Source organism: Microbacterium sp. (assembly GCF_043427715.1).
In the GTDB taxonomy this organism is placed as follows: Bacteria; Actinomycetota; Actinomycetes; order Actinomycetales; family Microbacteriaceae; genus Microbacterium.
In genome coordinates this window covers 1-47,557 of the sequence record NZ_JBHWTD010000001.1, presented here as the reverse complement: position 1 = coordinate 47,557, position 47,557 = coordinate 1, and the positions used below count along the sequence as shown (strand labels likewise).

The following is a 47,557-nucleotide window of genomic DNA, read 5'->3' as shown; positions in this document are numbered from 1 at the left end:
GTCTACGAATCCGTCGGGGGCGCTTCTCTGTGTGTGGCCGGGCTGGATCAGGCCTCGCTCATCGCGAGGACTTCTCGCTGGCCGCGCGCGGCAAGGGCGGCGGCGCGGGCGGCAATCCGACGCTCCTGCTCGGCCTGCGCGGCGTCGATCGTCTCCTGGTCGAGGGGAACGCTCTCGACCTTGTTCACGCCGTTGTACTTCTCGATGTAGGCGTCGAGCTCGGGGCCCGACTCCCACGACGTGATGAGGCAGTACCGGGGCGCGTCGCCCGGGTGGTACGCCGCGTGCCACAGGCGCTGGGTGTCGATGACCAGCTGCGCGCCCGCGGGCAGGGCGATGCGGGTCTCGCCGCTCGGGTCGGTGCGGTTGTCACGGAGGACGAAGAAGCTGTCCTTGTCGTCCGTGAGGTTGAAGAAGCTGCGCACAACCCAGCCGGTTCCGTCCGGGTTCAGACGGTTGTTGTCGTCCTGGTGCAGGTTGTACAGCGCATCTGCGTACGTGTTCGGCTGCAGCTCGATGATGCGGCAGCGGCCGACGTTCGAGCCGGGCTCGAGGGCGCGCTCGGTGAGCGTAGGAGCCTTCTCGGTCTGTGACGGGATCCAGACGCCGTCTTTATCGGTGCGCGGCGGCTGGTGGTTCCAGAAGCCGTTGCACTCGATCTCACCCTTGGCCGAAGCGAGCGGCGCGAACCGGGTGTCGCCGGAGGACTTCCAGTCGACGTACTCGATGTCGAGCCATTCCTTCGGATCGATCTCTTTGCCGTAGCTGTCGAGGACGACGTAGCCGGTCTCCTCGAGTGCAGCGCTCTTGATGTAACCCATGCGGATCAACCTTTCTGTCGGGCGAGCGAAGTTTTTACAGGCCCGACTGAGGCAAGCCTACAAAGCGAGTTTTCGCCCGGCCTGGAACTCGGCCGGGAAAAACGGCGGGCGGTAGGATCGAGGGCGCCGCGATCAACGACACGGAGAACATGAGTACTGCCACCAACGTCGAAGCGACCGCCGTCAACACCATTGAGTGGCTGTCGGATTCCGACACAACCATCGTGGTCCCCGTCTACCAGCGGCAGTACCGCTGGGACATCGGCGGATGCGAGCAGCTCCTGTCCGATGTGCGCGCGGTGGCGGGGACGGATGCCGGGGACACCCACTTCATCGGATCGATCCTCTCAGCGGCGAGTTCGAGTGGCACCGACGACGCCCACCTCGTCCTGATCGACGGCCAGCAGCGAATCACGACACTCATGCTCCTGATCGCGGCGCTCCACCACACGCTCCGCGAAGACGACCCGGCTCTCGCCGAGGAACTCGCTCGCGTTCTCGTGCGTTCCGGCTCCCCCGACCGCACGAAGCTGCGTCCCCACCGCGCATGGGCCGACGTCTTCGAGAGCGTGATCCTCGACCAGCCGGGTGCCGGCGGCGCGGGGCGGGAGTCCCGGTTCGACGACAACTACGCCTTTTTCCGGAGCCAGATCCGGCGCGACGAAGCGGCCGACATCTGGCGCGGACTGCAGAAGCTCGAGCACGTCTCGATCACCCTCGGTTCGGGCGCGAACGCCCAGCAGATCTTCGAGAGCCTGAACTCGACCGGCGAGCCCCTGCGCGACCACGAGCTCATCCACAACTACGTCCTCATGGGACTGTCCCACGCGGAGCAGACCGAGATCGAGGAGGAGTACTGGCTCCCGATCGAACGAAACACCGGTGAGCAGATCGGCGCCTTCTGGCGCCACTACCTCGTCATGCTGACGGGGCGGGAGGTGCTTATCGAGGGTGAGCGCGGCGTGTACGACGCGTTCCGACACGAGTTCCCGCGACTCGATGTCGCGACCCTGCGCGAGCGCGCGGCGGCCTGGCGTGAGCTCTCGGAGATTTACCGGCTCCTGCTGGAACCTGCCCGGACCCCAAACCCCGAGATCGGGCAGAGGTTCGCCGCCCTCAACCTGCTCGGCCGCGGCATGTATCCACTCGCGCTGCGGCTCTACCGAGACCACCTGCACGGCCGGTCGTCGGCATCCGATGTCCTCGACGCGCTCGGCGCCGTCGAGTCGCTCCTCCTGCGTCGTACCGTGGTGGGCCTGCCCACCGATCGCCTCGTTGCACGCTTCTGCCGCGCGGCCGAGTCGGGCCCCGACTCGCTCCGTCACGCGATCGCGCGCATCACCCCGTCCGACGAGCGGACCCGCGTCGGACTTCGCTACGGCGAGCTCGCCCATGCCGGCTACATCCTCGCGCGGCTGGCGGGGGTCTCCCCCGATGCTGCGTTCGACGTCGAGCACGTGCTACCGAGCACCCCGGGAGACGACTGGTCGGCCGATGGCACCCGCCGCTGGGGCGAGTACACCGAGGACGAGCAGAACGCCCACCGTGCGTTGACCCAGACGCTGGGGAACATGACGCTCCTCGAGCCCGACCTCGCCGAGCGCGTTTTCGACGCTCCCTTCCCCGCCAAGCGTGCCGCCTACGGTCAGAGTGAGCTCGCGTTCACGCGTGAACTGACGGTTGCCACGTCCTGGTCGACTGCGCACATCGCCGCCCGGACCGAGGCCTTGACCGCGCGGTTCATGGCGACCTGGCCGCGGCCGGCCGTCGTGGGCATCGACGACGACAACCTCACGCCGATCCTGGATGCGAAGAAGCGTCGGGGCTGGCCGCGCGGGTGGCAGCGTGAGTTCGATTACGTCGAGTTCCGCGGTGAGCACTGGGAGATCAAGGACGTCCGCGCCCTGTTCGCGCGCATCTTCCTGCGCTTGTGGCACGACTCGCGCGAGAGCGTCATCGACTTCAGCGCCCGGCGGGGCGGGCCGGTCTACCCGGCGAAGGCGTGGAATGGGCAGTGGGACGAGCTGGCCGAGGGCCAGTACCTGTATCTCGGGTGGGATTCCAAGTACATGCTGAGTGCCATCCAGGGCGTCCTCGAGGAGGCCGGTTGGGCCTCGGAGGTCTTCGTGAAGTACTCGTACATCGGCGAGGCGATGCGCTGATCGACGTCAGCCCATCGCCTCGCACCGGTGGGCTCACGCGGCGGCGTCGCCGATCCATTTCCGTGATCGCCGAGACGATCGTCGGGTCGTCGGGCGTCACGCTCGGCCGGAACCGCTTCACGCGACCGTCGGGGTGGACGAGGAACTTCTCGAAGTTCCAGCTCACCCGGCTGGCCTTGCCCGCGGCATCCGGAGTCTGCGTCAGCTAGAGCGGGTGCGCGCAGTCCGCACCGCGATGCGACGATCTTCGGCATCCGGCAATCGTCCCTCGCCGGGGCAGAGGACGAGCGTTCGGGCGGTCAGTCCCCGCCGCCCCCGTCGGCTCCGCCTGCCTCGGTCTCAGGCAGGGACACGGGGATCTCGATCGAGGCGCTCGATGCCCCGGTGACGGCGGTGAGGTCGGGCTGCCACGAGTCCGGCCCGTCCATGGGAAGCACCTCGGCCCCGCTGCGCGCGCGTTCGGGCTCTGCGGGGAGTCCTGCCCACTCGGTTGGTTCCTCGGGTCGCTGCGTGAAGAGTCCCATGCCGACGATTCTCCCCAGGAACGACGCTCCCCGCCACCTTCACCGGTTTCCGGTTAACGCAAAACCCCCGCCGGAGCGGGGGTTTTCGTCTTGCTGGGGTACCTGGACTCGAACCAAGAACAACTGAACCAGAATCAGCCGTGTTGCCAATTACACCATACCCCAAGGGTGTTCGACCGAAGTCGTACCGAGGATCAAGCTTAGCCCACGGTGCGGCTCCGGCCAAACCGGCGGCGTGTCAGCGGCGCGTCGCGGCCAGCCGCTCGAGACGCGCGAGAGTGACCTCCTTGCCGAGGAGCTCCATCGACTCGAACAGCGGCGGCGAGACGCGACGCCCGCTGAGGGCGACGCGTGCGGGACCGTAGGCGATGCGCGGCTTGAGGCCGAGTCCGTCGATCAGCGCCGCGGACAGCGCGGCCTGCACGGCGTCTGTGGTGAAGCCGTCGGCGGGAACCGCCTGGAGGGCTGCGCTCGCGGCATCCAGCACCTCGACGGTGTTCGCCGGAAGACCCTTCAGCGCATCGTCGTCATACGATTCGACGTCACGGAAGAGGAACCCGAGCATGCCCGGGGCGTCGCCGAGCAGCTGCAGCCGCTCCTGCACGAGCGGTGCCGCCTTCGCGAGCATCTCGAGCTGCGCATCCGTCGGCGGGGCGCTGACGACACCCTGCCCCACGAGATACGGCACGAGCCGCGAGGCGAAGTCGTCGGGGCTGAGCATGCGGATGTGATCGCCGTTGATCGACTCGGCCTTCTTCTGGTCAAAGCGGGCGGGGTTCGGGTTCACATCCGTGATGTCGAACGCCTCGATGAGCTCCTGACGGCTGAACACGTCGCGGTCGGCCGCGATCGACCACCCGAGAAGCGAGAGATAGTTGAGCAGGCCTTCGTGGATGAAGCCCTTCTCCCGCTGGAGGAAGAGATCGGCCTTCGGGTCGCGCTTGGAGAGCTTCTTCGTGCCCTCCTCGCCGAGGACGAGCGGCATGTGCGCGAAGCGGGGCACGAAGTCTGTTACGCCCGCCTCGACGAGTGCACTGTAGAGCGCGAGCTGACGAGCCGTCGAGGGCATGAGGTCCTCGCCGCGCAGGACGTGGGTGATGCCCATGAGAGCGTCGTCGACGGGGTTCGTGAAGGTGTACAGCGGCACTCCCCCGGCGCGGACGACCACGAAGTCGGGGAACGAACCGGCGGGGAAGGTCACTTCGCCGCGGATCATGTCGACGTAGGTGACGTCCTCGTCAGGCACCCGCAAGCGCCACGCGGGCTCCCGCCCCTCGGCCCGGAAGGCGGCCTTCTGCTCCTCGGTGAGGGTGCGGTCGAAGTTGTCGTAGCCGAGCTGCTTGGCGCGCCCGTTGGCGGCGTTGCGGGCGTCGATCTCCTCGGCGGTCGAGTACGACTCGTACACCGCGCCGGAGGCGATGAGCTTCTCGAGCACACCGCGGTAGATGTCATGGCGCTGCGACTGACGGTACGGCTCGTGCGGACCGCCCTTCTCGACGCCCTCGTCCCAGTCGATCTCGAGCCAGGTCAGCGCGTCGACGAGCTGCCGGTAGCTCTCCTCGCTGTCGCGGGCGGCGTCGGTGTCCTCGACTCGGAACACGAGCTTGCCGCCGGTGTGGCGGGCGTAGGCCCAGTTGAACAGCGCCGTGCGGACCATGCCGACGTGCGGCAGGCCGGTGGGCGACGGGCAGAAGCGGACTCGGACGTCGCTTCCGGTGGCGGTGGTGGTGAGGGGGTGCGGTGCAGCAGACATCCTGACCAGTCTACGGGCGGCGTCCGCCGCGAACGGATGCCGCGACGCCGCCTCCCGTCAGGGTCAGCGCCGCGCGTACGGCGAGAGCAGCGTGATCGCGACCACGACCGCGAGGGCGACGAGCGCCAGACCGCCGTAGCCGATCAGTTCGAGGATGCCGCCGGCCAGGACGGCCCCGATGGCGGCCGACGCGGTCATCGCGGTGTCGCTGCGGCCCTGCCGGCGGGGACGCAGGGCCATGGTCGTGGCTTCGGTCAACAGCGCCGCGCCGCCGACTGTCGCCGCGCTCCACCCCAGCCCGAGCAGGAGCAGCGCGATGAGGACCGCCCCGGGTGACTCCGGGGCCACGGCCGCTGTCACGAGCGACGCGGCGAGGATCGCCTGGCCGGTGAGGATGGTGCGGAGCTTCCCCCAGCGGTCAGCGAGGATCCCGAACACCGGTGACAGTCCGTACATGCCGAACACGTGGAGCGCGATCGTCACCCCGACGATCGTCGTGACGTTCGCCGGGGCGAGGTGCGAGAGATGCACGGGCGTCATCGCCATGACGGACGCCATGACGACATGCGAGCCTGCGACGGCGAACACCGCGTACCGCGCGACGGTGGGCCGGTCGGTCTCGTCGAGGGGCTGAGCCGTCGCTGCAGCGGACCGCGCCACCTGCTGCGCGACCTTGAGCGGGTCGGGCCGGAGCGCCACCAGGTACAGGACAAGCGCGAGCGCCTGCGCGACGATCGAGAAGGCGTACGAGCCGGTGAGCGGCGGCATCCCGAGCCAGGAACCGACCGCCTCACCCGGGGTGAGCATGAGAGGCCCGAGCACCCCGCCCACGGTCGTCGCCCACACCACGGTACCGAGCGCCCTGCCGCGGTTCTCGGGCCGGGCGAGGTCGGTCGCGGCGAAGCGGGACTGCAGGTTGCCCGCGTTGCCGGCGCCGATGAGGATGACGCCGAGCAGCAGCAGAGGGAAGAGCCGGACGGCGGCGGCGGTGATCACGACGGCGATGCCGACGAGGGCGAGGATGTTGCCGAGGGTCAGAGCCCGCCGTCGGCCCGTCGCCGCGGCGAGGCGGGCGAGCGGGATGGCGCACAGCGCCGCGCCGAGGGTGACCGACGCGGTCGCGAGGCCCGACAGCGAGTCCTGACCGGAGATGTCTGCGGCCAGCAGAGCACCGAGCGAGACCGTCGCGCCGAAGGCGACCCCACCGAGCACCTGCCCGGCCGCGAGAACACCGACCGTGCGGCGCTGGACGCGCTCGACGTCGACGGCCTCAGACGAGGCGTCAGGCATCCCGAACGGTGTTGCGGAGGATTCCGAGGCCGGAGATCTCCACCTCGACGACGTCGCCCGCCTGGAACGGACCGACCCCCGCGGGAGTGCCCGTGAGGATGACGTCGCCGGGCAGCAGCGTGAAGGCCGCAGACGCGTAGGCGATGATGTCGGCGACGGAGTGCACCATGTCGGAGATGGGGCCGTCCTGCTTCACCTCGCCGTTGACCCGCGTCACGACGCGGGCACCGCCGTCCAGGTCGAACTCGGTCTCGATCGCCGGGCCGAGCGGGCAGAAGGTGTCGAACCCCTTCGCGCGCGACCACTGGCCGTCCGAGCGCTGCAGGTCGCGCGCCGTGACGTCGTTCGCGATCGTGTAGCCGAAGACGTAGTCGAGCGCCTGGTCGGCGGAGACGTTCTTCGCGACCCGACCGATGATGACGGCGAGCTCACCCTCGAAATCGGTCTGCTGAGACTGCGGCGGCCGGACGATCGCGTCGTTCGGCCCGATCACCGCGGTGTTCGGCTTCAGGAACAGCAGCGGCTCGGCCGGGGCTTCCCCGCCCATCTCGGCGGCGTGGTCGTGGTAATTCTTGCCGACGCAGACGATCTTCGATCGCGGGATCGACGGCGCGAGGAGGGAGATCTCCGCGAGGGGCACCCGCTCCCCCGTGGTCTCGAACCCGGCGAACAGCGGATCGCCGGCGAGCTCGACGACCTCCTTCTCATCGATGATCCCGAACCGGATCGCACCGGCGCGGCTGTAGCGGACGATGCGCACGCTCAGCCGTCCAGCCGCATCAGCCAGCCGTGGGTGTCTTCGGCTCGTCCGTACTGGATGTCGGTGAGATGCTGACGCAGCTCGAGCGCGAGGGAGCCGGTCGGCTGCGCGTCCTCGAACTGCGCGGACTTCAGCGCACCGATCGGGGTGACGACGGCGGCGGTGCCGCAGGCGAACACCTCGACGATGTCTCCGGATGCGACGCCCTGGCGCCACTCGGCGAGAGAGACCGCCCGGCGCTCGACACGGTGTCCGCGGTCCTCGGCGAGCTGGAGGATCGAGTCGCGCGTGATGCCTTCGAGGATCGATTCCGACTGCGGCGTGACGAGGGTGCCGTCCTTCATCACGAAGACGACGTTCATGCCGCCGAGCTCCTCGACGTTGCCATCCTGGTCGAGGAAGACGACCTGGTCGCAGCCCTGCTCGTGCGCCTGCGACTGTGGCAGGAGGCTCGCGGCGTAGTTGCCGCCGGTCTTCGCCGCACCCGTGCCGCCCTTGCCGGCGCGAGCGTAGTCCTCACTGAGCCAGATTTTCACCGGGGTGACGCCGCCCTTGAAGTAGGCACCGGCAGGGCTCGCGATCAGGTAGTACGCGACCTTCTCGGCGGGGCGCACCCCGAGGAATGCCTCCTTGGCGAACATGAACGGACGCAGATAGAGGCTCTGATCGGCGCCGGCGGGCACCCAGTCGGCATCCACCGCGATGAGCTCTCGGATGGACTGCAGGAAGTACTCGACGGGCAGTTCGGGCAGCGCCATGCGACGGGCGGAGCGCTGCAGACGCCGCCCGTTGTCCTCGGGGCGGAACGTGTGGATGGAGCCGTCGGCGTGGCGGTAGGCCTTGATGCCCTCGAAGATCTCCTGGCCGTAGTGCAGGACGGCGGCCGCCGGCGACAGCGAGATAGGACCGTACGGCTGCACGCGCGGGCGATGCCAGCCGCCCCCGCGCGACCAGCAGATGTCGACCATGTGATCGGTGAAGTTCACGCCGAAGCCGGGGTTCGCGAGGATCTCCTCGCGGGCGGCGGGCGTGGCTGCGGCCAGGTTCTTCGTGACGGAGAACGACAGTGGAGACGGTGCGGTGTGGGGGTCGGTGAGGGTCATGTCCAGTCCTGTTCCTCGCGCGGCGTCGACACGACGCGCATCTGCCAGATTACGCCCGGAGGCGTGCGGTGATGGCGTCGCCGACCTGCGCGGTCGTGCGTGCGGCGCCGTCCCTCGATTCGATATCCTCTCGGGCCGCGCGGTTCACGCGGGCGGCCTCGTCGCTCAGCCCGAGGTGCTCGAGCAGCAGGGCGACGGAGAGGATCGCGGCGGTGGGATCGGCGATCTGCTGACCCGCGATGTCCGGTGCGGAGCCGTGTACGGGCTCGAACATCGACGGGAAGGCGCCGTCGGGGTTGATGTTCCCCGAGGCGGCGAGGCCGATGCCACCGGTGACGGCGCCGGCCAGGTCCGTGAGGATGTCGCCGAAGAGGTTGTCGGTGACGATCACATCGAAGCGGCCCGGGTTCGTGACCAGGAAGATCGTCGCCGCGTCGACGTGCAGGTAGTCTACGGCGACCTCGGGGTGCTCGGATGCCACCTCGTTGACGATCCGCTGCCACATCCCGCCGGCGTGCACGAGCACGTTGGTCTTGTGGACGAGGGTCAGCTTCTTCCGACGCTTCTGCGCCTGCGCGAACGCGAACCGCACGACACGCTCGATCCCGTACGCCGTGTTGACCGAGGTCTCGTTCGCGACCTCGTGCGCCGTCCCGGTACGAATTGATCCGCCGTTGCCGACATAGGGGCCCTCGGTCCCCTCGCGCACGACGACGAAGTCGATCTCGCCGGGCTCGGCGAGCGGGCCGGGGACGCCGGGGTACAGCCGGGAGGGCCGCAGATTCACGTAGTGGTCGAGCGCGAAGCGCAGCTTCAGCAGGAGGCCGCGCTCGATGTTCGCGTCCTTCAGCCGAGGGTCGCCGGGCATGCCGCCGACGGCGCCGAGCAGGATCGCGTCGTGCGCCGCGATCGACGCCAGGTCTTCGTCGGTCAGCGTCTCGCCGGTCTCGAGGTAGCGAGTCGCTCCGAGCGAGAAACGGGTCTTCTCGAAGGAGATGTCGGACCCCGCCGTGACCGCGTCCAGCACCTTCTCCGCCTCGGCGATGACCTCGGGTCCGATGCCGTCTCCGGGGATGACGGCCAACTTCACGACGCGCGACATCTCTCTCCTCATGTCGGGTGGTGCCGCCGCGCGGACTCAGTGGTCGGCCTGCGGCGAGCGGGACCCCTTCAGCGTAGTGGCCGCGATCACGCCGGCGCAGACGACGAGACCGGCCCCGATGAGCGAGGTGACGCCGACACCGGCGTCGAACGCGTGCGCCGCGGCATCCGCCAGGGCGGCGCCGATCTCTGCCGGGAGCTGCTCTGCGGCGGTGACCGCGCCGGCGAGGGTCTCGCGAGCGGCATCCGCTGCGCCGTTCGGAACCCCGGACGGGATCTGGATGCCACCGCGGTAGAGCGCGGTAAGGATCCCGCCGAGCACCGCGGTGCCGAGGACCGCGCCGAGCTCGTATGCGGTCTCGGAGACGGCGCTCGCGGCCCCCGCCTTCGCGGGCGGCGCGCTGGCGAGGACGAGCTCGTTCGAGACCGTCTCCGCCGCGCCGATGCCGACGCCGAGCAGCGCGAACGCGGCGATGAGGGTGCCGACCGAGTTGGCGTCCTTCGACAGCGCGATGAGGACGTAGCCCGTCGCCGAGAGGCTGAGCGCAGCGGGCACGACGATCCGCGCAGACACGCGCCGCGAGATCGGCACGACGCAGAGCCCCGCCACGATCATGAGCGCGAGGCCGGGCACGAGCGCGAGGCCCGCCTCGAGGGGCGACATCCCGATGATGAGCTGGAGGTGCTGCGTGACGAAGTAGAGGAAGCCGACGAGCGAGACGACGCTCAACAGGTTCACCAGCAGCGCACCGCTGAACGTGCCGCGGCGGAAGAGTCGCATGTCGAGCATGGGCGTGCGGGCGCGCAGCTGGCGACGAACGAACACCCAGCCGAACGCGATGCCGACGAGCGCGAACACGATCGGGACCGGGCCGAAGCCGTGGACCGCCGCCTCCTTGATCGCGTAGACGACCGGGACCATCGCGGCCATCGACAGCACGATGCTGACGGGATCGATCGCGCCGGGGCGCGGGTCGCGACTCTCGGGCACGAGGAAGGGTGCGAGCACGAGCAGTGGCACGAGCACCGGCACGGCCATGAGGAAGACCGAGCCCCAGGTGAAGTGCTCGAGGAGGATGCCGCCGACGATGGGCCCGAGCGCAGCGCCGGCGGAGAACATCGAGGCCCAGACGGCGATCGCGAGACGCCGCTGGTCACGGTCGGTAAAGATGCTGCGCAGGAGCGACAGCGTCGAGGGCATGAGCATCGCGCCGAACACACCCATCGCGGCGCGGGCTGCGATGAGGAGACCCGCCGTCGGGGCGAAGGCCGCCAGCGCGGACACGGCGGCGAAGCCGGTCGCGCCGATGAGCAGCATCCGCCGACGTCCGAACCGGTCGCCCAGCGACCCCATCGTGACGAGCAGACCCGCGAGCACCAGCGGGTATGCGTCGATGATCCAGAGCTGTTCGGCGCTCGAGGGCGCCAGATCGCGCGCGATGGCCGGCAGCGCGAAGCTGAGCACCGTGTTGTCGACCGACACCAGCAGCACCGGGAGCATCAACACGACGAGTGCGGCCCAGCCGCGCCAGCCCTGCTTCTTCCCGGCCGCATCGGCCACTCGCAGTTCTTCCGTCAACGTCATCATTTCTTCACCGTCCAGCCGGTATAGTAACAGAGGAACGGATGCCGGTGCGAGAGGATCGACCCATGAGTAGACCACCGCACGCCCGAGAGAAGGTGCTCGACGCGTTCGAAGCAGCCCTCATCGATGGCGGCGCTCGGAGCGCCACGATGGACGCCGTCGCCGCGTCGGCAGGCGTCTCGAAAGGCGGCCTGCTGTACCACTTCGCCTCGAAGGATGCCCTCGAGGGCGCACTGCTGGAGCGGCTCGAGCGACTCGTCGAAGAGGACCTCGACGACATGGGCGAAGACGCGGACGGTGTCGTCGCGACGTTCATCCGCACGTCGTTGCACACCGATTCGCCGCTCGACCGCGCGATCGTCGCCGCGTCACGACTCGCACAGACTGGGCACGTCGACGCTGCGGCATCCCTCCGTCGCGTCCGGACTCGCTGGGAGGAGTCACTCCGTCCGCACACGCGTGACGAGACCGCGTTGCAGCTCGTGCTGCTCGTCAGTGACGGTCTCTACTTCAACAGCGCGCTGGGCGAGGGCGCTCTGCCGGGTCCACTCCCCCGCGGCGCCGATCTCGACGCGCTCATCGCCCTCGTCGAGCGCGCCGCGCGCTGACGCCGCGACCGCCCGCCGAGCGCGCCCTTTCGTGCCGAGAGCGCCGGACGTTGACGCGCAACAGGCGGCGCTCTCGACAATGGCGGGCGCACTCGGCGCGAACACGGCGGGCGTCAGATCTCCAGCGTCAGCGAACCGAAGGTCGGACCGCCGCACTCCTCGGACCCGCCGGTGCGGGTCCAGGTGACGTCGACCTCCTGATCGGCAAGCACCTCACCCGCGGCATCCAACGCCCGGACGGTCATCTGTTCGGGAAACTCCCCCGTGAACGACCAAGTGTCGTCGCCGCGCACTGGCGGCGAGGTGACGATGCCGAGTTCGGACGCAGCGCCCTCGGGTGTGCACGCGTCGTCAACGCAGGGGACGATGTCGTCGACGTATGCCACCGCACCGACGACCCGCACCTCCAGAGTCGAGAGATACCCGATCGCCGGACACACGCCGTCGGTCGCCGCACACCCCGTCGCGAGGATGACGACGGACGATGCGACGGCGACCGCCCACCTCCGGCGCGCGGACGCAGGCACTGCCCGCGACCGCGACGCCGACAGGGTCAGACCTCGGTCAGCTCGAGCTGGCGGAAGAGGTCGGCGGCGACGGCGCCGCGGAGCTCCTCGAGCATCTCCTCGGGGATCGGCGCGTCGACCGTCAGCACCGAGAGTGCGCGGCCGCTGGAGTCCGGACGAGCGACCTGGAGGCCGGCGATGTTGATGCCCGCCTCACCCAGCTTCTGGCCGTAGATCGCGACGATCCCCGGACGGTCGGCATAGCGCATGACCACGTGGAAGCGGTCGATCGGAACCTCGATCTCGTAGCCGTTGATGCCCACGAGCTTCGGGATCATGCGGGTGCCGGCGAGGGTTCCGGCGACGCTGAAGACGGTGCCGTCGGTGAGCGTGCCGCGGAGGATCGTGATGTTGCGGTACAACGGGCTCTCGGACTCGACGATCAGGCGCGTCTCGATGCCGCGCTGCTCGGCGAACAGCGGCGCGTTCACGTACGAGACGTTCTCGCTGACGATGTTCGTGAAGATTCCCTTGAGCGCCGCGAGGCGGTAGACGCTGACGTCGTAGTCGGCGAGCTCTCCGCGCACCTCGATGTCGAGGCTCGTCAGCGCACTCGGCGCGAGCCCGGTGAAGATCTGACCGAGCTGCTCGACGAGAGCGATGCCGGGACGGACGAAGGGGTCGATGACGCCACCGGCGACGTTGACCGCATCCGGGACCAGGTCGCCCTCGAGCGCCAGCTTCACGGACTTCGCGACCGAGACGCCCGCCTTCTCCTGCGCCTCTTCGGTCGACGCGCCCAGGTGGGGGGTGACGATGACGTTCGGGAGCGACAGCAGCGGATAGGCGGTGCCGTCCTCCTTGGGGGGCTCGCTCGTGAACACATCGAGACCGGCGCCGGCGATCTGACCGGTCGTGAGGGCGGTGTAGAGCGCCTCTTCGTCGATGAGGCCGCCACGGGCGACGTTGACGACGTAGGCGCTGGGCTTCATCATCTCGAACTGCGCCGCACCGATCATGCCGGTCGTCTCCGGCGTCTTCGGCATGTGTATGGTCACGAAGTCGCTCTGCGTGAGCAGCTCGTCGAGGGAGAGAAGCTGCACGCCGAGCTGCTGCGCCCGGGTCGGCGTGACATACGGGTCGTAGGCCACGACGGAGACACCGAAGCCCTGCAGGCGTGCGGCGATGAGCGCGCCGATCCGGCCGAGTCCGATGATGCCGACCGTCTTCTCGAACAGCTCGGTGCCGGTGAACGACGACCGCTTCCACGCACCGGCGGCGAGCGAAGCGTGCGCGGCGGGAATGTGCCGGGCGAGGCTGAGGATGTGGCCGACGGTGAGCTCTGCGGCGGAGATGATGTTCGAGGTCGGCGCGTTGACGACCATGACGCCGGCTGAGGTGGCGGACCTGATGTCGACGTTGTCGAGGCCGACGCCGGCACGCGCGATGACCTTGAGCTGCGGCGCCGCGGCGATCGCCTCGGCGTCCATCTTGGTGGCGGAGCGGATCAGCACGGCATCCGCGTCGGCGAGGGCCGGCAGCAGCGCCGAGCGGTCGGCGCCGTCGACGGAGCGGACGTCGAAGTCGGGGCCGAGGGCCTCGATCGTGGCGGGAGAGAGTTCTTCGGCGATGAGGACGACAGGCTTGGGCACGGCTGACCTTCGGGTACGCGGGGTGTGGGACGCCACGCGGTCGGACACACCAAGTCCGACTTCGGTACGCGGCACCGCCAGCCTACCGGGAGTGCCGGATGCCCCCCGACCGTGTGACGGGTCAGACGCCGATCAGCGTCTCCCCGCTTGTGAACGCGAACGCGAGCACATCGATCCAGAAGACGGCGACCAGTCCGAGCCCCACAAGCAGGACGACGGCGAGCTGCCACAGCGGACGCCGCCGCGCCAGCAGGACGGCGGCCACGAACACGATGATCGGAAAGGCCACCGCGAACAGCAGGAGCGCCCAGCCGGCGCCGTTGAGCCCCGGAACCCCGGAAGCCTGGGAGATGAGGAAATCCACCGCGGTCCAGACGGCGTACGCGTAGAACAGGCCGAAGAGCCCCGCGAGCAGGGCGACCGGCCAGGTGGGCCGGGTGCGCTCGGAGGTGGGGACGGATGCCGTCATCGCTCAGACTCCCATCACAAAGGGCCACGGCACGAGGAGGAACACGCCCGCGATGAGCCAGACGAGCCGGACCCACCCGGCACTCCGCCGTGTCAGGAGAAGGGTGCCGCCGAGCCAGAGCGCAGGCGCGGCGATGCCGAGCCAGACTGCGGGCACGACGGCGGCGGGCGGGACGAGGAAGGCGCCGGCATCGAGCATGCGCAGTCCGCCGATCACCCATCCCACGGTGTAGAGCAGGTAGATGCCGCCGAGCAGCCCGAGACTCACCAGGGCGACGTTCCCGAGCGCGGGAGCATCTGTCGGGAAGTCCTCCGCGGACCGTGCCGCCTGGGCTCCCCCGGTCTCGGGTTCACGGTCCGGCGCTGCAGGCGCCCGGTTCGTCGCGGGCGCGGCATCCGTCACGGCGTCGCTGCCCTTGCCGACCGCATGCCAGCCCGAAGGAAGCGCCGTCGGAGGCGCCGCCTCGTCGCCCTCCCAGCGCAGAGCCTCATCGTCGTCGTGCGGACCGGATGCCATGCCAGGAGTCTACCGACGCCGAAGGCCCGACCCCTTGTAAGGGCCGGGCCTCCGTGGCTCGTGAAAGCCGGCTCGGCGGATCCGCCGAGAGTCGTTCAGGGTCAGCGCGCGGCGGAACCCTCGGTGTAGTCCGCGTCCTGCTGCTTCCACGCGAAGAGCGCGCGCAGGTCCTTACCGACGGCCTCGATCGGGTGGGCGGCGGCCTTGGCACGCAGCTCCTGGAACTCGACGGCGCCGTTGTCCTGGTCGTCGATGAAGCGCTTCGCGAACGCGCCCGACTGGATGTCGCCGAGGACGGCCTGCATGTTCTCCTTTACGCGCTCGTCGATGACGCGCGGGCCCGAGACGTAGTCGCCGTACTCGGCCGTGTCGGAGACGCTCCAGCGCTGCTTGGCGATGCCGCCCTCCCACATGAGGTCGACGATGAGCTTCAGCTCGTGGAGGACCTCGAAGTAGGCGATCTCAGGCTGGTAGCCGGCCTCGCTGAGGGTCTCGAAACCGTACTGGACGAGCTGCGAGACGCCACCGCAGAGGACAGCCTGCTCGCCGAACAGGTCGGTCTCGGTCTCTTCGGTGAAGGTCGTCTTGATCACGCCGGCACGGGTGCCGCCGATGGCCTTCGCGTACGACAGTGCGACGTCCCAGGCCTGGCCCGACGCGTCCTTCTCGACGGCGATGATGTCGGGGATGCCACGGCCGGCGACGAACTCACGACGCACGGTGTGACCGGGGGCCTTCGGTGCGACGAGGATCACGTCGACGTCGTCGGGGACCTCGATGTAGCCGAAGCGGACGTTGAAGCCGTGCGCGAACGCGAGCGTCTTGCCGGCAGCGAGGTGCGGCTTGATCTCGTCGTTGAAGATGCCGCGCTGGTGCTGGTCGGGCGCGAGGATCATGATCAGGTCGGCCCACTCGGCGGCGTCGGCGACGGTCTTGACCTCGAAGCCGTCCTCGGAGGCCTTCGCCGCCGACTTGGAGCCTTCCTTGAGGGCGATGACCACCTCGACACCGGAGTCGCGGAGGTTCTGGGCGTGGGCGTGGCCCTGCGAGCCGTAGCCGACGATGGCGACCTTCTTGCCCTGAATGAGCGAGATGTCGGCGTCTGCGTCGTAGAGGATCTCAGCCATGTTCGTGTGTGTCTCCTTGTAGATGGGGTCTGTAGGTTCGCGGATCAGCCGCGGAGGACGCGTTCGGTGATGCTCTTGCCGCCACGGCCGATGGCGACCATGCCGGATTGGGCGAGCTCCTTGATGCCGAACGGCTCAAGGGCGCGGAGGAAGGCGTCGACCTTCCCGCGGTCACCGGTCACCTCGACGACGAGCGCGTCGGTGGCGTAGTCGACGACGGAGGCGCGGAAGAGGTTGACGACCTCGATGACGTTGGAGCGCGACTGGTTGTCGGCGCGCACCTTGACGAGCATGTGCTCGCGCTGAACGGATGCCGCGTAGTCGAGCTCGACGATCTTGATCACGTTCACGAGCTTGTTCAGCTGCTTGGTCACCTGCTCGAGCGGCAGCTCGTCCACGTCGACGACGACGGTGATGCGGGACAGGCCCGGCACCTCGGTCACGCCCACGGCGAGGGAGTCGATGTTGAACCCGCGCCGGGCGAACAGACCCGCGACACGGGTCAGCAGTCCGGGTTTGTCCTCGACGAGGAGGCTCAGAACGTGCTTGCTCATGTCAGGCCTCCTCATCGAACGACGGTGCGTGCTCGCGTGCGTACTGGATGTAGCTGTTGCTGACGCCCTGCGGCACCATCGGCCACACCATCGCGTCGGCGCTCACGACGAAGTCGATGACGACGGGGCGGTCGTTGGTCTCCAGTGCGGTCTTGATCGCGGCATCCACCTCGTCCTCCCGCTCGACGCGGATCGCGAGGCAGCCGTACGCCTCGGCGAGCTTGACGAAGTCGGGCACCCGGACGGTGCCGTGACCGGTGTTCAGATCGGTGTTGGAGTACCGGCCGTCGTAGAACAGCGTCTGCCACTGCCGGACCATGCCGAGCGACGAGTTGTTGATGATCGCGACCTTGATCGGGATGTTGTTGATGACGCAGGTGGCGAGCTCCTGGTTGGTCATCTGGAAGCATCCGTCACCGTCGATCGCCCACACCACGCGGTCGGGCTCAGCGACCTTGGCACCCATGGCGGCGGGCACCGAGTAGCCCATGGTTCCGGCGCCGCCGGAATTGAGCCATGCGTTGGGGCGCTCGTATTTGATGAACTGCGCGGCCCACATCTGGTGCTGCCCGACGCCCGCGGCGTAGACACCCTCGGGACCGGTGAGTTCACCGATCCGCTGGATGACGTGCTGCGGTGCGAGCAGGCCGTCGGTGGTCGGCGCGTAGCCGAGCGGGAACTCGTCGCGGAGACCGTCGAGGTAGGACCACCACTCCGAGATGTCGGGCTTGCGGGCACCGGTCACCGCCGCGAACGCGGCGTCGAGGTCGACGAGCACATCCTTGAGGTCACCGACGATCGGCACGTCTGCGGTGCGGATCTTCGAGATCTCGGCGGGGTCGATGTCGACGTGCACCACCTTGGCGTTCGGCGCGAACAGCGCCGCCTTGCCGGTGACGCGGTCGTCGAAGCGGGCGCCGAGCGCGACGATCAGGTCGGACTCCTGCAGCGCGAGCACGGCCGGAACCGTGCCGTGCATGCCCGGCATGCCGAGCTGCTGCGGGTGCGAGTCGGGGAAGGCACCCCGGGCCATCAGCGTGGTGACGACCGGTGCACCGGTCGCCTCCGCCAGACGACGGAGCTCTGTCGACGCGCCGCCACGGACCACGCCACCGCCGACGTAGAGAACGGGCTTCTTGGACTCGGCGATCAGCTGCGCGGCGGCCTGGATCTGCTTGCCGTGAGCCTTGGTCACCGGGCGGTAGCCGGGCAGCTCGATCTTCGGCGGCCAGACGAACGGGACCTCCGCCTGCTGCGCGTCCTTCGTGATGTCCACGAGCACGGGGCCGGGGCGTCCGGTCGAGGCGATCTCGAAGGCGGCGGCGATCGCGCCGGGGATCTCGGTGGCATCCTTCACGAGGAACGAGTGCTTCGTGATCGGCATGGTGATGCCGACGATGTCCGCCTCCTGGAAGGCGTCCGTGCCCATGAGGGTCGAGAACACCTGCCCGGTGATCGCGACGAGTGGCATGGAGTCCATGTAGGCGTCGGCGATCGCGGTGACGAGGTTGGTCGCCCCGGGGCCGGACGTCGCGATCGCGACGCCGACGCGACCGGATGCCGCGGCGAAGCCCTCTGCGGCGTGTCCGGCGCCCTGCTCGTGGCGGACCAGGATGTGGCGGATCGCGGACGTGTCCATGAGCGGGTCGTAGACCGGCAGGATCGCCCCGCCCGGCAACCCGAAGACGTCGGTGACCCCGAGCAGCTCGAGCGATCGGACGACGGCCTCGGCTCCGCTGAGGACGGGGTGGGATGGGCCTCCGGCCGGCGGGCGGGGCATGGCAGCGACGGTGTCTGAAGACATGATGTACCTCTGCGTGATGGGTGAGGGAGTGTGTGGGGGCCTAGCCCGTCGTCGCGCCCTCCGCAGCGGAGCGCACGAGCTTCGAGTACTTGGCCAGCACGCCACGGGTATAGCGCGGGGGAAGCGGCTCCCAGCCGGAACGGCGGGAGGCGAGCTCTGCGTCGTCGACGAGTAGATCGAGAGTGCGAGCTGCGATATCGACCCGTATCAGATCACCATCGCGCACGAAGGCGATCGGACCAGCGTCCACCGCTTCGGGTGCTATGTGGCCGATGCACAGGCCGGTTGTGCCGCCTGAGAATCGTCCGTCCGTCAAGAGTAGTACATCTTTTCCGAGCCCTGCGCCCTTGATGGCGGCGGTGATCGCGAGCATCTCGCGCATGCCCGGTCCGCCCTTCGGGCCCTCGTAGCGGATGACGATGACGGTGCCGGGGTCGATCTCGCCGTTCGCGACGGCGTCCATGGCGGCGCGCTCGCGCTCGAAGACGCGCGCGGTGCCTTCGAAGACGGCCGCATCGAAGCCGGCGGTCTTCACGACGGCTCCCTCGGGCGCGAGCGAGCCGTGCAGCACGGTGATGCCGCCGCTCGCGTGGATGGGGTTGTCGAAGGTGTGGATGACCTTGCCGTCGATCGGCTCGGGGTCGAGGTCGCGGAGGTTCTCGGCGAGGGTTTTGCCGGTGACCGTGAGCGCATCGCCGTGCAGCAGGCCCTCGTCGAGCATCGCCTTCATGACGACCGGGATGCCGCCGTGACGGTCGACGTCGTTCATGACGTACTGGCCGAAGGGCTTCATGTCCGCCACGTGCGGCGTCTTGTCGCCGATGCGGTTGAAGTCGTGCAGGCTGAGGTCGACCTCCGCCTCGCGGGCGATGGCGAGCAGGTGCAGGACGGCGTTGGTGGAGCCACCGAGTGCCATGACGAGGGCGATGGCGTTCTCGAAGGCTTCCTTCGTGAGGATGTCCTTCGTGGTGATCCCCTGACGCAGGAGGTTCACGACAGCCTCGCCGGAGCGGTGCGCGTAGTAGTCTCGGCGCCGATCGGCCGCGGGCGGTGCGGCGGACCCGGGCAGGCTGAGGCCGAGGGCCTCACCGACGGAGGCCATCGTGTTCGCGGTGTACATGCCGCCGCAGGCGCCTTCGCCGGGGACGATCGCGCACTCGATGCGCTTGAGGTCGGCCTCGCTCATCTTCCCGGCACGGCACGCGCCGACCCCCTCGAAGGAGTCGATGATGGTGACGTCCTTCTCGGTGCCGTCGCTGAGCTTGACCCAGCCGGGCATGGTCGATCCCGCGTACAGGAAGACACTCGACAGGCCCAGGCGGGCGCTGGCCATCATCATGCCGGGGATGGACTTGTCGCAGCCGGCCAGAAGCACGGTGCCGTCGAGACGCTCTGCCATGATGACGGCCTCGACCGAGTCGGCGATGACCTCACGGCTCACGAGCGAGAAGTGCATGCCCTCGTGACCCATCGAGATGCCGTCCGAGACGGAGATGGTGCCGAACTGCAGCGGGTAGCCCCCACCCGAGTGCACGCCCTCCTTGGCGCCCTGAGCCAGCCGGTCGAGGCTGAGGTTGCAGGGGGTGATCTCGTTCCAGCTCGAGGCGATGCCGATCTGGGGCTTGTCCCAATCGTCATCGCCCATGCCGACGGCACGGAGCATGCCGCGGGAGGTGGTGGCTTCGATGCCGTCGGTGACCGCGCGGCTACGGGGCTTGATGTCGATGGTCTCGTCGGGAGAGGGCATTCTCGAAGTCTATTGCCGCGACGCAGTGCGCCGATGCGCGATGACCGACAGCACCTGGACCAATTCCCTGGTGTCCGCCACGCGCATCGACGCGGCGGTCTCCCCCGCGCCGACACGGATGCCGAGGTCTCCCGGAGCCAATGAGCGAAGCGCATCCTCGTCGGTCACGTCGTCGCCGGCGAAGACGACCGCCGTGGCGCCGACGAGCTCACGGAGATGGGCGACGGCGGCATCCTTACCTTCCGTCCGGAAGGAGTACTCGAGGAGGTCGTGACCCTCGCGGCGACGCCACTGCGGGGCCGCGTCCTGCACCAGGTCGTCGGCTGCCCGGAGGAGGGCGGCGGCGCGATCCCGGTCGGCCACACGACGCACATGCACCCCGAAGCCGAACGACTTGGGTTCGATCCACGCGCCGTCGGTGTCCGCGGCGAGGAGCTCGATGTCGCGGTGGAGGCGGTCGCGGAGCGCGATGAGCTGGGGATCGACCTCGTCAGGGGCACCGGCGCCCGGCATCCAATACTCGGCTCCATGAGATCCGGCGAGGAGCACGGCTGAGGTGTCGTCGTGCTCGGCGATCTCGCGGAGATCGTGGAGGGACCGCCCGGAGACGAACGCGACGGACGTGTCCGGTGTAGCCAGGAGAGCGTCGATCACGGAGCGCGCCTCCCCCGTCATCCGCGCCGTCATCGGTTCGTCGACGAGGGGCGCGAGGGTGCCGTCGAAATCGAGCGCGACGAGCAGGTGACCGGTCTCGACCACCTCGTCCAGCGTGCTCACGAGCGCGACCGCCGCGCCGAGTCGAGGTCGGTGAGGAATCGCTGCGACCACCGCGCGACATCGTTCTCACGGACGCGGCGGCGCAGGGCGCGCATGCGACGGTCCCGCTCCTTCTGGGGCATCTCGATGGCCTGCATGATGGCGTCCTTCAGCCCCGCGATGTCATGCGGGTTGACGCTGATCGCCTGGGTGAGTTCGTCCGCCGCGCCGGTGAACTCGCTCAGCACGAGCGCACCGCCTCCGTCGACCCGGCTGGCGACATACTCCTTGGCGACCAGGTTCATCCCGTCACGGAGCGCGGTGACGAGCATGACGTCGGCGGCGAGGTACAGCGCCACCATCTCCTCCCGGGGATACGAGTGGTGCAGGTACTGGATGGCGGTCGTCCCGAGCTCGTCGGCATCGCCGTTGATCCGCCCGACGGCGAGCTCGATCTCGTCGCGCAGCTGCATGTAGGTCTGCACCCGCTCGCGGCTGGGGCTCGCGACCTGCACCAGCGTCACATCGTGCACCGAGAGGCGGCCGTCGGTGAGCAGCTCACCGTAGGCCTTCAACCGGTGACCGATGCCCTTCGTGTAGTCGAGCCGGTCGACGCCGAGGAGGATCGCCTTCGGGTTGCCGAGGCTCTCGCGGATCTCGGCGGCGCGAGCCCGGATGTCGGGGCGCCGCGCGAGTTCCTCGTACACCGACGCGTCGATCGAGATGGGATACGCCTTGGCGATCGCGGTCCGGGTTCCCCCGTCTGCGGTGGGAACCGCGATGGAACCCGCCTTGGTGTCGTAGCCGAGCTGGCGACGCACGGCGCGGGCGAAGTTGCCCGCGTCCGCCACGCGCTGGAAGCCGATGACGTCCGCGCCGAGGAGCCCCTCGAGCACCTGCTTGCGCCAGGGCAGCTGGGCGTAGATGCCGTATGCCGGGAAGGGAATGTGGTGGAAGTACCCGATGGTGACGTCGGGTCGGAGCTCTCGGAGCATCTGCGGCACGAGCTGGAGCTGATAGTCGTGCACCCACACCGTGGCGTTGTCGGCAGCGACCTCGGATGCCGCTTCGGCGAAGCGTCGGTTCACCCGCACATACGCGTCCCACCAGGCGCGGTGGTACGTGGGGGCTGCGATCACGTCGTGGTAGAGCGGCCAGATCGTGTCGTTGGAGAAGCCTTCGTAGTAGAGCTGAACGTCGTCACGGCTGAGCGTGACAGGGACGAGCCGCAGCCCGTCGAAGTCGAACGGCTCGACCGTGACGTCGGGCTGACCAGGCCAACCGACCCATGCGCCGGCGTTCCGACGCATCACGGGGTCGACGGCGGTGACGAGGCCACCGGGAGATCGACGCCAGGGTTCCGTCTCATCGTCCGTGCGATCGACCGGAAGGCGGTTGGACACGACGACGAAGTCGGAGGCGACGGCCACGGTGCTCCTTTCGAAGGGGGGAACCCAGGCTAACAACCGATCCACCTCCCCCGGCGCCGCGCTAGCGTGGGGGGATGCGCAAGTACCTCTTCGGCACCGGACTTCTGTCCGCCCTCACGGGTGGTCTCACGCTCTTGCGCTCCGCGCGCAGCGAGGAGCCGTTCACGTGGCGGACGGCACTGGCCTGGCTGAGCTGGGGCATCACCCTCGCCCTCGCGATCGGCAGTGTGGTCGACACGCGACGTGCGTCGCGAGCGAAGCTCATTCCGCTCGATTCCCCCGTCGAGGGCGAGCAGACCAAGCTGCTGCGCCAGCGCCTCAAGCGCTGACGCAGCAGCATCCGCTCAGCCCTCTCAGAGGCTGAGGATCAGCGCCTCGCCCTGTCCGCCGCCGCCGCACAGCCCGACGGCGGTCGTGCCGGCGCCGCGACGAGCGAGCTCGTGGACGGCGTGGACGACAAGGCGTGCACCGGAGGCGCCGATCGGGTGACCGAGGGCGATGCCGCCGCCGTGGATGTTCACGACGTCCTCGCTGAGACCGAGTTCCTTCTGTGACTGCGCGACCACGGCGCCGAACGCCTCGTTGATCTCGACGAAGTCCAGGTCGGATGCCGAGATGCCCTGCCGCTGCAGGGCTTGCTCGATGGCCCGAGCGGGCTGCGCGTGCAGCGAGTTGTCGGGCCCGGCGACCTGGCCCGCTGCGCCGACGACGGCGAGGACCTGCCAGCCCTCCGCGTCGGCCTTCGCACGGGTCGTGAGGACGACCGCGCTCGCGCCGTCCGAAATCTGGGAGGCGTTGCCGGCCGTGATCGTACCGTCCTTCGTGAACGCGGGGCGCAGGCCCGCGAGGGACTCCTCCGTCGTGTCGGGGCGGATGCCCTCGTCGGCCGTGACCTGCACCGGGTCGCCCTTCCGCTGCGGCACCTCGACGGTGACGACCTCATCCGCGAAGACGCCGGCGTCGGTCGCCGCAGCGGCACGCTGGTGCGACAGCGCTGCGACGCGGTCCTGCTCGGTCCGGGTGAGGCCGAAGGAGCCGTTGAGGTTCTCGGTGGAGGTGCCCATCGGAATGCGGTCGTACGCATCGGTCAATCCGTCGAACGCCATGTGGTCGAGGACCTCGATCGAGCCGTAGGACCACCCGTCCCGCGAACCCATCATGAGGTGGGGGGCGCGCGTCATCGACTCCATACCGCCCGCCACGACGACAGTCGCGTCGCCCGAGGCGATCATGCGCTTCGCATCGATGATCGCGGTGAGTCCCGAGAGGCACACCTTGTTGACGGACCCGGCGGGGACGTTCCAGCCGATGCCGGCAGCGATGGCCGCCTGCCGGGCGGGGTTCTGCCCCGAGCCGGCTGGGAGTACCTGGCCCATGATGACCGCGTCGACCGCGCCTGCGGGAATGCCGCCCTTCTCGAGCGCTCCGGCGATGGCGAAGCCGCCCAGCTGCGGAGCGGAGAAGGCGGAGAGCGCACCCTTCAGGCGGCCCTGGGGCGTGCGGGCGGCGGCAACGATGACGACGTCGTCTGAGTTCATGATTACACCTTAAGAGCGGGAGAGATGGTCAGCTGTGGCTCGGTCGCGACGATGACCTCGTCGACCGTGACACCGGGCGCGGTCTCGACGAGGACGAGGCCCTCGGGGGTCACATCGATCACCGCGAGATCCGTGATGATGCGGTCGACGACGCCGCGGCCGGTGAGCGGCAGGGAGCAGGAGTCGACGAGCTTCGGCGAGCCGTCCTTGGCGACATGCTCCATCAGGACGATGACGCGGCCCGCACCGTGGACGAGGTCCATGGCGCCGCCGGGCCCCTTGACCATCTTCCCGGGGATCATCCAGTTGGCGAGGTCTCCGGTGGCGGAGACCTGCATCGCGCCGAGGATGGCGGCGTCGATCTTGCCGCCGCGGATCATGCCGAAGCTGAGGGCCGAGTCGAAGAACGCGGAGCCCGGGAGAGTCGTGACGGTCTCCTTGCCGGCGTTGATGAGGTCGGGGTCGACGGCGTCCTCGGTCGGATACGGGCCGACGCCGAGGATGCCGTTCTCGGACTGGAGCACCACCGTCACGCCCGCGGGGACGTGATTGGGGACGAGCGTCGGAAGGCCGATGCCGAGGTTGGCGTATGCGCCGTCCTCGAGCTCGGCGGCGGCACGGGCGGCCATCTCGGTGCGGGTGAGGGCCATGTCAGCGTCCTTCCGTGACGGTGCGGCGTTCGATGCGCTTCTCGATGTCGGTGCCGACCTCGACGACGCGGTGCACGAAGACGCCGGGCAGGTGGATCTGATCGGGATCGAGTTCGCCGGGGGCGACGAGCTCTTCGACCTGGGCGATGCAGACGCGGCCGGCCATCGCGGCGAGCGGGTTGAAGTTGCGGGCCGCCTTGTTGAAGACGAGGTTGCCGTGCGTGTCGCCGCGGAGGGCGTGCACGAGGGCGAAGTCGGTGACGATCGCCTCCTCGAGGACGTACTCGCGGGGCTCCCCCGCCGGGGCGAACGTACGGACGTCTTTGACCGGGGATGCCACGGCGATGCCACCCGCGCCGTCGTAGCGCCGCGGCAGCCCGCCCTCGGCGACCTGGGTGCCGACGCCGGTCTGCGTGTAGAACGCGGCGATGCCGGCGCCGCCGGCGCGGAGCTTCTCTGCGAGGGTCCCCTGCGGGGTGAGCTCGAGCTCGAGCTCACCGGAGAGGAACTGCCGCTCGAACTCCTTGTTCTCCCCGACGTACGAGGAGGTCATCTTGCGGATCCGCTTGGCGTTGAGGAGCACGCCGAGCCCCCAGTCGTCGACACCGCAGTTGTTCGACACGATCGACAGGTCGGTCGTCCCCTGCGCGAGCAGCGCCTCGATGAGCGCGATCGGGTTGCCGGAGAGGCCGAACCCGCCGACGGCCAGTGAGGCCCCGTCGGGGATGTCGGCGACGGCGTCGGCCGCCGAGGCGTACGTCTTGTCGATCACGTTGCACTCCTTCGTGTGTGTCTCCACCACAGCGTGGGTCGCGGGCCGCCGCCGCGGCAAGCCGGCGCTTGCGATGTGGACGGGCGGCAGCGTACTGTCCACGATGTGGACACCTCGACGACCGTGCCCGGAGCACAGGCGATCGCGCGCGCGGCATCCCTCCTCCGTCTCGTGAGCGCCGGCGGCGAACACGGCCGCGGCGTGCAGGAACTCGCGAGGGACGCCGGCCTGACGCGGACGACGGCGCACCGACTGCTCAGTGCGCTGCGCGCCGAAGGACTCGTCGATCAGGATGAGACCACTGCGCGGTGGCTGCCCGGTCCCGAGCTGTTCCTCATGGGAGCGTCGGCCGCACCCCGGTACGACATCACTCACCTCGCCCGCGACATCGTGCGCTCGCTCGCCGTCAAGACGGAGGAGAGCGCGTTCCTCTCGGTGCGGCGCGGCGACGAAACGGTGTGCCTGCTCCGCGAGGAGGGCTCGTTCCCGATCCGGTCGTTCGTGCTCAGCGAGGGGGTGCGGTTTCCGCTCGGCGTCGCCTCGGCGGGCCTCGTGATCCTCGCCTTCCTGCCCGAGGACGACGTCGAGAGCTATCTGGTCCGGCATCCCGGACTCAGCACGGCGTGGGGCGGTGCCCACGATGCGGACCCGTTGCGCGCCCGCATCGCGCAGACCCGCGACCGCGGCTACGCGGTGAACCCCGGGCTGATCGTCGAGGGGAGCTGGGGCATCGGCGCCGCCGTGTTCGACCACCGCGGCCGCCCGGAATGGGCGCTCAGTCTGACCGGCGTACAGTTCCGCTTCGGACCCGACCGCCTGCCCGCGCTCGGACGCACACTGCTCGCGCACGCGCACCAGCTCACGACGCGGATCGCCTCCGCGCGCGGTCCCGCCCGGCGCTAACCGGCCGCGTCACCGCAGGCCGAGCTCCTCGCGCACAGCACCCGCGACCGCCGCTCCCCCGGCATCCGACATCACGGCCGTGTAGTGGTTGAACGCCGCCCATTCCTCGTGGCGGACGTCGGGGTGCGCCGCGAGCACCTCCTGCCGATGGGCCGTCGGGTAGAGGCCGGGCGTCTCGTCGCGCAGTCCGCGCGGGACGGTCACGAACCGGGTCGGGTGTCGCAGACCCGCGACCGCGTCGGTGAACGCGCTCGATCCCCCGTTGAGGTCGACGGTGTCCTCGACCGTCGTCGCATAGCTCGTGGCCGGGCGGTAGCGGTCGCCATCCGCGACGAGGTCGTACGCGAAGTACCGCTCGAGCGTCTCGTCCCAGACGCCGGCGAAGGCCGGGTGCGGATGCCAGAACGCGAGGTAGTCGTCGACGTCAGCGAACCGCATCTGCAGTCGCTCGGCGGTGGGGCCGAGGATCGCTGCGACGAGCTGATCCGCCGAGAGCCCGGCAGGTGCGGCGAGCGGGAAGCCGCCGTCGATCAGCAGCAGCCGAGAGACCAGTTCGGGATGCCGGTGCGCGAACGTCACCGCGACGAACCCGCCCATCGAGTGGCCGACGACGAGCCCGGGTGTCACGTCGAGGCCGCGGATCACCGCGGCGAGGTCGTCCGCGTGCGAGGCCATGCCCGCCGGGCCGACCAGCGTGTTGCTCCGGCCCCGGCCGCGAAGATCGGGCGCGATGACCCGGACCTCCGGCAGGTGCCGCGCGGTGTGCTCCCACGCGAGATGCGAACTGGTCACGCCGTGAACGGCCAGGATCGTGGGCGCGGCGGGGCCCTCGGGACCCCACATCCCGACGTGCAGGTCGCCCCCGGCGACGGGGACCGCGACGCTCCGGTACGTGGAGCTCATCGGGCGGTCCATCCACCGTCCATCGTGTAGCTCGCGCCGGTGACCATGCCCGCGGCATCCGATGCCAGCCACCCGACGAGGGATGCGACCTCCTCGGGCTCGACGAGCCGCTTGATCGCAGTCTCGGTGAGCATGACCTTCTCGACCACCTCGGACTCCCCGATGCCGTGCATCGCGGCCTGGTCGGCGATCTGCTTCTCCACGAGCGGGGTCCGGACATACGCGGGGTTGACGCAGTTGCTCGTCACCCCGTGGGGTCCGCCCTCGAGGGCGGTCACCTTCGACAGGCCCTCCATCGCGTGCTTGGCCGACACGTAGGCCGACTTGAACGCGCTGGCGCGCAGGCCGTGCACGCTCGACACATTGATGATCCGCCCCCAGCCCTTCGCATACATGCCGGGGAGGACGGCGCGAGTCAGCAGGAACGGGGATTCCACCATGAGGCGATGGATGAGCCGGAACGTCGCGGGGTCGTACTCCTCGATCGCACCGACCTTCTGGATGCCGGCGTTGTTGACGAGGATGTCGACCTCGAGGTCGAGGCTCTCCTGCGCAGCCGTGTCGCTGAGGTCGACGACCCACGCCGTCCCGCCGACGCGGGCCGCGGCGGCCTCTGCGGCCTCCGCGTTCAGATCCGCCACGGTGACGTGCGCCCCCCGACGCGCGAACTCCTCGGCGCAGGCGAGACCGATGCCGCTGGCACCGCCGGTGACGAGGGCGCGCCGGCCCTTGAGGTCGCGAACGGTCATGACTGTCCTTCCGGGGTGGTGCGGGGAGCGAGCGCGTTGCGGATGAAGCGCGCCATGTCATCGATGACGGATGCCGGCATCTCGGCGGGGGCGGACCCGTCGGCGCCGCGGTCCCACAGCAGGTAACGCATGCCGATGAGCTCACCCGCACCCATCAGCGCCCACGCGGTGACCTCGGGGTCGAGGGCGGTGTCGACGTCGCCGGCCTGCTGTGCCGCTCGCAGGCCCGCTTCATACCCCTCGACGATGCGGGTGTAGTGCAGGCGCATCGTCGCGGGCGAGACGAACTCCGCCTCGCGGACCACCCGATACAGCGCGGGATGCGCCGCGGTGAAGCGGAAGAAGCCCTCGAACCCGGCGCGCTCGGCACTGATGCGGTCGGTGGCGCCCGCCATCGCGTCGCTCATCGAGCGTCGCACGCGACGGTTGAGGTCGACGACGAGCTCTTCGAACACCTGCTGCTTGCCGTCGAAGTACAGGTAGAAGGTGCCGAGTCCGATACCGGCGCGCTCGGTGATCTTCACGATCGATGCCTCGTGGTAGCCGAGATCGGCGAACACGTGCTCGGCGGCTTCGAGGATGCGGGCCCGGGTCGCCTCGCCGCGCGAGGTGAGGGGCTTTCCGGAGGCGGAGGTGGGTCGCGGCTCGGTGTGCGGGTCAGCGACGCTCATGGGCGTCCTCCTCGGTGATCGCGCGCGCTCGGGCGCGGAGGGTGGAGCGGGCGACTTTGTGGATCGTGGTGCGCGGCAAGTCGTCGACGAAGACGACCCGCGAGGGGAGCTTGAACACGGCGAGGTGCTGACGCGCGTGGGCGAGGAGTTCGTCGGCGCTCAGGGGCGCGGCATCCGCTCGGACGACGAACGCGACGCCCCGCTCGCCCCACACCGGGTCGGGCGCCCCGACCACGGCGACCTCGGCGACGGCCGGGTGCGCGGCGAGGACCCGTTCGACCTCGGCGGGGGCGACGTTCTCCCCGCCGGTGATGAAGATCTCCTTCAGCCGGTCGACGATGCGGTGCACGCCCGCGCCGTCGCGCTGGACAAGGTCGCCGGTGCGAAGCCAGCCGGCCGACATGGTGCGCGCCGTCGCATCAGGGTCGTCGAGGTAGCCGGCGAACACGCCCGGGCCTCGCACCCACAGCTCGCCCGTCGCTTCACCTTCGAGCGGCAATCCGCTCGCGGGGTCGACGACGGCGGTCTCGACGTGCGGGTACGGACGCCCCACAGCGTCCGGATGCGCGGCGGCCTCCGCCGCCGGCAGGTGCAGCACGTTGGGCCCGGCCTCGGTGAGCCCGTATCCCTGAATGAGCGGGATGCCGCGCGCCGCCCATACCCGGGACAGCTCGGCTCCGATCGTGGCGCCTCCCACCAGCGGGGCGTGGAGTGAATCGAGGCGGGATGCCGCGAACGCGGGGTCCTCGGCGAGCATGCGGTACTGCGTGGGGACGCCCATCATCGCCGTGACGCGTCGCTCGGCGATGAGCTGGAGGACGCGACCGGGCGAGAAGGTGCGCTCGAGGACCACGGTCGCCCCCACCCACCAGGCGAGCAGCGGCTGCACGTTCCACCCCGCGACGTGGAACTGGGGCAGCACCGACAGGACGGTGTCCTCCGCCGTCAGCTGGAGAGCGCCGGCGAGGGACAGGTTCGTCCAGAAGCAGTTCGCGTGGGTGAGCACGACGCCCTTGGGCGCCGCCTCGCTGCCCGACGTGTAGATGACCAGGAGCGGGTCGTCGTCGCGGACGGGACGCGTCGGCGTCGCTGTCCCGCACCGCTGCGGGACGCACGCCTCGACCCCGACGGTGCCCAGCTGCGCGGCGGGCGCGGCGACCCCCGACCGGAGGACGGCGTCCCGGGCGAGGGCCGAGTACTCGTCGTCCACGAGAATCAGCGCGGGCGCGGTGCGCTCGAGAAGCGCCGCGAGCTCCCCCGCCGTCAGCCGCCACGACAGCGGCACGAACACGAGCCCCGTGCGGGCGCAGGCGAAGAAGGCGACGACATGGTCGATCGAGTTGCCCGAGACTGTCACGACGCGGTCGCCGGGCCCGTAGCCGGCGGCGGTGAGGCGTGCGGCCAGCGCGGCGGCGCGCTGATCGAGGGCGCTGTAGGTGATCGTGACCCCGCGGTCGTCGATCGCGATGCGCTCCCCCGCCACCGCGGCGCGTTCGGGCAGCCAGCGCCCGAGGGTGTGCGGTTCGTCGCGGACGTTCACGCCGTCACCTCGGTTTTCGGCGCGTCGGCGTCGTCCATCCGGGCGAGCTGGGATCGCGTGCGCTCGCCGCGGCGGCGCCGGATGACCGTGTCGACCGTCCCGGCGATGCCGCCGGGGAGGAAGAGGACCACCAGGATGAACAGGACGCCGAGGATGAACAGCGGCTCCGAGAGCGGCACGTGGAGCACCGCCGGCAGGTCCTGGATCCACTCGGAACGCGCGAGGACCGTGAGGCGCTGGTCGAGGATCGTGTAGAGCACGCCTCCCACGATGGCACCCCAGCGGAAGCCGACGCCGCCGAGCACGACCATGACGAGAACGGTGATGGTCAGGTCCGCCCCGACGGCGCTCGGCTGGGTGCCGGACTGGAGGAGCATGTAGGCGACGCCGGCGAGCGACGCGCAGCCGGCGGCGACGACGAAGACGACGAGCTTCGCGAGGTAGGGGCTGAGGCCCAGCACCTGCACGCGGAGTTCGTTCTCACGGGTCGCCTGTGCGAGGTGGCCGAGACGCGACCGGTCGACCCAGAGCACGACGAGGTAGACGATGACCAGCACGGCGAGGGTGAACCAGTACAGGTTCCGCGTGTTGATGACCCCGACGAGCCACTCCGGGACCTGCGCCACCGGCAGGCGGAGCCCTTCCTCCCCGCCGGTCACCTGCTGGTTGCGGCGGACGAGCACCGAGCCCGCCTGCGCGAAGGCGAGGGTCACCATCGCGAACGGGATGCCGCTGACGCGCATGGCGACGCCACCGGTGAGCACGGCGATGAGAAGTCCGCCGATGAGGGCGATCAGGATGCCGGGCCACATCGGCACGCCGAGCAGCTGCAACGCGATGCCGAGGCCATAGGAACCGGCGCCGAAGTACAGCGCGTGGCCGAACGACAGCATCCCGGCGGTGCCCAGGAGCAGGTTGTACGACAGGGCGAGCGCCGCGAAGACGAGGCAGAGCGACAGCAATGCGAGGCTGCCCGGGGTGTACGTCGCGCCCGGGAGGATGCCGGGGAGGGACAGGTTCAGCAGGGGCAGCACCGCCATGACGATGACGAGCACGCCTCCGACGAGGAACGGGGCGACGGCGCCGAAGCGTCCGCGGACGAGCGTGGGGACTCCCGTGGTGGTGGTCATGCTTTCCTCCCGAGCAGGCCGCGAGGGCGGACCAGCAGGACGACGGCGAGCAGGGCGACGACGATGAAGTCGCCGGTGCCCTCGAGGTAGAAGTTCGCGAACTGCTGCAGCACCGCGACGATGACCGACGCGATCGCCGCTCCCGTGAGCGAGCCCAAGCCGCCGATCACGGTGACGATGAACGCGAAGATCAGGAGCGTCGCGCCGAGGTGAGCCGAGACGAAGGTGAAGTAGTGCATGGCGAGGACACCGCCGATGCCTGCTGCGGCGCCGCCGATCGCGAAGACCAGGGTGAACGAGCGGCGCACGTCGATGCCGAGCGCCGTGACCATCGAGCGGTTCTCGACGCCGGCGCGGATGATCATGCCGTAGCGCGTCTTCTGCAGGAACAGCACGAGCGCGAGCAGCACGATCGCCGCGGCGACCATGAGCACCCAGTAGGTGTTGGGGATGCGCGCACCGAGGACTTCGGTGGTGGCGCGGAGCCACGTCGGTCCGGAGATGTTGATCGGGTCGGTGCCCCAGATGCCTTCGAACAAAGCGACTGCTGCGAAGGAGAGGCCGACGGTGATGAGGACCTGCTCGATGTGTCGCTCGTAGAGCGGACGGATGAGGACGAGCTCGGTGAGCGTCGCGAAGACGGCGCCGACGGCGGCGCCGACGAGGATCGAGACGAGGAAGGAGCCCCACGAGGCGGTGCCGAGAGCCTGCGCGACCTGCCAGCCGATGAAGGCGCTGAGGGTCAGGAAGGCGCCGTGCGCGAAGTTGAGGACGTGCATGAGTCCGTAGATGAGGCTGAGCCCCGAGGCGACGAGGAAGTACAGCGCGCCGAGTCCGACGCCCGTGATGAGGATGAGGACGAGGCTGCTCATGCCGCCACCTCCCCGCTGACGCCGAGGAGGCGCGTGGTGAGCGCTTTGTCGTCGAGGATCGAGGCAGCCGTGCCGGTGTGCACGACGTGGCCGCCGGCGATCACGACGGCATCGTCGGCGAGGCGCCGGACGACCTCGAGGTTCTGCTCCACGAGGAGAATCGGAACGATCTTCGCGGCCTCCTGCAGCGCCTCGGCGACCTCGCTGACGATCTTCGGAGCGAGTCCCTTCGTGGGTTCGTCCACCAGCAGGATCTGGTTGTCGTTGAGGAGTGCGCGGGCCACGGACACCATCTGCTGCTGTCCGCCGGAGAGGGTGCCGGCCATCTGGCCGCGGCGCGCGACCAGGTCGGGGAAGAGCTCGGCGACGAAGTCGCGGCGCGGGTTCTTCGTCCGCTCGGCGAGGGTGAGGTTCTCGGCGACCGTGAGCTTCGCGAACACCTCGCGGTCCTCCGGGACGTATCCGACACCGCGCTGGACGATGCGGTGGGTGGGCAGTCCGTCGATCCGCTCGCCCGCGAGCGTCACGACGCCGCGACGCGAGATGAGACCGAGGATGCCGCGGAGCGTCGAGGTCTTGCCGACGCCGTTGCGGCCGAGGACGGCGGTGATGCCGCGCGAGGGGACCGAGAACGAGACGTCCTGCACGACCTGCTGGCCTGCGATCGACGCGGACAGGTGCTCGACGGTGAGAATGGGGTCGGCGCTCATGCGGCGGTCCCGAGATAGGCGCTCTGCACGGTGGGGTTCTCCATGATCCGCTGCGGGGTGTCGTAGGCGATGATCGAGCCCGAGTACATGACGGCGACGCGGTCGACCAGGCCCATCAGGACGTCGATGTGGTGTTCGACCATGAGGACGGTCGCCCCCGTCTCGCGCTGCATCGTGCGGATCGTGTCGACCAGGCCCGGGACGTCCCCCGAGCCCACGCCCGCCATCGGCTCGTCGAGGAGCACGATCGAGGCGTCGGTGGCGAGGAGCATCGCGATCTCGAGCTTGCGCTTGTCGCCGTGCGAGATGTCGCCGGCCGGGGTGTCGACCTTGTGGCCGAGCCCCACCAGGGCGAGCTTGTCGAGGGCGACCGCGGTCGCAGCATCCGCTCGACGAGGGAAGCGCAGGAGCGAGTAGCTGCCGCCGAGGGCGGCCTGCGCTGCCAGGCGCACGTTCTCCAGCACGCTCAGCCGCGGGAAGAGACTCGAGGTCTGGAAGGTGCGCCCCAGTCCCGCCCGCGCCCGCTGGGGCACGGACAGGCGGGTGATGTCCTGACCGTCCATCAGGACGCGTCCGGCGGTGGGCCGGGCGATCCCCGACAGGACGTTGAACAGCGTCGTCTTGCCGGCACCGTTGGGTCCGATGACGCCGACGAGACTGCCGGCGGCGATGTCGAGGTCGACGTCCTTCAGGATGGTCGCGCCGCCGATCTGCAGGCCGAGGCCTTCGACGCGGAGCGCGGACGGGACAGGGGCGTTCATGATGCTCCTCGCAGGGGTGCCGGTCAGGGTGCTTCGGCGGGCGCGACCGAGTCGGCGTCGACCGTGCCGACGAGCTCGGGCACGAACGCGCCGTCCTGCTCGACGAGCTTCACCTGGTACATCTCCTGCAGCAGCGCGTGGTCGGACGCCCGGACGGTGGTCTCGCCCTTCGGCCCCTCGAAGCTCCAGCCCTCGAGCGCGTCGATCATCGCGTCGACGTCGCCCTTGCCCTCACGGACCGCCTGCACGAGCATCTGCGCGGCGACGAAGCCGTCGGGCGTGAACAGGTCGGGCGTGCCGCCGGCCTCCTCCACGGCCGCGACCATCGCGTCGTTGACCTCGTTGTCGGGTCCACCGGAGAAGTAATGGTTGAGGAAGCTGATCTGCTCGGACGCCTCGCCGTACGCACCGAAGGTGGCGGCGTCGCCGAGGCCCGTGACGACGGGGATGTCATCGAGGACGCCCTGCTGGCTCATCGCCTGCCACATGGCACCGGAGGTGGCGCCGGCCCACGCGACGAACACGAGGTCGGGCTCGGCGGCGAGCACCTGCTGTGCGAACGGGGTGAACTCGGTCACGTCCTCGGCCACGAGCACGCTGTTCACCTCCGCACCCTTGCTCCCGAGGATCGCCTCGACGGCCATCTCGTTGCCCTGCCCGAACGCGTTGTTCTGCGCGAAGACGGTGACGGTCTTGCCTTCGATGTCGTCGAGGAAGCCGCCCGCGGTCGCGACGTCCTGCGCGGACTGACGGCCGGTGCGGAAGGTGTACTCGTTGATGCCGGTGACCGCATCGGCGGCGGCCGGGCCCGACAGGAAGAGCACCTGGTTCTGGGCGGCCTGCTCCGCGACGGCGAGGGCGACACCCGACGAGGCGCTGCCGGCGAGGATGTTGATGCCGTCGCCGATGAGCTCCTTGGCGATCGTGACCGCGGTGTCGGGGTCTCCGGCGTCATCGCGGTTCTCGATGTTCAGCGCGATGCCGTCGACCTCGCCGGTGCCCTCGGTCGCGTAGTCGAGGCCTGCTTCGAAGCCCTCGAGGTACTGCTTGCCGTATCCCGCGAGCGGGCCGGTCTCGCTCGTGATGATGCCGACTGTGATCTCTTCGGGACCTTCGGCGGCGCCGTCGCCCTCGGGCGCTGCGGTCGTGGGCGCGCACGCGGCGAGCGCGAACGCGGTGGTCGCGATGACCGACCCCAGGAGAAGCTTCTTCGGAACACGCATGGCTGTGACCTTTCACCGTTGAAAGAAAACCTGAAACCTGATTCAGGTATCTCAATCATGCGGTGAACGGATGCCGCTGTCAACGCGCGCCGGCCGCGTGTCAGCCTCGATACGCCCCCGACCAGCGCAGCCAGACCTCGCTGATGGTGGGGTACGCCGGCACCGCGTGCCAGAGACGCGACATCGGCACCTCCCCCACGATCGCGATCGTCGCGGCGTGGAGGAGCTCCGCGACGTCGGGCCCGACGAAGGTCGCTCCCACGAGCACGCCGCGGTCCGCGTCGACGATCGCTCGCGCAGACCCCGCGTACCCGTCGGCATGGATGGCTGCTCCGGCGATCGCGCTGAGATCCTCATCGAGGATGCGCACGGTGAGACCTGCCTCCGATGCGGATGCCGCCGTGTGCCCGACCGCGGCGACTTCCGGATCCGTGAACACGACCTGCGGGACCGCCCGGTGGTCGGCGGTGGCGGCGCCCTCGCCCCAGTCCCTGCTGTCGGTCGTGTCGCCCGCAGCCCGCCGGGCGATCGCATCACCGGCGATCCTGGCCTGGTACTTGCCCTGGTGCGTGAGGAGGGCGCGGTGGTTCACATCCCCCACCGCGTACAGCCAGTCGCTCCCCCGCACCCGCAGAGAGTCGTCGACGTCCGGCCAGTCGCCCGGGGTGAGGCCGGCGACCTCCGCGCCGATGTCGTCTGTCCGTGGCATCCGTCCGGTCGCGACGAGGATCTCCTCGCCCGTCACGACCGACCCGTCGTCGAGGGTGACCGTGACCGTGTTCCCCTCCCGGGCCACCTGCGCCGCCTCGGCACCGGTCCGGATCGTGACGCCCGCATCGCGGAGCGCGTCGGTGACAGCCTCCGCCGCGAACGGCTCCATTCCTCCCAGCAGGCCTGACCGCGCGATCACGGTGACCGCAGCGCCCATCCCCGAGAAGGCGGTGGCCATCTCCGCGCCCACGACGCCACCTCCGAGGATCACGAGGGAAGCCGGCACGCTCTGAACGGCGGTGGCTTCCCGGCTGGTCCACGGCGCGGCATCCGCGAGGCCCGGGATCTCCGGCAGCAGTGCGGCCGACCCGGTGCACAGCGCCACCGCGTGACGGGCGCGCAGCACGGTCACGGCGCCGTCCGCAGCGGTCACGGTGACCTCGCGTTCCCCGCTGATCCTGCCGTGGCCCCGGATGAGGTCGATTCCCGCACCGCGGAGCCATTCCACCTGCGAGGAGTCATCCCAGTCGTGCACCATGCCATCACGGCGTGCGAGGAGCGCGTCGACGTCGATGTCCCCCGCCACTGCCTGGGCGGCGCCCGCCACGGCGCGTGCGGCGCGCCGGGCCGCCGGGGCCCGGAGGAGCGTCTTCGACGGCATGCACGCCCAATAGGAGCACTCGCCTCCGACGAGTTCGGCCTCGACGATCGCGACGCTCAGCCCGCCCTGATGGGCGCGATCAGCGACGTTCTCCCCGACCGGTCCTGCTCCGATGACGATGAGGTCGTACTCCGTGGTGGCCATGACGCCACGGTAGAGAGGATGCCGGCGTGTGCGAGAGGGGTGGACAAACCCTCGATCCGCCGTTTCACATCCCCGGCCGCTCGTCAAGCCCTGACCCCGATCGCCGGTTCGCGTCGCGTCGATGTGAGGATCGACGTATGGACGGCGCGCATCATCAGACCCTCGACGGGGTGAGCGTCGTCATCCCCGTGAAGGACGACGCCATCCTGCTGCGTCACTGTCTGCGCGCCCTGGCCCAGCAGAGCCTGAGGCCGGACGAGGTCATCGTGGTCGACAACAATTCGCGCGACGACTCCGCCGCCGTCGCGCGGGCGGCAGGCGCACACGTCGTGACGTGTGCGACACCGGGGATCCCCGCCGCCGCGGCGACCGGTTACGACGCGGCACACGGATCTCTCATCCTCCGGCTGGATGCGGACTGCGTGCCCTCCTCCACCTGGGTCGAGACGATGGTGGAGGCAGCGAGGGCCCACCCCGACGCGGCGGTGTTCTCCGGTGGCGCACATTTCGTCGACGGCCCCCGCCCTCTCCGACGCTCGCTCGCCGCGGCGTACCTCGGTGCGTACGCCGCCGTGGCCGGCCCGGCCCTCGGTCACCGACCGCTCTTCGGCTCGAACCTCGCCTTCCGGGCATCGGCCTGGCGCGATGTCCGGCCCGACGTGCACACGCACGATCCCGAGATCCACGACGACCTCGACCTCGCGTTCCACTTCGGGCGACGACACCGGATCGTGCACGTCCGTCACGCGGCGATGGGCATGTCGATGCGGCCCTTCCGCGACCCGGCGGCGTTCCTCCGCCGCATCCACCGCGGAACTCGGACGGTCGTGACTCACTGGCCAGAAGACTTCCCGCCCACGCGCTGGGCACAGCGCGCAGCCCAGGCTCGCGTCACCGCGCCGCCGGACCCGCGGGAAGAAGCGCTGGCGTGACCGGCGAGCCGCCGCTCCGGGTCATGACCGTCAACGTCCGGCGACCCGTTCCCGAATGGGCGACTCGTCGTGCGGACAGGTGGTCGGTCCGCGCGCCGCGGCTCGCTGCGCTCCTCGCCGAGACCCGACCCGATCTCGTGTGCGCCCAGGAGGTCACGTCGGAGATCGAACCGGTGATGCGCTATGCGCTGGGACCCGCATACGAATCGGTCGGCACGGGTCGGAGCCGCGTCGGTGACGGCGAAGCCTGCCCGATCTTCTTCGACGCGGCTCGTTTCACCCTCCTCGAGACGAGACAGACCGCGCTGTCCCCCACCCCGGAGGTCGCCGGGTCGCGCGGGTGGGGAAGCCCCTTCCCCCGCGTCCTGGTCGAGGCGACACTCGAGGACCGCGCGAGCGGGCGCGTCGTCAGCGTCCTCAACACCCATCTCGACGTCCTCTCTGCGCGCGCTCGCAGGCGGAGCGCCCGCCTCATCCGCGAACGGGTCATGAACCTCGTCCACCCGGCGATCGTCGCCGGCGACATGAACGCGACTGCGGATTCGGCCCCGATCGAGGAGCTGCTGCGCGATGGACACCTCCGCGACGCGTGGGCGATCGCGGGCCAGCGGGCGAGCCCGGAGTGGGACACGTACGCCCGCTACCGCACCCCTCGGGCGGGCGGGCGCAGACTCGACTGGATCCTGGTTTCGCCCGAGCTCGCGGTCCGCGAGATCACCATCGAGGCGCGCAGCTTCCGCGGCGGCTGGGCCTCCGACCACCTGCCCGTCCTCGCCACCGTGGAGGTCACCCCGTGATCGAGAACTTCCTGCGCCGACCGACCTCACTCTCCGAGTGGGTCGCCGACGGCATCCGACTCCTCGGGATCCTCGGCGCCGTCGCCGCCTTCGTCTTCTTCACGCCCACCGACGGCGGCATCGTCGCGCTCGCCCTTCCCGCTCTGATGGTGCCTCGGTTCCTCGGCGCACGGGCGGGCTTCGACGTCCTGTTCGGCGTCGTGGTGACGGTGGCGGCCTGGTCCAACGTCCTCCACCTGTACCGGACTCTCGACGGCTGGGACCTCGTCGTTCACTTCGTGGCCACCGCGGTCATCGCCGCGATGACCTACCTGGCGCTGCGCATCACGGGAGTCGTCCCCGAACAGGAGGGCCTGCGCCGGGTGCCGATCGTGCTCGTCCCGACGATCGGGTTGGCCGTCAGCGGCATCTGGGAGGTCATCGAGTGGGCTGGCAAGACGTTCGTCACCGATGAGATCTTCGTGACCTACCAGGACACCATCGGCGATCTCGTCGCCGGCGGCGCCGGCGCCTTCGCGGCGGGGCTTCTTGTGGCATCCGTCCGCATCGAACGGCTCGACCCCACGACGGCGCGCGTCCTCGCCGGCGCGCGCTGACCCACGCGCGGGAAGATGGTCGGATGGCGCGCACGCTCGCACCCGGACCCGACCTCGTCGCACAGACCGAGGTGCGGGCGTCGGTCTTCGTGACCGCGATGCGACGCGTGCCGGATGCCGCAGCGGCGATCGCCTTCGTCGAGGAGCGCCGCGCGCGCCATCCCGACGCCCGCCACCACTGCTGGGCGTACTCGGTGGGCGACGATCCTGCGCATCGCAGCGATCGCTCCAGCGATGACGGGGAACCGGGTGGGACCGCGGGGGTCCCCATGCTGCAGGTGCTTCATCACCGGGAGGTCGTGAACACCGCGGTGGTCGTGTCGCGGTGGTTCGGCGGCGTGAAGCTGGGCGCCGGTGGGCTGGTCCGCGCGTACTCCGGGGCTGTCTCCGCGGCGCTCGACGGAGCGACGCTGATCGAGCGGGTGCGGCGGAGCAGGGTTCGCGCAGTCATCGGGCACGCCGACGCGGGGCGGGTCGAAGCGGAGCTGCGTGGGCGCGGTGCTCACGTCCTCGACGTCCACCACGGTGCCGAGGTGACCCTGACGCTCGCCGGTGACGAAGATGTTCTGGCCGGCTGGGTGGCGGCGCTCACGTCGGGTACCGGGCGCGTGGAACCGGCCGGGAGCGAATGGGTCGACGCCTGAGACGCGCGATCAGGAAGTCCGCGGCGGGGGCAGGTGCGGGATGGGCCGCGGCTTACGCCACGCGCCGTCGCGGAGTCCGCTCGTCGGGCGGTTTCCCTGCGGGGAGGCCTCCTCCCGCGGCGGCGTCTGGAAGACGCGTCCGGTGACAGTGTCGGGGATCAACGGGAACCCGCGCGGCGACCGCCTTGCCGATCTGTCCGTTCGTGCCCGCTGGCGGCGACCGGCCTGGAAGAATCACCCCCATGACCGCTTTCGACGCGCCCACCCGAACCCAGCTCACCGAGGCGGGAAGCATGAAGTGGACCGCGTTCCCGGACGTCATCGGAGCATGGGTGGCGGAGATGGACTTCGGCGTCGCTCCCCCGATCCGCGAGGCGCTCGTGAGGGCGGTCGACGCGGGGTTCACCGGATACCTCCCGACTCATCTCTCGGAGAGCCTGTCTGCGGCGACGGCAGCGCGCATCCAGCGCACCACGGGATGGGCGGTCGCCGCCGACCGGGTGCACCACGTCCCCGATGTGATCGCCGCCTTCGAGCAGGTCATCGAAACCTTCACGTCACCGGGGTCCGCCGTCATCGTGCCGACCCCCGCCTACATGCCGTTCCTCACCGTTCCGGGCCTGCACGGCCGCCCCGTCATCGAGGTGCCGAGCATCGACGTCGGCGGACGGATGACGATGGACCTGGATGCCGTCGGACGCGCATTCGATGACGGCGCGGAGCTGCTGGTGCTCTGCAACCCGCACAACCCGCTGGGCACCGTCGCCACACGCGACGAGCTCCTCGCGGTCAGCGCGCTGGTCACGGCGAAGGGAGGCCGGGTCTTCGCCGACGAGATCCACGCGCCGATCGTCTACTCCCCCGCGCGCCACATCCCGTACGCCTCGGTCTCGGAGGTCGCTGCGTCGCACACCATCACGGCTGTCTCGGCGTCGAAGGCGTGGAACCTCGCCGGCCTCAAGTGCGCGCAGGTGGTGCTCTCCAATGGCGCGGATGCGGCGCGCTGGGACAAGCTCGGATTCTGGGCCGGCCACGGAACCTCGACGCTCGGCGCACTGGCGAACGTCGCGGCGTACACCGACGGCGATCCCTGGCTGGAGGACGTCGTCGACTACCTCGACGGCAACCGGCGCCTGCTCGACAGACTCGTCACCGAGCTGCTCCCGAACGCGCGGATGACGATTCCGGAGGGCACGTACATCGCCCTGATCGACCTGCGCGCCTACGGTCTCGAGGGAGACCTCGCCGAATGGTTCCGCACGCACGCGGGCGTCGCGCTCACCGACGGTGCCGCCTGCGGCAAGGCAGCCATCGGGCATGTGAGGTTCGTCTTCGCTCTCCCGCGGCCGCTCCTCGCGGAGGCCGTCGAGCGGATGGCGGCGGCGCTGACTGCTCGCGCCGCCTGAGGTGGCTGTGAGCGCGCCCGCCGACCTCCAGGGGCCCCAATTCTCGCTCGGGACGGTTTATTCAAGAGAACGGAGGACCTGATGCATAAAGAAGAGCCCGGTTTCCCGCGGAATTCCGCGGGAGCCGGGCGACCTTGTGCACCCCCAGGGACTTGAACCCTGAACCCACTGATTAAGAGTCAGTTGCTCTGCCGATTGAGCTAGAGGTGCATCGCTGCGGCACAACCGCAACGAGGATCAACCTTAGCATCACGATCGGGCCTCACGCCAATCGAAGCACCCCCGCGCGCCCTATCCTGGAGAGGTGACCTCCCCCGATTCCCCGACGCCCTGGAACGCGCCCTTCGACGGGGATCTGACGGACGATCTCGCCCTCGCCCTCCGCCTGGCAGACGAGGCCGATCGGGTGAGCATGCAGCGATTCGACGCTCCTGATCTCGACATCGAGACGAAGGCGGATGCCACGTACGTGACCGAAGCCGACCTCGCCACCGAGCGGGCGATCCGCGCACTCCTGGAAGCCGAACGCCCCGGCGACGGTGTCTTCGGCGAGGAGTTCGGCTCGAGCGGCGATGCCGTGCGCCAGTGGATCATCGATCCGATCGACGGCACCTCGAACTACCTCAAGGGCATCCCGATGTGGGCGACGCTCATCGCGCTCGTCGTCGACGGGGTGCCCCGCGTCGGCGTCGTGAGCCAACCCGCACTCGCACGTCGGTGGTGGGGAGCCACGGGTCTCGGCGCGTGGACGACCACGCCCGCGGGTGAGGAACGCCGGATCTCGGTCTCGGACGTCTCCTCCCTCGATGGCGCGAGTGTGAGCTTCCAGAGCATCGCGCAGTGGGATGAGGCCGGCCGAAGCGATGCGCTGCTGCGGCTGAGCCGCGCCGTGTGGCGCGACCGTGGCTACGGCGACGCGTGGCCGTACATGCTGCTTGCGGAGGGCCGTCTCGAGTTCGTCGCCGAGTTCGACGTCAAGGAGTACGACATCGCCGCGCACGTGCCGATCATCCTCGAGGCGGGCGGCCGGTTCACCGACATCGAGGGCGTTGAGTCCGTGGCATCCCGCTCCTCGTTGGCGACCAACGGTGTGCTGCACGACGACTTCCTCGCGCTCCTGCAGGGCGCGTCCTCCTGATGGCGACGCGTCGACAGCGGATTCTCGCCACGGCGGCCCTCGCCACTCTCATGCTGGGTCTGTCCGCGTGCGACGGGAGCGTCACCCCGGATCAGACCGTTCCCCCCACGCCGGCGCCGGAGGCGACTCCTACCCCCATTGCGACGATCGATCCCGCAGACGTCACGTGCGAGAACATGCTCACCGAGGGGACGGTCGACGAGTTCCTCTCGAACGACTGGACTGTTCGGGAGGACCCGTTCGTGATCCTCGATCTTGAACTCCCCGACGGCACCTCGTGCACGTGGGGGGATTTCTCCTCACCGACCGCGGACGACCTCATCTTGTTCGGGTGGTCGCCGATCGACGAGGCCGACGCGATCTCCGTCCGGGACAGCCTGCTGAGCGAGGGGTGGCTCCAAGAAGAGGACGCCGATGGCGTGCTCATCACCGAAGACCCCGCGTTCGCACTGCGCCTCGACGCGGACGGCTACGGCGTCACCTACCGCTTCGCCGATGGCTGGGTGACCGTCTCGGACACGAAGCAGGGTCTCGATCTCATCGACCCACGGCCCTGACGCCACTGGCGTCGACGGCGTACGTTCGCGGAGCATGAGCCACATCGACCGCGACCACGACATCGTCCTGCTCGGAGCATCGGGGTTCGTCGGCCGGTACACGGCACGGCATCTGGAGAAGGCTGCGCCGAAGGGCGCGCGGATCGCGATCGCCGGCCGCTCGCGCTCCCGCCTGCAGGATGTCACCCGGGACCTCGGCGTCGACTGACCGATCCTCGAGGTCGACACCGCCGACGATGCCGCCGTCGCCCGACTCGCGGCATCCGCGTCGGTGGTGGCGACGACCGTCGGACCCTACCTCCGCTACGGCATGGGTGTCGCCTCGGCGTGCGCACGCGCCCAGCTCAGCGTCTGGTGAGCGCTCGCGTGCCAAGACCGCCGTGGAATCACTAGGGTGACCGTATGCGAAGTGAGGGAGCGGTCCGGGCGGCGTGGTGGACGGCCGGCGGTGTGACGGTCCTCGGGGTGATCCTCTCGCTCGTCGGAGCAGCGTCGGCGCCGTCGTCTGCATCCTTCGGATGGTTCGCGTACCAGCCCCTGGCTGCCGCGACATTCTCACCCTTCGGCCCCTTCGCCCTCCTTCATCCCGCGAGCTTCGCGGGCGCTGTGCTGCTCGCGCTCGGCCTTCTCGGCCTCGCATTCCTCGCCGGACGCCACGTCGGCGTGCGCGCTGCCCGGCCCCGCGCCGACGACGAGCGCTGAGCACCCGGAACCGCACGGCCAGGCCCTCACCCCAGCGGCGTGACGCGCGCAGCCGCCGAATCCCAGCGGCGCAGGGCCACCCCCGCGCCATCGTGCGGCTGGCCGATCAGACCGAGGGCACGGTCAAGGTCCGACATCCGTAGCCGACGTGCGAGCGTGACGTGCGGCGTCCACTCCCCCGGCCGCGTGTGCGGCGCATCGTCGCCCGACGGCACCGCATCGTGGGCGGCGCGGTGCAGCGCGCGCAGCTCCTCGGTCAACTCGACGCCCCGCGCGAGGACACCGCGGTCGCCGTGGCGGAACACGACCGGCGCACTCAGCCGCAGCGTGACCGGGAGCAGCGCCAGGGCCGCATCGAACCGGGTGACCGGCAGCTCGCCGCGCACCAGCAGCGTCAGATGCGGCCGATTGCTGGGCGACGGATGCCGCGCCATGCTCGACAGACCGGCGTCCGCCAGCCGCGCCCAGTCCGCCCGGACCCTCGCCTCCGTGTCCGGGTCGGGGAGCAGCTCGACGGTCACAACGTTCGCTCTGCCCGGCCGCGCCGCGCCGGTGGGGGCACCGCTCACGCCTCGTCCTGCTCCGTACGCCGCTGCGTCCGGAACGCGAGCACGCGCGCGACCGGCACGGCTCCCACGCCGAGCAGCGCGAACACCGCGGCGAACAGCGGCGCGCGCACCCACCACGAGGCATCGGCGAAGAACGCGAAGGTGGCGGTCAGCACGACCATCGCCGCGACGAACCACCATACGCTGACGGCCGGCTCGGCCAGATCGATCTCGTTCACATCCATGCCCTCCACGCTAAGCACCACGCTCGTGCAGCGCCCCCCACGGCGGATTCCTCCTCGACGAACGAAGGCCCAGGGATCCGCGGAGTGCGCGGGCCTCGGGGCCTTGTTCTGTGACAACGGTTCGTGGAGATGGGGGGGGGAATCGAACCCTAACCGCACGTCACTGAGGGTGGTCGCAACCGCGTGCTTTCGCCACATCTCAGTACGTTTGGATACGGCCGATCGCGTGTGATTCCGGGTCGAATGTGTTTCGCGCTACGCTCCCCCGCATGGTGTCGTTCTGGGATCATGCGCTCCTGGCCGGAGTGTTCTTGCTGCTCAACGCCGGCATCCTCTACGTCGTGATCAAGGCCGCGGTGAAGAACGCGCTCCACGAGGACCGTCTCTTCCAGGCGAAGGTCCGCAAGGCGGGGGAGGCTCAGCCCACTCGCTGAGCTCGACGCCGGCGCCCGGCCTGCCGGTCGCGGTTGCGGCGCAGGCGGTGGACTAGAACGGGGTCGTGTTTCACGGCGTCGAGAGTGTCGATGTACCGGCCGAGTCGCTGGTAGTAGCGTGCCAGGGTCATGCCGAGCTCGTTGCGGATCGTCTCCCCCTTCGCCCCGGTGTGGTGCTCGTGGGTGGCTTCGAAGGCGAGGAGCTCGAGGTCGGTGGGCATCCCGTGAGCCTGCCAGCAGGGGCCGACGTTGGTCAGAACGGATCGACACCCGGCGGGAACCCCGACGGGCTCGGTGTCGTGTACGCCTCTGCGCGCACGACCCGCAGAGCACGCGTGATGTAATCACGCCCATCGATCGCGACCCATCGTCCGCTGGCGGCGCGGATGATGATGTCCACGGCCGTGACGAGCTTCGGATCTGTCACCGGCCTCACCGCCGTTACGGGCATCCACTCGCCATTGGCCGTCTGCGCCGACACGGCGTGAACCCAGGCGTTCCGAAAGTTCATGAAGTCGCGGGCACGCTTCTCCCACGTCGCCCAATCAGCGGCGAACGTCTCGTCGATCCCTGAGACCACATCCATCTTGGAGAATCTCCGCACCCCCTGGGCAAGCCTGTCGAATCCTCGCCCCGCAAGTAGTTCGTGCTTCGCCTCCGCGTGAACACCGGACAGGAACACCCGATAGATCAGGGCGACGTCATTCTCAATTCGGCCAGCGGCAACAGCCATCCGTCCAATCGGCTCCAGAAACTCGTCCGGAACGCCAAGGTACTCAGCCGTCATGCTTCGCCACCGTAGCCTTCATCGTCACCCACCCCGGATGCCGGGCAGGTCATCCCCACCCGGGTGCTCGACCCAGGGACCGGGTGGAAGAACCCGCACCCACGGCACTGATAGCCGCCCTCGACGTAATGCATGACAGTGCCGCACATCGGACAGTTGAGTTGCTCGCCGACATCGAACTCGTCAGGCGGGATCGGGGGTCATTGACCGAACCATCGACGCCGTCGCGCTTGTGGCGCTGCCTGCTCCGTGTTCGCCGCGTCAGACATACACACCTCGTCAGGCACGGCCGGCGCGACCTCTGCGGTCCTCTGGATCTCGACGAGGAGGTCCACGACCTGGGCGTGAAGGTAGGACTTGAAGTCGCGGGCAATCGTCTCACCATCGAGACCGCGCCAGTGCAGCACAGCTCCGTCATCGGTGAACGTCCACTCCTTGAGGCTGTAAGTGGCGAGGTTGGAAGGGAGCGCTTCGCGGACTCGTTCGACGAGCCCAGTCACCCTCGCGCCACCACGCGAGCGAGACACTGATCCCAGGTACAGTTCCCCACTCTTGGCAAGGAAGTAGGAGGGCGAGTACCCGCGACCCACGCCAAGAAGCGGCCACCCGGCAACACCTGCGACCTCAGATGTCGACACTCCCCGGGCCGTGAGCTCGCGCACGACATCAACTAAGAGAGGCGCGACATGCGCGTCGTACAGGCGGAGAGGCTCAACATCGTCAGGTGTCTCATATACCCGCCGAGCTTCATCGCTTCGAAGGCGTCGAGCCACGTCGTGATCGAACTCATCCCACATCCCCATGGGCCGAGCGTAGCGCGGGCGTGTCGGCGTATGGTGGCAGTCTCGGCCGGAGAAGGGGCACCGGTCGATGGGTACGAACAGGCGCCACGCGGCGAGCGTGGACGCGCGGATGGATCAGCGCATCCTCGAAACATCCACCGAGCACCTCGTCCCGACGACGCTCCCACAGCAGGCGTTCGGCCCGAACCCGCTCGAGTGGGTGAAGGGCGCCGACCAGCCGCCCGTGTGGGCGTGGGTGTCGTGGGCGAACGCACCAGCGTCCCGGATACCGGCGGTCGCGGCGGGGTGGAACGACCGGGTCGTGTGCGTCGAGTGGGAAGCCCGGGGCGGGCGCCGGTCCGTGATCGTGTGGCGGGGCGCGGTCACCCGGCGAATCGATCGTCTGAGCGCGTGAAACGCGCATGCACTCAGCGGTGCCAGCCGATCGATCTGCCTGAATCAACCCGATGAGACGCTCTCGTCAGATTCGACACTTCTTGGACGTCAAGCTACTGCGCTAGGGTCCGCCAGAAGGGGGACTTCATATGGGGATTTCAAAAGTTGTCGCGGGTCTTGCGATCGCCGCACTCTCGATGTTCGTGCTCGGTTCGGCTCCTGCGGCGGCCGAGCTCGGCGATCGATCCAGTTCGGGCGTCAACGCTGACGACGCGTGGGATGCTCCGTCTTGGGCAACTGATGACACTTCGAAGGAAGTCGATCTTCTCCTCGCTGACCTCGGTCGATACACCGACGACGGGGATGTCGGCGTTGTCCCGGACATTGATGGGCGACCGAGCGGCTTCGCGAGCTTGGTCATCCGCCCCGACGAAGCTGCAATTGACCTGCATTGGAAAGGCGAGCTGCCCGCTCAGGTGCAAACCATTCTCGACAATCACCCGCGAGTGACGGTCAACCTGTACGACAGCCCGCGGAACCTAGCTGAGTACATCGAGCTGCGCGATCGCGTCGCGTCGCTTTTCAGAGATGGTCGCTTCGCGCCATTGCTTGTTCAGGCCGTGTGGGCAAATCCGATGGAGGACACGGTTCACGTCGTGCTTCAGAGCACGCCTGAGGCATCGGACAGCCAATTCGACCTCGAGAAGGAGTTGGAGAGCAATCTTGGCATCAACGTCATAGTGGACCCGAATGATGGCGAGGCGCAGACAGGACCTGCTGGCAGCCGTCAATCAACGACGAAAGCCCCTCGATCCCTGGTGAATACAGGGATCGAGGGGCTTCCTCGTCGCGACAACGGTTCGTGGAGATGGGGGGAATCGAACCCCCGTCCATCGCTGAGAGACGGCGTCTTCTCCGGGCGCAGTCTGTAAAGGGCGTTCTGCTCGGCTCCGACCTTTAGTACAGACACATAAGTCGACGAGCCCAGCCTGAGAAAAGTCCCGTGTGACGCTCAGGCGACGTCACACAGCGAGATCCCTTAGATGACGCCAAGGACCGTGACGGGATCAGTCACGGATTGACGGACTCGGGCTCGCTGCTCAGGCAGCGAGGGCGAAGTCGGACTGCTTCTTTTCGGCAGTTATTGGTTCGCAGAGATCGTTTACGAGATAACCCTGCATCCTCGGCCCGCTTCCCGCAGAGTCACAGGCGATGTCGAAACCGATCATCCCCGAATGACGCCTGGCGGCGTTTGGACCGTTGTCACACTGTGGAGTTATCAGCCCCGGATACCGAAGCACCCGAGCATCACAGGATACAACGGATCCGCGGTCGAGACCATTCCACGCGTGCACGGCCGGCGCGGATTCGCTCCGCGCCGGCACAC

At 69.3% G+C, this 47,557-nt stretch carries 53 protein-coding genes, 2 tRNA genes and 1 other RNA gene; 16 read left to right on the top strand and 40 right to left on the bottom strand.

All coding sequences use genetic code 11. The features are described from left to right. Positions 1–47: 47 nt before the first annotated feature. Positions 48–821, bottom strand: coding sequence for a hypothetical protein (locus ACHFGS_RS00280; protein ID WP_394280175.1), 774 nt, complete (start codon positions 819–821; stop codon positions 48–50). A gap of 149 nt (positions 822–970) precedes the next feature. Between ACHFGS_RS00280 and ACHFGS_RS00275 the strand changes: the two genes are divergently transcribed. Both ACHFGS_RS00275 and ACHFGS_RS00270 read left to right on the top strand, forming a co-directional pair. Next, positions 971–2,983 carry a DUF262 domain-containing protein gene (locus tag ACHFGS_RS00275; protein ID WP_394280174.1) on the top strand — a complete coding sequence of 671 codons (2,013 nt, stop codon included), beginning with the start codon at positions 971–973 and terminating at the stop codon, positions 2,981–2,983. A 62-nt stretch (positions 2,984–3,045) separates the two neighbouring features. Beyond that, a complete protein-coding gene (locus ACHFGS_RS00270) occupies positions 3,046–3,192 on the top strand; it encodes a hypothetical protein (protein WP_394280173.1) in 147 nt (48 codons plus the stop codon). A gap of 90 nt (positions 3,193–3,282) precedes the next feature. Here ACHFGS_RS00270 and ACHFGS_RS00265 read toward each other — a convergent pair whose 3' ends face one another. The 8 genes from ACHFGS_RS00265 to ACHFGS_RS00230 form a co-directional block, all read right to left on the bottom strand. Continuing rightward, on the bottom strand, positions 3,283–3,507 hold the full coding sequence (locus ACHFGS_RS00265) for a hypothetical protein (protein ID WP_394280172.1): 225 nt from the start codon (positions 3,505–3,507) through the stop codon (positions 3,283–3,285). 93 nt (positions 3,508–3,600) lie between these two features. Beyond that, positions 3,601–3,672: transfer RNA gene (locus tag ACHFGS_RS00260), tRNA-Gln, on the bottom strand. Between the two features lie 73 nt (positions 3,673–3,745). Further along, the gene (gene gltX / locus ACHFGS_RS00255; protein ID WP_394280171.1) at positions 3,746–5,260 is read right to left on the bottom strand and encodes a glutamate--tRNA ligase; all 1,515 of its coding nucleotides are present in this window, start codon (positions 5,258–5,260) and stop codon (positions 3,746–3,748) included. 63 nt (positions 5,261–5,323) lie between these two features. Then, positions 5,324–6,550 (bottom strand): MFS transporter, encoded by a 1,227-nt coding sequence (locus ACHFGS_RS00250; protein WP_394289024.1) that lies wholly within the window; start codon positions 6,548–6,550, stop codon positions 5,324–5,326. Further along, on the bottom strand, positions 6,543–7,310 hold the full coding sequence (locus ACHFGS_RS00245; protein WP_394279890.1) for a fumarylacetoacetate hydrolase family protein: 768 nt from the start codon (positions 7,308–7,310) through the stop codon (positions 6,543–6,545). The genes ACHFGS_RS00250 and ACHFGS_RS00245 overlap by 8 nt, the downstream gene beginning before the upstream one ends. A gap of 2 nt (positions 7,311–7,312) precedes the next feature. After that, the gene (locus ACHFGS_RS00240) at positions 7,313–8,413 is read right to left on the bottom strand and encodes a branched-chain amino acid aminotransferase (protein ID WP_394279891.1); all 1,101 of its coding nucleotides are present in this window, start codon (positions 8,411–8,413) and stop codon (positions 7,313–7,315) included. A 49-nt stretch (positions 8,414–8,462) separates the two neighbouring features. Continuing rightward, complete coding sequence (locus ACHFGS_RS00235) at positions 8,463–9,515, bottom strand: 3-isopropylmalate dehydrogenase (protein WP_394279892.1); 1,053 nt, start codon at positions 9,513–9,515, stop codon at positions 8,463–8,465. Positions 9,516–9,551: 36 nt separating this feature from the next. After that, entirely contained in the window at positions 9,552–11,099 is a 1,548-nt protein-coding gene (locus ACHFGS_RS00230; RefSeq protein ID WP_394279896.1) for an MFS transporter, read from the bottom strand. A 65-nt stretch (positions 11,100–11,164) separates the two neighbouring features. On the opposite strand from ACHFGS_RS00230, the gene ACHFGS_RS00225 reads away from it, so the two are divergent. Next, a complete protein-coding gene (locus tag ACHFGS_RS00225; RefSeq protein WP_394279893.1) occupies positions 11,165–11,707 on the top strand; it encodes a TetR/AcrR family transcriptional regulator in 543 nt (180 codons plus the stop codon). Between the two features lie 113 nt (positions 11,708–11,820). Here ACHFGS_RS00225 and ACHFGS_RS00220 read toward each other — a convergent pair whose 3' ends face one another. From ACHFGS_RS00220 to ACHFGS_RS00175, 10 genes are all read right to left on the bottom strand, one after another. Then, positions 11,821–12,234: a hypothetical protein gene (locus tag ACHFGS_RS00220; protein ID WP_394279894.1), complete on the bottom strand. Its 414-nt coding sequence runs from the start codon at positions 12,232–12,234 to the stop codon at positions 11,821–11,823. A gap of 26 nt (positions 12,235–12,260) precedes the next feature. After that, complete coding sequence (gene serA, locus ACHFGS_RS00215; protein ID WP_394279895.1) at positions 12,261–13,865, bottom strand: phosphoglycerate dehydrogenase; 1,605 nt, start codon at positions 13,863–13,865, stop codon at positions 12,261–12,263. A 121-nt stretch (positions 13,866–13,986) separates the two neighbouring features. Next, on the bottom strand, positions 13,987–14,334 hold the full coding sequence (locus tag ACHFGS_RS00210; RefSeq protein ID WP_394289023.1) for a hypothetical protein: 348 nt from the start codon (positions 14,332–14,334) through the stop codon (positions 13,987–13,989). A 3-nt stretch (positions 14,335–14,337) separates the two neighbouring features. After that, entirely contained in the window at positions 14,338–14,850 is a 513-nt protein-coding gene (locus ACHFGS_RS00205; protein WP_394289022.1) for a hypothetical protein, read from the bottom strand. A 101-nt stretch (positions 14,851–14,951) separates the two neighbouring features. Further along, complete coding sequence (ilvC, locus tag ACHFGS_RS00200) at positions 14,952–15,977, bottom strand: ketol-acid reductoisomerase (protein ID WP_394289021.1); 1,026 nt, start codon at positions 15,975–15,977, stop codon at positions 14,952–14,954. Positions 15,978–16,021: 44 nt separating this feature from the next. Further along, positions 16,022–16,531: an acetolactate synthase small subunit gene (ilvN, locus tag ACHFGS_RS00195; protein ID WP_394289020.1), complete on the bottom strand. Its 510-nt coding sequence runs from the start codon at positions 16,529–16,531 to the stop codon at positions 16,022–16,024. A gap of 1 nt (position 16,532) precedes the next feature. Then, positions 16,533–18,311, bottom strand: a complete 1,779-nt coding sequence (locus ACHFGS_RS00190) for an acetolactate synthase large subunit (protein ID WP_394289019.1) — start codon at positions 18,309–18,311, stop codon at positions 16,533–16,535. Between the two features lie 64 nt (positions 18,312–18,375). Continuing rightward, the gene (ilvD, locus tag ACHFGS_RS00185) at positions 18,376–20,082 is read right to left on the bottom strand and encodes a dihydroxy-acid dehydratase (RefSeq protein WP_394279934.1); all 1,707 of its coding nucleotides are present in this window, start codon (positions 20,080–20,082) and stop codon (positions 18,376–18,378) included. 9 nt (positions 20,083–20,091) lie between these two features. After that, entirely contained in the window at positions 20,092–20,859 is a 768-nt protein-coding gene (gene otsB / locus ACHFGS_RS00180; protein ID WP_394279935.1) for a trehalose-phosphatase, read from the bottom strand. Continuing rightward, positions 20,856–22,268 (bottom strand): trehalose-6-phosphate synthase, encoded by a 1,413-nt coding sequence (locus ACHFGS_RS00175; protein WP_394279936.1) that lies wholly within the window; start codon positions 22,266–22,268, stop codon positions 20,856–20,858. The genes otsB and ACHFGS_RS00175 overlap by 4 nt, the downstream gene beginning before the upstream one ends. A gap of 74 nt (positions 22,269–22,342) precedes the next feature. On the opposite strand from ACHFGS_RS00175, the gene ACHFGS_RS00170 reads away from it, so the two are divergent. Then, positions 22,343–22,597 (top strand): hypothetical protein, encoded by a 255-nt coding sequence (locus ACHFGS_RS00170; protein WP_394279937.1) that lies wholly within the window; start codon positions 22,343–22,345, stop codon positions 22,595–22,597. A 24-nt stretch (positions 22,598–22,621) separates the two neighbouring features. On the opposite strand, the gene ACHFGS_RS00165 is transcribed toward ACHFGS_RS00170, so the two are convergent. Genes ACHFGS_RS00165 through ACHFGS_RS00155 form a run of 3 tightly spaced genes read right to left on the bottom strand, consistent with a single transcriptional unit; the run spans position 22,622 to position 25,228 of the window. Then, on the bottom strand, positions 22,622–23,806 hold the full coding sequence (locus ACHFGS_RS00165) for an acetyl-CoA C-acetyltransferase (RefSeq protein WP_394279938.1): 1,185 nt from the start codon (positions 23,804–23,806) through the stop codon (positions 22,622–22,624). A gap of 2 nt (positions 23,807–23,808) precedes the next feature. Beyond that, complete coding sequence (locus ACHFGS_RS00160; protein WP_394279939.1) at positions 23,809–24,456, bottom strand: 3-oxoacid CoA-transferase subunit B; 648 nt, start codon at positions 24,454–24,456, stop codon at positions 23,809–23,811. Between the two features lies 1 nt (position 24,457). Next, positions 24,458–25,228 carry a CoA transferase subunit A gene (locus ACHFGS_RS00155; protein WP_394279940.1) on the bottom strand — a complete coding sequence of 257 codons (771 nt, stop codon included), beginning with the start codon at positions 25,226–25,228 and terminating at the stop codon, positions 24,458–24,460. 105 nt (positions 25,229–25,333) lie between these two features. Between ACHFGS_RS00155 and ACHFGS_RS00150 the strand changes: the two genes are divergently transcribed. Beyond that, entirely contained in the window at positions 25,334–26,131 is a 798-nt protein-coding gene (locus ACHFGS_RS00150; RefSeq protein ID WP_394279941.1) for an IclR family transcriptional regulator, read from the top strand. Positions 26,132–26,140: 9 nt separating this feature from the next. Here ACHFGS_RS00150 and ACHFGS_RS00145 read toward each other — a convergent pair whose 3' ends face one another. From ACHFGS_RS00145 to ACHFGS_RS00100, 10 genes are all read right to left on the bottom strand, one after another. Continuing rightward, positions 26,141–27,034, bottom strand: coding sequence for an alpha/beta fold hydrolase (locus ACHFGS_RS00145; RefSeq protein WP_394279942.1), 894 nt, complete (start codon positions 27,032–27,034; stop codon positions 26,141–26,143). Further along, positions 27,031–27,783 carry a 3-hydroxybutyrate dehydrogenase gene (locus tag ACHFGS_RS00140; RefSeq protein ID WP_394279943.1) on the bottom strand — a complete coding sequence of 251 codons (753 nt, stop codon included), beginning with the start codon at positions 27,781–27,783 and terminating at the stop codon, positions 27,031–27,033. Before ACHFGS_RS00140 ends, ACHFGS_RS00145 begins: the two co-directional genes overlap by 4 nt. After that, on the bottom strand, positions 27,780–28,454 hold the full coding sequence (locus ACHFGS_RS00135; RefSeq protein ID WP_394279944.1) for a TetR/AcrR family transcriptional regulator: 675 nt from the start codon (positions 28,452–28,454) through the stop codon (positions 27,780–27,782). The genes ACHFGS_RS00140 and ACHFGS_RS00135 overlap by 4 nt, the downstream gene beginning before the upstream one ends. Continuing rightward, on the bottom strand, positions 28,441–29,994 hold the full coding sequence (locus ACHFGS_RS00130; protein ID WP_394279945.1) for a class I adenylate-forming enzyme family protein: 1,554 nt from the start codon (positions 29,992–29,994) through the stop codon (positions 28,441–28,443). Before ACHFGS_RS00130 ends, ACHFGS_RS00135 begins: the two co-directional genes overlap by 14 nt. Continuing rightward, positions 29,991–31,124, bottom strand: coding sequence for a branched-chain amino acid ABC transporter permease (locus ACHFGS_RS00125; RefSeq protein WP_394279946.1), 1,134 nt, complete (start codon positions 31,122–31,124; stop codon positions 29,991–29,993). Before ACHFGS_RS00125 ends, ACHFGS_RS00130 begins: the two co-directional genes overlap by 4 nt. Further along, entirely contained in the window at positions 31,121–31,996 is an 876-nt protein-coding gene (locus ACHFGS_RS00120; RefSeq protein ID WP_394279947.1) for a branched-chain amino acid ABC transporter permease, read from the bottom strand. Before ACHFGS_RS00120 ends, ACHFGS_RS00125 begins: the two co-directional genes overlap by 4 nt. Beyond that, positions 31,993–32,706, bottom strand: coding sequence for an ABC transporter ATP-binding protein (locus ACHFGS_RS00115; RefSeq protein ID WP_394279948.1), 714 nt, complete (start codon positions 32,704–32,706; stop codon positions 31,993–31,995). Before ACHFGS_RS00115 ends, ACHFGS_RS00120 begins: the two co-directional genes overlap by 4 nt. Beyond that, on the bottom strand, positions 32,703–33,467 hold the full coding sequence (locus ACHFGS_RS00110) for an ABC transporter ATP-binding protein (protein ID WP_394279949.1): 765 nt from the start codon (positions 33,465–33,467) through the stop codon (positions 32,703–32,705). Before ACHFGS_RS00110 ends, ACHFGS_RS00115 begins: the two co-directional genes overlap by 4 nt. Positions 33,468–33,490: 23 nt before the next feature. Then, positions 33,491–34,690, bottom strand: a complete 1,200-nt coding sequence (locus ACHFGS_RS00105) for a substrate-binding domain-containing protein (RefSeq protein ID WP_394279950.1) — start codon at positions 34,688–34,690, stop codon at positions 33,491–33,493. 100 nt (positions 34,691–34,790) lie between these two features. After that, positions 34,791–36,206, bottom strand: a complete 1,416-nt coding sequence (locus ACHFGS_RS00100; RefSeq protein ID WP_394279951.1) for a dihydrolipoyl dehydrogenase family protein — start codon at positions 36,204–36,206, stop codon at positions 34,791–34,793. A 137-nt stretch (positions 36,207–36,343) separates the two neighbouring features. Between ACHFGS_RS00100 and ACHFGS_RS00095 the strand changes: the two genes are divergently transcribed. The 5 genes from ACHFGS_RS00095 to ACHFGS_RS00075 all read left to right on the top strand — a co-directional run bounded on the left by ACHFGS_RS00095 (position 36,344) and on the right by ACHFGS_RS00075 (position 40,581). Then, a complete protein-coding gene (locus ACHFGS_RS00095) occupies positions 36,344–37,138 on the top strand; it encodes a glycosyltransferase family A protein (RefSeq protein ID WP_394279952.1) in 795 nt (264 codons plus the stop codon). Next, positions 37,135–37,935, top strand: a complete 801-nt coding sequence (locus ACHFGS_RS00090) for an endonuclease/exonuclease/phosphatase family protein (RefSeq protein ID WP_394279953.1) — start codon at positions 37,135–37,137, stop codon at positions 37,933–37,935. Before ACHFGS_RS00095 ends, ACHFGS_RS00090 begins: the two co-directional genes overlap by 4 nt. Beyond that, positions 37,932–38,531, top strand: coding sequence for a hypothetical protein (locus tag ACHFGS_RS00085; RefSeq protein WP_394279954.1), 600 nt, complete (start codon positions 37,932–37,934; stop codon positions 38,529–38,531). The genes ACHFGS_RS00090 and ACHFGS_RS00085 overlap by 4 nt, the downstream gene beginning before the upstream one ends. A gap of 23 nt (positions 38,532–38,554) precedes the next feature. Then, positions 38,555–39,175, top strand: a complete 621-nt coding sequence (locus tag ACHFGS_RS00080) for an IMPACT family protein (RefSeq protein ID WP_394289018.1) — start codon at positions 38,555–38,557, stop codon at positions 39,173–39,175. Positions 39,176–39,417: 242 nt separating this feature from the next. Beyond that, positions 39,418–40,581 (top strand): MalY/PatB family protein, encoded by a 1,164-nt coding sequence (locus tag ACHFGS_RS00075; RefSeq protein ID WP_394289017.1) that lies wholly within the window; start codon positions 39,418–39,420, stop codon positions 40,579–40,581. Between the two features lie 137 nt (positions 40,582–40,718). Here the strand turns inward: ACHFGS_RS00075 and ACHFGS_RS00070 are convergent. Beyond that, positions 40,719–40,791 (bottom strand) — tRNA-Lys (locus ACHFGS_RS00070). A 94-nt stretch (positions 40,792–40,885) separates the two neighbouring features. On the opposite strand from ACHFGS_RS00070, the gene ACHFGS_RS00065 reads away from it, so the two are divergent. From ACHFGS_RS00065 to ACHFGS_RS00050, 4 genes are all read left to right on the top strand, one after another. After that, entirely contained in the window at positions 40,886–41,719 is an 834-nt protein-coding gene (locus tag ACHFGS_RS00065; protein WP_394280339.1) for an inositol monophosphatase family protein, read from the top strand. After that, entirely contained in the window at positions 41,719–42,276 is a 558-nt protein-coding gene (locus tag ACHFGS_RS00060; protein ID WP_394280340.1) for a hypothetical protein, read from the top strand. Before ACHFGS_RS00065 ends, ACHFGS_RS00060 begins: the two co-directional genes overlap by 1 nt. A gap of 34 nt (positions 42,277–42,310) precedes the next feature. Continuing rightward, entirely contained in the window at positions 42,311–42,484 is a 174-nt protein-coding gene (locus ACHFGS_RS00055) for a hypothetical protein (protein WP_394280341.1), read from the top strand. Positions 42,485–42,678: 194 nt separating this feature from the next. After that, positions 42,679–42,978 (top strand): hypothetical protein, encoded by a 300-nt coding sequence (locus tag ACHFGS_RS00050; RefSeq protein ID WP_394280342.1) that lies wholly within the window; start codon positions 42,679–42,681, stop codon positions 42,976–42,978. 26 nt (positions 42,979–43,004) lie between these two features. Here the strand turns inward: ACHFGS_RS00050 and ACHFGS_RS00045 are convergent, their stop codons facing one another. Together ACHFGS_RS00045 and ACHFGS_RS00040 are read right to left on the bottom strand one after the other, a co-directional pair. Next, positions 43,005–43,499, bottom strand: coding sequence for a 2'-5' RNA ligase family protein (locus ACHFGS_RS00045; RefSeq protein WP_394280343.1), 495 nt, complete (start codon positions 43,497–43,499; stop codon positions 43,005–43,007). Positions 43,500–43,543: 44 nt separating this feature from the next. Then, a complete protein-coding gene (locus ACHFGS_RS00040; RefSeq protein WP_394280344.1) occupies positions 43,544–43,771 on the bottom strand; it encodes a hypothetical protein in 228 nt (75 codons plus the stop codon). A 269-nt stretch (positions 43,772–44,040) separates the two neighbouring features. On the opposite strand from ACHFGS_RS00040, the gene ACHFGS_RS00035 reads away from it, so the two are divergent. Next, entirely contained in the window at positions 44,041–44,205 is a 165-nt protein-coding gene (locus tag ACHFGS_RS00035) for a hypothetical protein (protein ID WP_394280345.1), read from the top strand. On the opposite strand, the gene ACHFGS_RS00030 is transcribed toward ACHFGS_RS00035, so the two are convergent. The 3 genes from ACHFGS_RS00030 to ACHFGS_RS00020 form a co-directional block, all read right to left on the bottom strand. Continuing rightward, a complete protein-coding gene (locus ACHFGS_RS00030; protein ID WP_394280346.1) occupies positions 44,190–44,426 on the bottom strand; it encodes a DUF3263 domain-containing protein in 237 nt (78 codons plus the stop codon). The genes ACHFGS_RS00035 and ACHFGS_RS00030 overlap by 16 nt on opposite strands. A 32-nt stretch (positions 44,427–44,458) precedes the next feature. Beyond that, positions 44,459–44,992 (bottom strand): hypothetical protein, encoded by a 534-nt coding sequence (locus ACHFGS_RS00025; protein ID WP_394280347.1) that lies wholly within the window; start codon positions 44,990–44,992, stop codon positions 44,459–44,461. Positions 44,993–45,192: 200 nt separating this feature from the next. Then, on the bottom strand, positions 45,193–45,795 hold the full coding sequence (locus ACHFGS_RS00020) for a hypothetical protein (RefSeq protein ID WP_394280348.1): 603 nt from the start codon (positions 45,793–45,795) through the stop codon (positions 45,193–45,195). A gap of 109 nt (positions 45,796–45,904) precedes the next feature. Between ACHFGS_RS00020 and ACHFGS_RS00015 the strand changes: the two genes are divergently transcribed. After that, entirely contained in the window at positions 45,905–46,189 is a 285-nt protein-coding gene (locus ACHFGS_RS00015; protein WP_394280349.1) for a hypothetical protein, read from the top strand. 139 nt (positions 46,190–46,328) lie between these two features. On the opposite strand, the gene ACHFGS_RS00010 is transcribed toward ACHFGS_RS00015, so the two are convergent. Then, the gene (locus ACHFGS_RS00010) at positions 46,329–46,670 is read right to left on the bottom strand and encodes a hypothetical protein (RefSeq protein ID WP_394280350.1); all 342 of its coding nucleotides are present in this window, start codon (positions 46,668–46,670) and stop codon (positions 46,329–46,331) included. A gap of 360 nt (positions 46,671–47,030) precedes the next feature. Continuing rightward, positions 47,031–47,403, bottom strand: a transfer-messenger RNA (tmRNA) gene (ssrA, locus tag ACHFGS_RS00005). Between the last annotated feature and the right edge of the window lie 154 nt (positions 47,404–47,557).

Coding starts and splice junctions, on each gene's coding strand:
- ACHFGS_RS00165 (WP_394279938.1), bottom strand. CDS start 23,806: ATGAACTCAGACGACGTCGTCATCGTTGCCGCCGCCCGCACGCCCCAG.
- ACHFGS_RS00210 (WP_394289023.1), bottom strand. CDS start 14,334: ATGACGGCATCCGTCCCCACCTCCGAGCGCACCCGGCCCACCTGGCCG.
- ACHFGS_RS00080 (WP_394289018.1), top strand. CDS start 38,555: ATGGCGCGCACGCTCGCACCCGGACCCGACCTCGTCGCACAGACCGAG.
- ACHFGS_RS00035 (WP_394280345.1), top strand. CDS start 44,041: ATGGTGTCGTTCTGGGATCATGCGCTCCTGGCCGGAGTGTTCTTGCTG.
- ACHFGS_RS00160 (WP_394279939.1), bottom strand. CDS start 24,456: ATGGCCCTCACCCGCACCGAGATGGCCGCCCGTGCCGCCGCCGAGCTC.
- ACHFGS_RS00170 (WP_394279937.1), top strand. CDS start 22,343: ATGCGCAAGTACCTCTTCGGCACCGGACTTCTGTCCGCCCTCACGGGT.
- ACHFGS_RS00120 (WP_394279947.1), bottom strand. CDS start 31,996: ATGAGCAGCCTCGTCCTCATCCTCATCACGGGCGTCGGACTCGGCGCG.
- ACHFGS_RS00020 (WP_394280348.1), bottom strand. CDS start 45,795: ATGGGGATGTGGGATGAGTTCGATCACGACGTGGCTCGACGCCTTCGA.
- ACHFGS_RS00190 (WP_394289019.1), bottom strand. CDS start 18,311: ATGCCCCGCCCGCCGGCCGGAGGCCCATCCCACCCCGTCCTCAGCGGA.
- ACHFGS_RS00105 (WP_394279950.1), bottom strand. CDS start 34,690: ATGCGTGTTCCGAAGAAGCTTCTCCTGGGGTCGGTCATCGCGACCACC.
- ACHFGS_RS00145 (WP_394279942.1), bottom strand. CDS start 27,034: ATGAGCTCCACGTACCGGAGCGTCGCGGTCCCCGTCGCCGGGGGCGAC.
- ACHFGS_RS00125 (WP_394279946.1), bottom strand. CDS start 31,124: ATGACCACCACCACGGGAGTCCCCACGCTCGTCCGCGGACGCTTCGGC.
- ACHFGS_RS00275 (WP_394280174.1), top strand. CDS start 971: ATGAGTACTGCCACCAACGTCGAAGCGACCGCCGTCAACACCATTGAG.
- ACHFGS_RS00055 (WP_394280341.1), top strand. CDS start 42,311: ATGAGCCACATCGACCGCGACCACGACATCGTCCTGCTCGGAGCATCG.
- ACHFGS_RS00100 (WP_394279951.1), bottom strand. CDS start 36,206: ATGGCCACCACGGAGTACGACCTCATCGTCATCGGAGCAGGACCGGTC.
- ACHFGS_RS00265 (WP_394280172.1), bottom strand. CDS start 3,507: ATGGGACTCTTCACGCAGCGACCCGAGGAACCAACCGAGTGGGCAGGA.
- ACHFGS_RS00240 (WP_394279891.1), bottom strand. CDS start 8,413: ATGACCCTCACCGACCCCCACACCGCACCGTCTCCACTGTCGTTCTCC.
- ACHFGS_RS00025 (WP_394280347.1), bottom strand. CDS start 44,992: ATGACGGCTGAGTACCTTGGCGTTCCGGACGAGTTTCTGGAGCCGATT.
- ACHFGS_RS00040 (WP_394280344.1), bottom strand. CDS start 43,771: ATGGATGTGAACGAGATCGATCTGGCCGAGCCGGCCGTCAGCGTATGG.
- ACHFGS_RS00235 (WP_394279892.1), bottom strand. CDS start 9,515: ATGTCGCGCGTCGTGAAGTTGGCCGTCATCCCCGGAGACGGCATCGGA.
- ACHFGS_RS00060 (WP_394280340.1), top strand. CDS start 41,719: ATGGCGACGCGTCGACAGCGGATTCTCGCCACGGCGGCCCTCGCCACT.
- ilvC (WP_394289021.1), bottom strand. CDS start 15,977: ATGGCTGAGATCCTCTACGACGCAGACGCCGACATCTCGCTCATTCAG.
- ACHFGS_RS00075 (WP_394289017.1), top strand. CDS start 39,418: ATGACCGCTTTCGACGCGCCCACCCGAACCCAGCTCACCGAGGCGGGA.
- ACHFGS_RS00225 (WP_394279893.1), top strand. CDS start 11,165: ATGAGTAGACCACCGCACGCCCGAGAGAAGGTGCTCGACGCGTTCGAA.
- ilvN (WP_394289020.1), bottom strand. CDS start 16,531: ATGAGCAAGCACGTTCTGAGCCTCCTCGTCGAGGACAAACCCGGACTG.
- ACHFGS_RS00050 (WP_394280342.1), top strand. CDS start 42,679: ATGCGAAGTGAGGGAGCGGTCCGGGCGGCGTGGTGGACGGCCGGCGGT.
- gltX (WP_394280171.1), bottom strand. CDS start 5,260: ATGTCTGCTGCACCGCACCCCCTCACCACCACCGCCACCGGAAGCGAC.
- ACHFGS_RS00135 (WP_394279944.1), bottom strand. CDS start 28,454: ATGAGCGTCGCTGACCCGCACACCGAGCCGCGACCCACCTCCGCCTCC.
- ACHFGS_RS00030 (WP_394280346.1), bottom strand. CDS start 44,426: ATGCCCACCGACCTCGAGCTCCTCGCCTTCGAAGCCACCCACGAGCAC.
- ACHFGS_RS00280 (WP_394280175.1), bottom strand. CDS start 821: ATGGGTTACATCAAGAGCGCTGCACTCGAGGAGACCGGCTACGTCGTC.
- ACHFGS_RS00095 (WP_394279952.1), top strand. CDS start 36,344: ATGGACGGCGCGCATCATCAGACCCTCGACGGGGTGAGCGTCGTCATC.
- ACHFGS_RS00015 (WP_394280349.1), top strand. CDS start 45,905: ATGGATCAGCGCATCCTCGAAACATCCACCGAGCACCTCGTCCCGACG.
- ACHFGS_RS00250 (WP_394289024.1), bottom strand. CDS start 6,550: ATGCCTGACGCCTCGTCTGAGGCCGTCGACGTCGAGCGCGTCCAGCGC.
- ACHFGS_RS00230 (WP_394279896.1), bottom strand. CDS start 11,099: ATGACGTTGACGGAAGAACTGCGAGTGGCCGATGCGGCCGGGAAGAAG.
- ACHFGS_RS00205 (WP_394289022.1), bottom strand. CDS start 14,850: ATGGCATCCGGTCCGCACGACGACGATGAGGCTCTGCGCTGGGAGGGC.
- ACHFGS_RS00110 (WP_394279949.1), bottom strand. CDS start 33,467: ATGAACGCCCCTGTCCCGTCCGCGCTCCGCGTCGAAGGCCTCGGCCTG.
- ACHFGS_RS00140 (WP_394279943.1), bottom strand. CDS start 27,783: ATGACCGTTCGCGACCTCAAGGGCCGGCGCGCCCTCGTCACCGGCGGT.
- ilvD (WP_394279934.1), bottom strand. CDS start 20,082: ATGCCCTCTCCCGACGAGACCATCGACATCAAGCCCCGTAGCCGCGCG.
- ACHFGS_RS00115 (WP_394279948.1), bottom strand. CDS start 32,706: ATGAGCGCCGACCCCATTCTCACCGTCGAGCACCTGTCCGCGTCGATC.